Annotated in this window: 39 protein-coding genes, 1 tRNA gene and 2 pseudogenes (1 of these 42 running past the window's edge); 18 read left to right on the plus strand and 24 right to left on the minus strand. The window is 70.2% G+C overall.

The window, feature by feature from the left end; genetic code table 11:
- The 7 genes from AC060L_RS28325 to AC060L_RS28355 form a co-directional block, all read right to left on the minus strand.
- Positions 1 to 8,687: type I polyketide synthase (locus tag AC060L_RS28325; RefSeq protein ID WP_483801792.1), on the minus strand; the 8,687-nt coding region annotated here is incomplete at its 3' end.
- A 12-nt stretch (positions 8,688 to 8,699) separates the two neighbouring features.
- On the minus strand, positions 8,700 to 9,812 hold the full coding sequence (locus AC060L_RS28330) for an alpha/beta hydrolase (protein WP_483801793.1): 1,113 nt from the start codon (positions 9,810 to 9,812) through the stop codon (positions 8,700 to 8,702).
- Positions 9,809 to 10,555 (minus strand): 2-oxo acid dehydrogenase subunit E2, encoded by a 747-nt coding sequence (locus AC060L_RS28335; protein WP_483801794.1) that lies wholly within the window; start codon positions 10,553 to 10,555, stop codon positions 9,809 to 9,811. The genes AC060L_RS28330 and AC060L_RS28335 overlap by 4 nt, the downstream gene beginning before the upstream one ends.
- 11 nt (positions 10,556 to 10,566) lie before the next feature.
- On the minus strand, positions 10,567 to 10,794 hold the full coding sequence (locus AC060L_RS28340; protein ID WP_483801795.1) for an acyl carrier protein: 228 nt from the start codon (positions 10,792 to 10,794) through the stop codon (positions 10,567 to 10,569).
- A complete protein-coding gene (locus AC060L_RS28345; RefSeq protein WP_483801796.1) occupies positions 10,791 to 12,677 on the minus strand; it encodes an HAD-IIIC family phosphatase in 1,887 nt (628 codons plus the stop codon). Before AC060L_RS28345 ends, AC060L_RS28340 begins: the two co-directional genes overlap by 4 nt.
- Before the next feature lie 4 nt (positions 12,678 to 12,681).
- Positions 12,682 to 13,713 (minus strand): 3-oxoacyl-ACP synthase III family protein, encoded by a 1,032-nt coding sequence (locus tag AC060L_RS28350; RefSeq protein ID WP_483801797.1) that lies wholly within the window; start codon positions 13,711 to 13,713, stop codon positions 12,682 to 12,684.
- Positions 13,714 to 13,870: 157 nt separating this feature from the next.
- Positions 13,871 to 14,296 carry a nuclear transport factor 2 family protein gene (locus AC060L_RS28355; RefSeq protein WP_483801798.1) on the minus strand — a complete coding sequence of 142 codons (426 nt, stop codon included), beginning with the start codon at positions 14,294 to 14,296 and terminating at the stop codon, positions 13,871 to 13,873.
- 171 nt (positions 14,297 to 14,467) lie between these two features.
- Here AC060L_RS28355 and AC060L_RS28360 point away from each other — a divergent pair, with 171 nt between their 5' ends.
- Both AC060L_RS28360 and AC060L_RS28365 read left to right on the plus strand, forming a co-directional pair.
- Positions 14,468 to 15,697: a cytochrome P450 gene (locus AC060L_RS28360; protein WP_483801799.1), complete on the plus strand. Its 1,230-nt coding sequence runs from the start codon at positions 14,468 to 14,470 to the stop codon at positions 15,695 to 15,697.
- Between the two features lie 5 nt (positions 15,698 to 15,702).
- Positions 15,703 to 15,900, plus strand: a complete 198-nt coding sequence (locus AC060L_RS28365) for a ferredoxin (protein ID WP_483801800.1) — start codon at positions 15,703 to 15,705, stop codon at positions 15,898 to 15,900.
- 52 nt (positions 15,901 to 15,952) lie between these two features.
- Here AC060L_RS28365 and AC060L_RS28370 read toward each other — a convergent pair whose 3' ends face one another.
- Positions 15,953 to 18,817, minus strand: a complete 2,865-nt coding sequence (locus AC060L_RS28370; protein ID WP_483801801.1) for a helix-turn-helix transcriptional regulator — start codon at positions 18,815 to 18,817, stop codon at positions 15,953 to 15,955.
- A gap of 358 nt (positions 18,818 to 19,175) precedes the next feature.
- Here AC060L_RS28370 and AC060L_RS28375 point away from each other — a divergent pair, with 358 nt between their 5' ends.
- The 4 genes and pseudogenes from AC060L_RS28375 (at position 19,176) to AC060L_RS28390 (ending at position 21,935) form a co-directional block, all read left to right on the plus strand.
- A complete protein-coding gene (locus AC060L_RS28375) occupies positions 19,176 to 19,370 on the plus strand; it encodes a DUF6059 family protein (RefSeq protein ID WP_483801844.1) in 195 nt (64 codons plus the stop codon).
- Between the two features lie 308 nt (positions 19,371 to 19,678).
- Positions 19,679 to 19,910, plus strand: a pseudogene (locus AC060L_RS28380) (aldehyde dehydrogenase family protein); the annotation flags it as partial.
- A gap of 120 nt (positions 19,911 to 20,030) precedes the next feature.
- Positions 20,031 to 20,315 (plus strand): aldehyde dehydrogenase family protein, encoded by a 285-nt coding sequence (locus AC060L_RS28385; RefSeq protein ID WP_483801845.1) that lies wholly within the window; start codon positions 20,031 to 20,033, stop codon positions 20,313 to 20,315.
- Positions 20,316 to 20,441: 126 nt separating this feature from the next.
- Entirely contained in the window at positions 20,442 to 21,935 is a 1,494-nt protein-coding gene (locus tag AC060L_RS28390; RefSeq protein WP_483801802.1) for an IMP dehydrogenase, read from the plus strand.
- Between the two features lie 93 nt (positions 21,936 to 22,028).
- Here AC060L_RS28390 and AC060L_RS28395 read toward each other — a convergent pair whose 3' ends face one another.
- From AC060L_RS28395 to AC060L_RS28405, 3 genes are read right to left on the minus strand one after another with little or no spacing between them, the layout of a single operon-like run.
- The gene (locus AC060L_RS28395; RefSeq protein ID WP_483801803.1) at positions 22,029 to 23,921 is read right to left on the minus strand and encodes a lyase family protein; all 1,893 of its coding nucleotides are present in this window, start codon (positions 23,919 to 23,921) and stop codon (positions 22,029 to 22,031) included.
- Position 23,922: 1 nt separating this feature from the next.
- On the minus strand, positions 23,923 to 24,672 hold the full coding sequence (locus AC060L_RS28400) for a class I SAM-dependent methyltransferase (RefSeq protein WP_483801804.1): 750 nt from the start codon (positions 24,670 to 24,672) through the stop codon (positions 23,923 to 23,925).
- Positions 24,657 to 26,063 (minus strand): class-II fumarase/aspartase family protein, encoded by a 1,407-nt coding sequence (locus AC060L_RS28405; RefSeq protein ID WP_483801805.1) that lies wholly within the window; start codon positions 26,061 to 26,063, stop codon positions 24,657 to 24,659. Before AC060L_RS28405 ends, AC060L_RS28400 begins: the two co-directional genes overlap by 16 nt.
- A 131-nt stretch (positions 26,064 to 26,194) precedes the next feature.
- Between AC060L_RS28405 and AC060L_RS28410 the strand changes: the two genes are divergently transcribed.
- Both AC060L_RS28410 and AC060L_RS28415 read left to right on the plus strand, forming a co-directional pair.
- Positions 26,195 to 27,361 carry an aminotransferase class V-fold PLP-dependent enzyme gene (locus AC060L_RS28410; RefSeq protein WP_483801806.1) on the plus strand — a complete coding sequence of 389 codons (1,167 nt, stop codon included), beginning with the start codon at positions 26,195 to 26,197 and terminating at the stop codon, positions 27,359 to 27,361.
- A gap of 186 nt (positions 27,362 to 27,547) precedes the next feature.
- Positions 27,548 to 29,788: an eCIS core domain-containing protein gene (locus AC060L_RS28415; protein WP_483801807.1), complete on the plus strand. Its 2,241-nt coding sequence runs from the start codon at positions 27,548 to 27,550 to the stop codon at positions 29,786 to 29,788.
- A gap of 76 nt (positions 29,789 to 29,864) precedes the next feature.
- On the opposite strand, the gene AC060L_RS28420 is transcribed toward AC060L_RS28415, so the two are convergent.
- Complete coding sequence (locus AC060L_RS28420; RefSeq protein WP_483801808.1) at positions 29,865 to 30,824, minus strand: EamA family transporter; 960 nt, start codon at positions 30,822 to 30,824, stop codon at positions 29,865 to 29,867.
- Positions 30,825 to 30,928: 104 nt separating this feature from the next.
- Between AC060L_RS28420 and AC060L_RS28425 the strand changes: the two genes are divergently transcribed.
- From AC060L_RS28425 to AC060L_RS28445, 5 genes are all read left to right on the plus strand, one after another.
- Positions 30,929 to 31,870: a LysR family transcriptional regulator gene (locus AC060L_RS28425; protein WP_483801809.1), complete on the plus strand. Its 942-nt coding sequence runs from the start codon at positions 30,929 to 30,931 to the stop codon at positions 31,868 to 31,870.
- Positions 31,871 to 32,321: 451 nt separating this feature from the next.
- Positions 32,322 to 33,845 (plus strand): PqqD family protein, encoded by a 1,524-nt coding sequence (locus AC060L_RS28430; protein WP_483801810.1) that lies wholly within the window; start codon positions 32,322 to 32,324, stop codon positions 33,843 to 33,845.
- A 3-nt stretch (positions 33,846 to 33,848) separates the two neighbouring features.
- Positions 33,849 to 35,135: an ATP-grasp domain-containing protein gene (locus tag AC060L_RS28435; RefSeq protein WP_483801811.1), complete on the plus strand. Its 1,287-nt coding sequence runs from the start codon at positions 33,849 to 33,851 to the stop codon at positions 35,133 to 35,135.
- Between the two features lie 5 nt (positions 35,136 to 35,140).
- Complete coding sequence (locus AC060L_RS28440) at positions 35,141 to 36,700, plus strand: class II glutamine amidotransferase (RefSeq protein WP_483801812.1); 1,560 nt, start codon at positions 35,141 to 35,143, stop codon at positions 36,698 to 36,700.
- Complete coding sequence (locus AC060L_RS28445) at positions 36,697 to 37,215, plus strand: YbaK/EbsC family protein (protein ID WP_483801813.1); 519 nt, start codon at positions 36,697 to 36,699, stop codon at positions 37,213 to 37,215. The genes AC060L_RS28440 and AC060L_RS28445 overlap by 4 nt, the downstream gene beginning before the upstream one ends.
- Positions 37,216 to 37,311: 96 nt before the next feature.
- Here the strand turns inward: AC060L_RS28445 and AC060L_RS28450 are convergent, their stop codons facing one another.
- The 3 genes from AC060L_RS28450 to AC060L_RS28460 form a co-directional block, all read right to left on the minus strand.
- A complete protein-coding gene (locus AC060L_RS28450) occupies positions 37,312 to 38,244 on the minus strand; it encodes a carbon-nitrogen hydrolase family protein (protein ID WP_483801814.1) in 933 nt (310 codons plus the stop codon).
- Positions 38,245 to 38,470: 226 nt separating this feature from the next.
- A complete protein-coding gene (locus tag AC060L_RS28455; protein ID WP_483801815.1) occupies positions 38,471 to 39,088 on the minus strand; it encodes a hypothetical protein in 618 nt (205 codons plus the stop codon).
- Positions 39,089 to 39,125: 37 nt separating this feature from the next.
- Positions 39,126 to 39,482, minus strand: coding sequence for a hypothetical protein (locus tag AC060L_RS28460; protein WP_483801816.1), 357 nt, complete (start codon positions 39,480 to 39,482; stop codon positions 39,126 to 39,128).
- A 61-nt stretch (positions 39,483 to 39,543) separates the two neighbouring features.
- On the opposite strand from AC060L_RS28460, the gene AC060L_RS28465 reads away from it, so the two are divergent.
- Entirely contained in the window at positions 39,544 to 40,005 is a 462-nt protein-coding gene (locus AC060L_RS28465; protein WP_483801817.1) for a MarR family winged helix-turn-helix transcriptional regulator, read from the plus strand.
- A gap of 31 nt (positions 40,006 to 40,036) precedes the next feature.
- A pseudogene (locus AC060L_RS28470) lies at positions 40,037 to 40,531 on the plus strand (transposase family protein); the annotation flags it as partial.
- Positions 40,532 to 40,700: 169 nt separating this feature from the next.
- Here AC060L_RS28470 and AC060L_RS28475 read toward each other — a convergent pair.
- The 3 genes from AC060L_RS28475 to AC060L_RS28485 form a co-directional block, all read right to left on the minus strand.
- A complete protein-coding gene (locus AC060L_RS28475; protein WP_483801818.1) occupies positions 40,701 to 44,681 on the minus strand; it encodes a caspase family protein in 3,981 nt (1,326 codons plus the stop codon).
- Positions 44,678 to 45,538, minus strand: coding sequence for a hypothetical protein (locus AC060L_RS28480; RefSeq protein WP_483801819.1), 861 nt, complete (start codon positions 45,536 to 45,538; stop codon positions 44,678 to 44,680). The genes AC060L_RS28475 and AC060L_RS28480 overlap by 4 nt, the downstream gene beginning before the upstream one ends.
- Positions 45,539 to 46,464: 926 nt before the next feature.
- Complete coding sequence (locus AC060L_RS28485) at positions 46,465 to 46,947, minus strand: SRPBCC family protein (protein ID WP_483801820.1); 483 nt, start codon at positions 46,945 to 46,947, stop codon at positions 46,465 to 46,467.
- Positions 46,948 to 47,010: 63 nt separating this feature from the next.
- Here AC060L_RS28485 and AC060L_RS28490 point away from each other — a divergent pair, with 63 nt between their 5' ends.
- Positions 47,011 to 47,640 carry a TetR/AcrR family transcriptional regulator gene (locus AC060L_RS28490; protein WP_483801821.1) on the plus strand — a complete coding sequence of 210 codons (630 nt, stop codon included), beginning with the start codon at positions 47,011 to 47,013 and terminating at the stop codon, positions 47,638 to 47,640.
- Between the two features lie 73 nt (positions 47,641 to 47,713).
- Here AC060L_RS28490 and AC060L_RS28495 read toward each other — a convergent pair whose 3' ends face one another.
- Positions 47,714 to 48,283, minus strand: a complete 570-nt coding sequence (locus AC060L_RS28495) for a TetR/AcrR family transcriptional regulator (protein WP_483801822.1) — start codon at positions 48,281 to 48,283, stop codon at positions 47,714 to 47,716.
- 119 nt (positions 48,284 to 48,402) lie between these two features.
- Here AC060L_RS28495 and AC060L_RS28500 point away from each other — a divergent pair, with 119 nt between their 5' ends.
- Positions 48,403 to 49,281, plus strand: a complete 879-nt coding sequence (locus tag AC060L_RS28500; protein WP_483801823.1) for an SDR family NAD(P)-dependent oxidoreductase — start codon at positions 48,403 to 48,405, stop codon at positions 49,279 to 49,281.
- Positions 49,282 to 49,420: 139 nt separating this feature from the next.
- On the opposite strand, the gene AC060L_RS28505 is transcribed toward AC060L_RS28500, so the two are convergent.
- A complete protein-coding gene (locus tag AC060L_RS28505) occupies positions 49,421 to 49,876 on the minus strand; it encodes a VOC family protein (RefSeq protein ID WP_483801824.1) in 456 nt (151 codons plus the stop codon).
- Between the two features lie 424 nt (positions 49,877 to 50,300).
- On the opposite strand from AC060L_RS28505, the gene AC060L_RS28510 reads away from it, so the two are divergent.
- Positions 50,301 to 50,768, plus strand: coding sequence for a GyrI-like domain-containing protein (locus AC060L_RS28510; protein WP_483801825.1), 468 nt, complete (start codon positions 50,301 to 50,303; stop codon positions 50,766 to 50,768).
- Here AC060L_RS28510 and AC060L_RS28515 read toward each other — a convergent pair.
- From AC060L_RS28515 to AC060L_RS28530, 4 genes are all read right to left on the minus strand, one after another.
- Positions 50,734 to 50,821 (minus strand) — tRNA-Pro (locus tag AC060L_RS28515). The two genes, AC060L_RS28510 and AC060L_RS28515, sit on opposite strands and share 35 nt — an antisense overlap.
- A 1,072-nt stretch (positions 50,822 to 51,893) precedes the next feature.
- The gene (locus AC060L_RS28520; protein WP_483801826.1) at positions 51,894 to 53,177 is read right to left on the minus strand and encodes a TIGR02679 family protein; all 1,284 of its coding nucleotides are present in this window, start codon (positions 53,175 to 53,177) and stop codon (positions 51,894 to 51,896) included.
- Positions 53,174 to 57,481 carry a TIGR02680 family protein gene (locus tag AC060L_RS28525; protein WP_483801827.1) on the minus strand — a complete coding sequence of 1,436 codons (4,308 nt, stop codon included), beginning with the start codon at positions 57,479 to 57,481 and terminating at the stop codon, positions 53,174 to 53,176. Before AC060L_RS28525 ends, AC060L_RS28520 begins: the two co-directional genes overlap by 4 nt.
- On the minus strand, positions 57,478 to 57,671 hold the 3' end of the coding sequence (locus AC060L_RS28530) for a DUF2398 family protein (RefSeq protein ID WP_483801828.1). It continues 1,234 nt past the right edge of the window; the window shows 194 of its 1,428 coding nt (coding positions 1,235-1,428); the start codon falls outside the window, past its right edge — the gene reads right to left on this strand; the stop codon is at positions 57,478 to 57,480. Before AC060L_RS28530 ends, AC060L_RS28525 begins: the two co-directional genes overlap by 4 nt.

A 57,671-nucleotide genomic window follows, 5' to 3' on the forward strand; every position in this document is an offset into this window, starting at 1 on the left:
CCCTGACGCAACGCCTGAGCCGCCAGATGCACCGCCACCAACGACGACGAACACGCCGTATCCAACGTCACCGCCGGCCCCTCAAGACCGAACGTGTAAGCCACCCGACCCGACAACACACTCGCGATCGTCCCCGTCAGCAAATGCCCCTCGAAACCCTCCGGAGCACTCCCCAACCGCGACCCGTAATCGTTGTACATCACACCCGCATACACACCCGTCGAAGAACCCCGCAACGAGCCCGGATCAATACCCGCCCGCTCCAACGCCTCCCACGCCACCTCCAGCAACACACGCTGCTGCGGATCCGTCGCCACCGCCTCACGCGGACTCAGACCAAAGAACTCCGCATCGAAATCCGCAGCCTCATAAAGAAACCCACCCCGACGCGTATACGACTTACCGATCTTCTCCGGATCCGGATCGAAAAGCCCCTCCACATCCCAACCACGATCACCCGGGAACTCACCAACAGCATCCCGGCCCTCCACCACCAGCCGCCACAAATCCTCCGGCGAAACCACCCCACCCGGATAACGACACCCCATACCCACCACCGCGATCGGCTCGTCCAGTCCCGGAGCGTGGGCAACCACGGACGGGACGACGGCCGTTCCGGTCGCATTGAGCTGCTCCAGCAGGAACTCCGCCACGGCCTGGGGCGACGGGTGGTCGAAGACCAGGGTGGCCGGCAGTCGCACTCCGGTCACCGAGTTGAGCCGGTTGCGCAGTTCGACACCGGTGAGGGAGTCGAAACCGGTCTCCTTGAAGGCCTTGGCCGGGTCGATGTCGGCGTTGGCCCCGTGCCCGAGAACCAGCCCCACGGTCTCCCGCACGGTCTGGAGCACGGCTTGCGCCCGCTCGTCCGCGCCCAGCTGGATCAGCCGCTGGACCCACGACGAGTCGGCGCCGTGGGCGGCACCGGCCGCCTGCCGGCGGCGGACGCGGACCAGGCCGGTGAAGAGCTCGGGGAGCGCGTTCTCCTCGGCGCGGGCGCGCAGGGCGCCCAGGTCGAGTTCGGCGGGGACCAGCAGCGGCTCGGCCGAGGCGAGCGCCGCGTCGAACAGCTCCAGACCCAGTTCCGGCGTCAGCGGGACGATCCCGCTCCGCTTCCACCGCGCGACGTCGGCGTCGCCGAGGCTTCCGGCCATTCCGTCCGCGCTGTCCCAGAGGCTCCAGGCGAGGGAGGTCGCGGGCAGGTTCTGGGCCCGACGGTGCTGCGCGAGAGCATCGAGGAAGGTGTTCGCCGCCGCGTAGTTCGCCTGACCGGCGTTGCCGATGAGGCCCGCGATCGACGAGAAGAGCACGAACGCGGAGAGCTTGTGATGCCAGCTCAGACGGTGCAGGTTCCACGCCGCATCCACCTTCGGACGCATCACCCGCTCCAGCTGACCCGCCGACAGCGACCCCAGCGTCGCGTCCTCCAGCACACCCGCCGTGTGCACCACAGCCGTCAACGGACGCTCGACCACCACCTCGTCCAGCAGACCCGCCAGCGCATCGAAGTCCGACACGTCACACGCCGCCACCGAAGCCCGCGCACCCAACTCCGCCAGCTCCGCCACGAACTCCGCAGCCCCCGGCGTCTCACCACCACGACGCGACACCAACACCAGATGCCGCACACCATGATGCGAAACCAGCCGACGCGCCACCAGACGACCCAACGTCCCCAGAGCACCGGTCACCAGGACCGCACCCTCCGGATCCAGACCACCAACCGCACCCGCCACCACACCCGCCGCACGCACCAACCGCGGCACCAACAACCCACCACCACGCACCACAACCTCGGACTCACCCGAAGCCAACACCGCAGGCAGCAACGCCAGACCACCCTCATCCAGGTGGACGAGGACCAGTCGGCCCGGCTGCTCGCTCTGCGCGGTACGGATCAGGCCCACCAGCGGGGCCGTGTGCAGCGCACCGTCCGGCACGGCGAGGACCAGCCGGCTCTCGGTGAACTGCGGTGCGGCCAGCCACTCCTGGACCACCTCGAGCCCGCGCGCCGCCGTGGCGTGAGTCCGGGCGGGCACGTCATCGGAGGTGCCGGCGACGAGCTCCTGCTCGCCGATCACCACGAACTCCGGTGCGGCAGCGCCCGCGTCGATCGCGGCGCTCAGCGCGGCGAGGTCGGCGTACGGCCCCTCGCCCAGCCTGACCCAGCTCTGCTCGGCGACCGGCTCGGCCGTCGGTACGGCCTCCCAGGCCATCCGGTACAGGGACTCCACGGCCGGGCCGGCCACAGCGAGCTGATCGCGGGCGATCGGCCGCAGGGCGACCGACTCGATCGCTGCCACGGGCGCGCCGGCCCCGTCGGCGAGAGCGAGACGGGCCGTGTCCTGGCCGGTACGGGTCCAGCGGACGCGCAGCACGGTGGCACCGACCGCGTGCAGCACGAAGCCCGAGAACGAGAACGGCAGGCGGATCGTGCTGTCGTCCTGCGTCGAGGCGGCGGCCTCCAGGACGAGCGGGTGCAGGACCGCGTCGAGGAGAGCGGGGTGCAGACCGAAGCGAGCGGCCTCGGTGTGCAGCTGCTCGGGCAGCGCGACCTCGGCGAAGAGGTCGTCACCGGCGCGCCAGGCGGCGCGCAGGCCGTGGAAGGCCGGCCCGTAGCCGTAACCCAGCTCATCGAGGCGGTCGTAGACGCCGTCCAGCGGGATGGGGGTGCCGGCGGCCGGCGGCCACTGGTCGAGGGAGACGCCCGGCACGGGGGCAGCGGAGGTGAGCAGGCCGGCCGCGTGGGCGGTCCATTGCTCGTCGCCGGTCCGCGAGTACACGGTGAACTGACGGTCGCCACGCGCATCGGCCTGGCTGACGGTCAGCCGGATCGAGACGGGAGCGGTACCGGTCAGGGTCAACGGCGCCTGGAGCGTCAGCTCCTCGACCGTGCCACACCCCAACTGCTCGGCCGCATGACCCGCAAGCTCCAGGAACACCGTCCCCGGAACCAGCACCGTCCCACCGATCGCATGATCAGCCAGCCACGGATGCGACGACAACGACACCGACGCAGAGAACTGCACCGCATCACCATCAGGATCCGCAATCACCGCAGCCAACAACGGATGATCCACCGCCGTCAGACCCAGACCCGCCGCATCACCCGAACGCGGCGCATCCAGCCAGTAGCGCTCACGCTGGAAGGCGTAGGTGGGCAGCTCCACCAGGTCCGAGCCCGGCAGGAACCGCTCCCACTCCACCCCCACACCATGTGCGTGCACCGCGCCCAGCGCCGTGAGGAGGGAGCGCTTCTCGGCGCGGTCCTTGCGCAGCACCGGAACCACGACGACGCCCTCGGCGTCGGCCAGGCACTCGCCCGTCAGACCCGCCAGCGTCCCATCCGGACCCAGCTCCACGAACGCCGTCACACCAAGACCCGCCAGCGTCGCGACACCGTCGGCGAAACGGACCGCCGAACGGGCCTGCGCAGCCCAGTACTCGGCCGTGAACTCCTCGATCACCTCACCGGTGACGTTCGAGACCACCGGGATCCGGGGAGCCGAATACGTCAGAGTCCGGGCGACCTCGGTGAACTCCGCCAGCATCCCGTCCAGATGCGCCGAGTGGAACGCGTGACTCACCTTCAGCCGAGTCGCCTTCACACCCTCGGCCCGAGCCAGCTCCAGGACCTCCAGCACCGCGACCTCGTCACCCGAAATCACCGTGCTGGACGGGCTGTTGAACCCCGCCACCTCCACACCGGAACGACCCTCAAGCCACCCGGCGACGCGCGCTTCACCCGCGTTCAGGGCAACCATCGCGCCGCCCGCGGCAACCCCCTCCATCAACCGCGCCCGCACACAGACCAGACGCGCCGCGTCCTCCAGCGACAGCACACCCGCCACATGAGCCGCAGCCAACTCACCCACCGAGTGGCCGACCAGGAAATCCGGCCGGACTCCGTAATGCTCCAGCAGACGGAACAGCGCCACCTCGACCGCGAACAACGCCGGCTGCGTGAACACCGTCCGCCCAAGCAGCTCCGACTCACCCTCGATCACCGCACCCAGCGAACGATCCAGATGCACATCCAGAGCCGCAACAACCTCATCGAACGCAGCCGCGAACACCGGCTCGCTCACATACAACTCACGACCCATACCCACACGCTGACTCCCCTGCCCCGAGAACAGGAACGCCACCGAACCACCCGAAACGGCCTTGCCCGGGGTCAACGTCCGTAGCGCGTCAAGGAATTCGCCCCGGGTCTCCCCCACCACCACCGCACGGTGGTCGAAACGGGCCCGCGAGACCGCCAGCGAGCGACCCACGGCCGCGATGTCCAGCTCCGGCCGCTCCTCCAGGAACGACACCAACCGACCCGCCTGACCCGCCAGCGCACCCCCCGACCGACCCGACACCACCCACGGCACCGGACCCGACACCGACAACTCCTCCACCGGAGCGTCGATTTCGGTGACCTGCTCGACGATCAGGTGCGCGTTGGTCCCGCTGATGCCGAAGGACGAGACGGCCGCCCGGCGCGGACGGTCCAGCTCCGGCCACTCCTGTGCCTGCGTCAGCAGCTCCACCGCACCGGCCGACCAGTCGACCTCGGGGGTCGGCTCGTCCACGTGCAGCGTCGCCGGAAGGACCCCGTTGCGCATCGCCATGACCATCTTGATCACGCCCGCGACGCCCGCCGCGGCCTGCGTGTGGCCGATGTTCGACTTCAGCGAACCGAGTCGAAGCGGCTCTTCGCGGTCCTGGCCGTAGGTGGCCAGCAACGCCTGGGCCTCGATCGGGTCACCCAGTCGCGTGCCCGTGCCGTGCGCCTCCACGACGTCCACCTCGGACGCGGACAGCCGGGCGTTCGCCAGCGCCGTGCGGATGACCCGCTCCTGCGACGGCCCGTTCGGCGCCGTCAGACCGTTGCTCGCACCGTCCTGGTTCACGGCGGAACCACGGATCACCGCGAGCACCTGGTGCCCGTTGCGCTCCGCGTCCGACAACCGCTCCAGCACCAGCAGACCCACGCCCTCGGCCCAGCCCGTACCGTCGGCCGACGAGGAGAACGCCTTGCAGCGCCCGTCCGGCGACAGCCCGCGCTGCCGGCTGAACTCCACGAACATCCCGGGCGTGGCCATCACGGACACACCACCGGCCATGGCCACGGAGCACTCGCCCTGGCGCAGGGCCTGCGCGGCGAGGTGGAGCGCGACGAGCGAGGACGAGCAGGCGGTGTCGACCGTCACCGCCGGGCCCTCCAGCCCGAAGGTGTAGGCCAGCCGGCCCGAGGCCACGCTGGCGGTGTTGCCCGTGAGCAGGTAGCCGTCGTGTCCACCTGACGGCTCGTGCAGCCGCGGCCCGTACTCCTGCGCCGTCGCGCCCACGTACACGCCGGTGCGGCTGCCGCGCAGCGTGGCCGGGTCGATGCCCGCCTGCTCGAAGGCCTCCCACGCCGTCTCCAGCAGCAGCCGCTGCTGCGGCTCCATCGCCGCCGCCTCGCGGGGGCTGATGCCGAAGAACTCCGCGTCGAACCTGTCCGCGTCGTGCAGGAAACCACCCTTGGCGACCGAGGACTTGCCGGCACGGTCCGGGTCCGGGTCGAACAGCGCGTCGAGGTCCCAGCCACGGTTGGTCGGGAATCCGTCGATCGCATCGACGCCGCTGCTGACCAGGCGCCACAGGTCCTCGGGCGAGGCGACCCCGCCCGGGAGCCGGCAGGCCATGCCCACGATCGCAATCGGCTCGTCGAGAGCGACGGCCTCGTACGCGTCCTCGTCCCGGTCCAGGCCGAGGAGTTGGTCGCCGAGATGCGCGGCGAGGATGGCGGGGGTCGGGTAGTTGAAGAGGAGGCCGGCGGGCAGCGCGAGCCCGGTGGCCGCGTTCAGCGCGTTCCGGAGCTCGACCGCCGAGAGGGAGTCGAAGCCCAGGTCCTTGAAGGTCGTGTCGATGTCCACGTCGCGCGCGGAACCGTGGCCGAGCACGGCCGCCACGTGCGCACGGACCAGTTCGAGTTCGCCGCCTCGCGGGGCGGACCGCTTCGCCTCGTCGCGCCGCGCGGCGGCGGGCCGTACCCGCACCGGCTCGATCGCCGAGCCGTCCAGCCAGTAGCGCTCACGCTGGAAGGCGTAGGTAGGCAGCTCCACCAGATCCGAGCCCGGCAGGAACCGCTCCCACGCCACACCCACACCATGCGTGTGCACCGCACCCAGCGCGGCGAGGAGCGAGCGCTTCTCGGCACGGTCCTTGCGCAGCACCGGAACCACGACGACGCCCTCGGCGTCGGCCAGGCACTCACTCGTCAGACCCGCCAGCGTCCCATCCGGACCCAGCTCCACGAACGCCGTCACACCAAGACCCGCCAACGTCGCGACACCATCGGCGAAACGGACCGCCGAACGCGCCTGCGCAGCCCAGTACTCGGCCGTGAACTCCTCAACCAGCCCGCCCGTGACGTTCGAGACCACCGGGATCCGCGGAGCCGAATACGTCAGCGTCCGGGCGACCTCGGTGAACTCCGCCAGCATCCCGTCCAGATGCGCCGAGTGGAACGCGTGACTCACCTTCAGTCGCGTCGCCTTCACACCCTCCCCGCGAGCCAGCTCCAGGACCTCCAGCACCGCGACCTCGTCACCCGAAATCACCGTGCTGGCAGGGCTGTTGAACCCCGCCACCTCCACACCGGAACGACCCTCAAGCCACCCCGCAACACGCTCCCCACCCGCGTTCAGGGCAACCATCGCACCGCCCGCGGCAACACCCTCCATCAACCGCGCCCGCACACACACCAGACGCGCCGCGTCCTCAAGCGACAGCACACCCGCCACATGAGCCGCAGCCAACTCACCCACCGAATGACCCACCAGATAATCCGGGGTCACTCCGTAATGCTCCAGCAGACGGAACAGCGCCACCTCGACCGCGAACAACGCCGGCTGCGTGAACACCGTCCGCCCAAGCAGCTCCGCCTCACCCTCGATCACCGCACCCAGCGAACGATCCAGATGCACATCCAGAGCCGCAACAACCTCATCGAACGCAGCCGCAAACACCGGCTCGCTCACATACAACTCACGACCCATACCCACACGCTGACTCCCCTGCCCCGAGAACAGGAACGCCACCGAACCACCAGGCACCACACGACCCGACACCACACCAGCCGCCGGCACACCACCCGCCAACGCCCGCACACCCGCAAGGAGCTCATCCCGAGACTCCCCCACCACCACCGCACGATGATCGAAACGAGCCCGCGACACCGCCAGCGAACGACCCACCGCCGCGACATCCAGCTCCGGCCGCTCCTCCAGGAACGACACCAACCGACCCGCCTGACCCGCCAGCGCACCCCCCGACCGACCCGACACCACCCACGGCACCACACCCGACACCGACAGCTCCGCCACCGACAGCTCCGCCACCGGCTCAACGGCAGCAGCGGACTCCGCGACCGGCTCGGTGCTCCAGTCCGACAGCACGACATGGCAGTTGGTGCCGCCCATGCCGAACGAGCTCACGCCTGCGTAGAGCGGCTGGTCCGGCCGCGGCCACGGCTCCCGGCTCAGCTGGACGGAGAGCTTCAGCTTGTCGAGCGGGATCTCCGGGTTGGGCGTCTCGAAGTTCAGGCTCGGCACCAGCTCGCGGTTGCGGATGCAGAGCGCGGCCTTGAGCAGGCCGACGATACCGGCGGCACCCTCAAGGTGTCCGACGTTGGTCTTCACCGAGCCGACCCGCAGCTCGGTGCCCTCAGACCGGCCGTCCCCGAGCACCGCGCCCAGGGCCGAGGCCTCGATCGGGTCGCCGAGCTTGGTGCCCGTACCGTGCAGTTCGACGTACTGCACCTGGTCGACGCAGACCTCGGCACGCTGGTACGCCTGGCGCAGGACGTCCCGCTGGCCGGCCGGGCTGGGCACGGTGAGGCCCTCGGTCGTGCCGTCGTTGTTCATCGCGCTGCCGTGCAGCACGCAGTAGATCGGGTCGCCGTCGGCTATCGCGGCGGACAGCGGCTTCAGCACGACGAACGCGCCGCCCTCGCCTCGCACGTAGCCGTTCGCCCGCGCGTCGAAGGTGAAGCTCAGGCCGTCCGGGGAGAGCCCGCCGAACTTCTCGGCGCCGACGGTACTCTCCGGCACGAGGTTGAGGTTGACACCGCCGGCGATGGCCATGGCGGACTCGCCGCGACGCAGGCTCTCGGCGGCCAGGTGCACGGCGACCAGCGAGGAGGACTGGCCGGTGTCCACGGCGGCGCTGGGTCCGTGCAGGCCCAGCGTGTAGGAGATCCGGTTGGCGATGACGCCACGGTTCAGGCCGGTCAGCGTGTGGTGGGTGATGCCCTCGATCCCGTACTGCCGGGTGAGGGCCGCGTAGTCGTCGGCGATGACGCCGACGAAGACGCCGGTCCGGCTGTCGGCGAGGTCGGCCGGCAGGATCCGGGCGTCCTCCAGTGCCTCCCAGGCGAGTTCGAGCATCAGCCGCTGCTGGGGATCCATCGACGAGGCCTCGCGCGGGCTGATGCCGAAGAAGCCGGCGTCGAATCCGCTGACGTCCTCCAGATAGCCCCCCGGGCGGGCGGGCAGTTCGGGACGGCCCGCGGGGGGCTCGCCGATCGCGCTGCGGCCGTCGCGCAGCAGCTGCCACAGCTGGGCGGGGTTCTCCGCGTGCGGCAGCCGGCAGGACATCCCGACGATGGCGATCGCTCCGGCCGATGTCGACGTGTGCGCCTGGAATTCACCCATGGTCGAGCTTGCCTACCTATCGTTGTGTACGAAGCTTGAACGGAGGCGCAGCAGCCTCAGCAGTGCGCCGAGCAGCGCCGGCTTGATCCCGTGGTGGCCGGTCAGCCGCATGAGGGACTGGACGATCCACAGCCGGCTCTCCAGAGCGTGGCCGGGGGATCCGTGCACGTCGTCGTTGTCCAGGACGTGCAGATCGCGGACGTGTCCGCGCAACAGGGCCAGGTCCTCGGGTGGGATCACCTCGTCCCGCCGGCTCGCCAGGTAGTACACCGGGATGTCCAGCGCGTCGAGTTGCTCCCCGGTGAGGGCCAGGCCGGGCAGCAGCCCGCCCAGTTCCCCCGGGGTGGTGCGGGCGAGGTGGGCCAGCGTGTCCACCGTGACCCGGGGGATCTGCCGCTGCCACTCGCCGTCGGTGAAGAAGGCGCCGATCGGGGCGCCCGCGGTGATGACCGCGCGGATGCGGCGGTCCGTCAGCGCGCAGCGCAGCGCCAGGTGCCCGCTGAAGCTGAGGGCCAGGGCGGTGGTGCTCGCCGCGTCGGCGCGGTCGGCGACCGCGTCCAGCACGGCTGTGATCATGCGCCAGCCGTCGGCGTCGTAGCGCATCGTGTTCTCGCCGACGCCGGGCATCTCCGCGACCACCGCGGCCAGTCCGAGCCGGTTGGCGAGCCTGAGCGTCGGAGCCCACTGCTCCTTGACGCTGATGATGCCGCCCATGATGAGCACCAGCGGGCGCCGGGCGGTGCTGGTGCCCGTGCCCGCACCGGTCAGTCCGGTGGCCCAGCAGCGGACGCGCTCGTCACCGACGACGACCTCCAGCGCTTCGATGTCCCGCTGGGTCTTGCTCCACCGCTCGAAGGCGCTGAGGTAGCTCCGCTGGGCGCCGGCCCGTCCCGGCCCGTCCACGTACGGGAAGCGGGCCATCACGTAGCGCCGGTTGGCCTCCAGCAGGTCCCCGCGTGCTTCCAGGGCCTCGCCGGCCGCGCGCCAGACGGCCGCCCAGGAGTCGGGTGCGCCGTCCGTGTCACTGCCGATCCGGTCCAGCAACGGCTGGTACTCCGAGGCGCTCAGCCCCTGGGCCTTGGCGTGCACCACGATGAACTGCTTGAGTTCCGCGATGTCGTTCATGCCTGACCGCCGAACTTCTCCAGCGCGTCCTTGATCTCGGTGAGGATGTCGGCCGCTTCCGCGCCGTCGATCACCCGGTGGTCGAAGGAGAGGCTGAGCCGCATGACCGGGGCGGTGGTGACCTCGCCCTCCCGCACCACGGGCCGGGTGAGGATCCGTCCGACACCGAGCGTGATCGTGGTCCCGCCGACCGAGTGGAAGCCGTCCACCGCCCGGTGGCCGAGCGAGGTCACCGCGAAGGTGCCGAAGACGTCGGCGCGCCGGGCGAGGGGCTGCACGAAGCGCCGGAAGGCGACCCGGCCGAGGGGGATCGGCAGGCCCTGGAGCTTGCGGACCCCGGCGAACTCGGCCATCGTCTCGACGTCGCCGTCGCGGTAGTACGAGACCCGCTCCTGGATCTGTGCCAGGTCCGCCTTGGCCAGGTCCGGCAGGACGGCGGAGAGTACCGCCCGCTGTCCGCCGAGTGTCCGGTCCAGTGCCAGCTTGGCGTTGACCTCGGAGTAGTGCGCGATCCGGGGAAACCTGCCGCCCTTGATCGCGGCGTTCGCCTGGGGGTGCGCGGCCAGGACCCGGGCGCCGGCGTGGAGCACGTAGCTCACCAGCGAATAGCGCCGGCCCTGTTCGCGCTCCGTCTCCCGGTGCCACAGCACCTCGTCCATGTCGACCTCGGTGTCGAGGAACACCGGGGAGAACGAGCGGATCTGTTCGAGGAAGTACAGCGTCTGTCGTCGCTGTCGGACCACCGGCCGACCGGTCACGGACCGACCGCCAGCCGGTAGACGTCGCCCAGGGTCGGCGCTTCGAGGAGGTCGGGCAGCGAGATCGGCCGTCCGGTGCTGCGCTCCAGCACCATCATCAGGGTGAGGAGGTGCACCGAGTCCCAGCCGGGGACCTGGTCGAATCCGGTCTCCAGGTGCTCGGCGGTGATGGGCAGGCCCACCTCGTCGCACACGAGGGCGACGAACTCATCGACAGTGTTCACTCTGCGGTCCCTTCAGCGGGGGTGATCAGCTCGATGTGCTCGGGAGCCGGAAGGATCCCGGTGAGGTCGTGGCCGAAGACGGTGCCCGTTTCGTCCTGGGAGATCAGGGTGAAGCCGTTTCGGGTGTAGAAGTCGGCGACCTTGGCGTTCTTGGCGGTCGGCCGGTAGCGGCCGAGGACGCGCTCCGCGCCGGTCGCGGCAGCCTGCCGCAGTACCTCGGTGAGGCAGGCCTGCTCGATGCCGCGGGCGAAGACCCGGCAGCTGAGCAGGAAGTTCCCGATCTCGACGGTCGCTCCGGAGCGGCGCAGGAACACCGCTCCCACCAGGCCGTTGGCACCGAACCGGTCGCCGGCGTGGATGCCGAGCACGCCGGCCGAGGCGTCGTCCAGGAGGCGGCTCACATCGGGCTGCTGGAGGCGCTCGGTCGTCAGGTTGAACTGGTTGGTGCGCAGGGTCATCTGTGAGACCCGGGCCGCCTCGGCCGGCTCCACCGGGCCGAAGCGGACCCACACCGCCAGCTCCCGGAGGTAGTCCTGGAGCGAGTCGAAGGTCTGCAGGAAGTCGTTGCGGGCGAGTTCGTCGCGGTACGTGGCGGGGCGGGCCCGGTCCTCGTCGGTGACCTGCACGACGTCGAACCAGCCGTCCCGCAGCAGTCGTTCCACGTGCAGCGCGGGCTCGGTGTCCACCTGGACGACGGCCACCTCGGGCAACTCGTGGCGGACCAGCCCGCATTCGAAGGGGCTGTCGTCGACGAAGACGAAGCTGTCCACGCCGATGTTGAGGTCGGCTGCCAGGCTCCTGAGATTGTCGTGCTTGGGGCTCCAGTTGGCGATCACCCGGACGAAGTCGGCTTCGCGGAGCGTCATCTCGGGATGCGTGCGGAGGGTGTCGCGGACCGGCTCGATGTCGTTCTTGCTGACCGCGGCCAGCAGCACGCCCTGGGAGCCGAGTTGCTTGGCGACCTTCTGGAAGGCGCGGAAGGCCTCGCCCTTGTAGCTACCGGCGACCTCGATCTGCTCGGGCCCGCACTCGCCGAGGATCCCGCCCCAGACGGTCTCGTCCAGGTCGAGGGCCAGGCACTTCTTGGTGCGGCCGGTGATGTTCCTGGCGAGGTGTCCGGCCTGCCGGGCGTACCGGGCGAGCAGCGCGGGCGAGAGGTGCGCCTTGGCATAGCTGCTGAGTCGCGTCTCGGTGAGCCGGACGCCCTCGGTCAGCAGCGCGTCGAGGTCGAGCACCACGACGCCGGGATGCGCGTCAACCAGCCGCAGCAGACCGGCGTTGGCCTCCCGCCACACGGCCCCCAGCTGAGCCCGGGACCGGTGGTCCACGAGCTGGGCGAGGACGGTCTGCGGCAGCGGCAGCGTGTTCAGCACGAGCGTTCCGCTGCCGTGGGCGGCGAACCGCTCGACCAGGGCGCGGATCAGCCCCACCTTGGCCTCGATGGCCTTCGCCACGTCGGCGACGTGCCAGGGGGTGGGCACCTCGTCGAGGACCGCCTTGTGGTCCAGCACGCACAGGACCAGGTCGGGCGAGGCCTGCCAGAGTTCGCTGTCGGGAGCGGACAGTTCGGGGATGTAGCTGCCGAAGTCGGTGAAGTGCGGTCGCAACAGCAGGCCGTGGCGGGCGAGTTCGGCGGTCAGCGGGGCGAGCAGGCCGGAGAGGGTGCCGTTGCCGGTGACCGAGATCCGGACCTGGGGCGTGTCCGGGTTCTCCTTGCCGACCAGCTCGGCGTCGAGGCCTGCGAGCAGCTGACCGGCGCGGACGAGCTCCTCGTCCGCGAGGCCCGTCAGCAGCCGGCGCACCTCCGGGTACCGGGCTGCGAGCGTGCCGGCGCGGTGGGCGGCGGTGAGATCGGCGAGCGTTTCCATCACGAGCGTCTCCATCGGATCAGACCTTCCCGAGAGCGAAGCCGGCCTTGATCCACTTGCTCGACTCGATCGCGATGCCGATCGCCCGGTCGCCGGGGACCATCTCGGGCAGGAGCCGCTCCAGCTGGACGAAGGGCGCCGCGTTGCCGATGTTGGCGATCTCGGCCACGCAGCTGATCTCCTCGGCGCCCGGCAGGCCGAGCTCCTTCACGATCCGGGCGGTCATCGTGCCGGAGAGCTGCGGCGCGAGCAGGTAGTCCACATCGGTGTCGGCCCAGTCCAGCCCGTCCAGCAGTTCCTTGAGCACCTCGACCGCCATGCCGGGCACCAGCTGCTCGATGGCCTTGTAGTCCTCCTGCAGCGCGGGGGTGCCGGCCCGCCGGCTGGACTGCCCGTACCAGTCCACGACCTGGCCCGGCGCGCGGCCCAGCCCGGTGAGCCGGTTGAGGACGCGGTGCACGACGGCGGCGTCGGCGACGGGTTCGGTCGTCAGGACCGCGGCCCCGGCGCCGTCCCCGAACAGCACCACGTTGACCAGTTCGGTGGGGGCCATGCTCTTCAGGTCGAAGTCCACGTCGAAGTGCTTCGCGCACACGTCGCCGCCCAGCACCAGGGCGGTCCGGAACTCGCCGGTCCGCAGCAGCTGGCGGCCGAGGTCGAGTGCGCCGACCGCTCCCGTGCAGCCGGACTGGAGCTGGTAGGTGGGGATCCCGTCGATGCCGAGCCGCTCGGCCACCATGTTGACGGTGGCCGGCATCAGCTGGTCGGGGGTGGCGGTGCCCAGCACCATCACGTCCACGTCCTCGGGCCGCAGACCGGCGGAGTCCAGCGCCCGCCGCGCGGCCGCGGCGCCGAGTTCGGCGAGGGAGGAGCGGATCTCGCCGCTCTCCAGATCGACGGCCAGGTGCCGGGACCGGGTGCCGATGAAGACATCGACCCACTGCTCCCAGGAGGCGTCCATCTTGAACCGCCGGGCCAGGGCCGCATTGTCCACGGGCTGCCCAGGCAGCGCCGAGCCGGCCGCCAGGATGCGTACCTCGGGCATGCTCATTCAGTCGGTCCCTTCGGCAAGTCCGCGTGGATCGGGGAGAGATGGTTGGTGTACTCGGGAATCTGAACGGCCTGGCTAAAGTCACTCTGAAGGTGTTCCGAAGCCGTTCCCGGGGCCGGCGGGCAGGGGTGCGCGGCCGGCCCCGCGGACCGCGGCCTCAGGCCGCCTCGGCCATCCGCTCGGCCATCTGCGCCTGGAAGGACTGCAGGTAGGCGAAGTCGAGGTACTCGTGCCCGGCGACCACGAGACCGTCGCGCAGTTCGAGGAAGAACGCGTAGCGGTTCCGGAAGCTCAGGCCGAGGGTCGAGCCCTCGGCGGAGGCCTGGATCGCGACCTGGTCCCCCTCGGCCAGCACGCTGTGGACGTGGTAGACGAGCCCGTCGGCCCACACGGCGCGCATCCCGCCGACTCCCGCGAGGAACTCGTCCTTCGTCTGGAGCTCGGGCAGCGGGTGGTGGCTCGCCGGGGTGGCGGCGGCGACCCGCCACGAGAAGTCGGCGGCCAGCAGCTTGTCGACGGCGGCCACGTCCCCCTGCCCGACGGCGTGCAGGAGTTCCTGCGCGATCTGCTTGTTCTGCTCCATGGCTTTCCTTCTCTCCCTGGCGTCCACCTGTGAGCAGGGACGCTAGGAAGGGGCGCTTAAGCCGCGCTGTGCCGGAGCCTAAGCGCGCGGGGAAGCGCGCAGGGCCCCCGAATGCCTTTAGACATCGACAAGGAAGCCCTAAGCCCAGCCGGTCACCGTCGGCATCCAAGCGTGCCCAAGACTTACGAGGAGCCGACCATGCTGACCGAACCGCCGCAGACAGTAGAGGAACTGGGACGTCGGTGGAGCCTCTTCCAGCCGTGGCTCCAGCAGGACCCGGTCTCGCAGTTCGACAAGCTGCGCGAGTTCGCACCGATCGTGCGGTCGGAGGAGCTCGGTGGCTTCTGGATCCTGACCCGGTACGAGGACATCGAGTGGGCGGCCAAGAACCCCGAGATCTTCTCGAACGGGAAGGTCAGCATTCCGCACATCCAGCTCTACGCCGACAAGCAGATCCCCGTCCAGCTCGACGGGGACGAGCACCGGGTGTGGCGCCAGACGCTGACCACCGTGTTCAACCCCGCCGTCGTCAACCAGATCACCCCGCAGATCCGCCAGGCCGCGATCGACCTGATCGAGCCGATCGCGAAGCGCGGGACCACCGACGCGATCGCCGACTTCGCCGTCCCGCTGCCGGCCGAGACCTTCCTGATCAACTTCGGCATCGGGCGTGAGAACCTCCAGCAGCTGCTCGACCACAAGGACTGGCTGCGCAAGAACGCGATGGGCGGCACCGACCAGGACCGCTACGCGGCGAGCAAGCCGCTGTGGGGCTTCTTCTCGGACGCGGTCGACAAGCGCCGGGCCGACGGGTTCGAGGACGGCTACGACGTCGTCAGCCTGCTGCTGAAGACGAAGCTGGAGGGCCGGGACCTGACCCAGGACGAGATCGTCAACGTGGTCTTCATGACCATGCTGGCGAGCCTGGACACCACCAACTCCATCCTGGGCCTGATCCTGCTGTACCTGGCCGAGCACCCGGAGATCCAGGAGCTCATCGCCACGTCGCCGGACAAGATCCCGCTCATCATCGAGGAACTGATCCGGTACCAGGCCATGGGCAGCTCCGCCCGCGTCCTGACCCAGGACGTCGAGCGCCACGGCGTCACCATGCGCGCCGGTGACCAGGTGCTGATGTCCTGGGGCATGTCAGGCCGCGACCCCGAGGCCTTCGACCACGCGGACCGGGTGGACTTCGACCGGTCGGCGGTGCGTCACCTGAGCTTCGGCATCGGCCCGCACCGCTGCCTCGGCATGCACCTCGCCCGTCGGATCCTCAAGGTCGCGCTGGAGGAGTGGCACCGGCTCATCCCGAGCTACCACGTGACGCCCGGCTCCTCCCGCGTCCACCACTACCTTCCGGTCCGCGGCATGAACCGCCTCGACCTGACGATCGGATGAAGCCCGTGGTCACCATCGAGGTCGATGAATCCGCGTGCAACGGCCACGGCCTCTGCCAGGTGATGAGCCCGGCGGTCTACGAGGTCAACCCCGACACCGCCAAGAACGAGGCGGGCCGCTTCCAGGTGGACGCGGCGCTCAGGTCGGCCGCGCTGAGCGGTGCGAACGCCTGCCCGGAGCGGGCGATCACCATCGTCGAGTAGCCCCGCCCGTCCGGGGGGCGGGTCCCAGCTCCCATCCCCCCGGGCGGCGGTTTCAGCGCCGTCTCGGCGGCGCCTCGCGAACGCTTCGCTCACTGATCCAACTCGCGAGCTGAGCACGGGACTTGACCTGCAGCTTGCGGTAGATGGCGGTCAGGTGGACCTCCACGGTCCGCGGGCTCAGGGACAGCCGCTGCGCGATGTCCTTCGTCCGTTCACCACTTCCCGCGAGTCGTGCGATCTCCGCCTCGCGGGCGGTCAGCAGATCCATCCCGTCGTCCTGCTCGACGACGGTCTGCTCGCCCCCGGCCGGCCGGTCCAGCTCCAGCCGCAGCGCCTTGGCCTGCTCGTACGTCCGCCAGGACCCGCTCCTGCGGGCCAGCTCCTGGGCGAGCGCCAGCAGCGTCGCCGCCTCCTCCCGCTCGCCGGACGCCATCGCGCACTGCGCCGCCAGGACCACCGTCCGCGCCTGCATCACGCCCATGCCGACCTGCGCGAAGATCTGCGCGGCCGCACGGTAGCGCTGCTCCGCCAGCCGGTGATGGCCCCCGCCGCGCAGCGCGTGCCCCTGCGCCGCCAAGGCGAAGCCGCGATGCGAGATCACACCGGTGCGCCGCGCGGCGGCGGCCGCCGCCTCGGCCGACTTGTCGGCGGAGGCGGCACCCACCATGGCGGCGGCCATGGTCAGCACCTCCAGGCAGCGCGCGCGCTGCACCAGGGGCACGGCCGGCAGAGTCGCGCCGTCGCCCAGGTCCTCCAGCAGGGCGATGCAGCGCTGCGGCTCTCCCACCTCCAGGACCGCCTTGGCCAGCGACAGCACGGTCAGGACGCGCCCGTAGCCGAACTCCGCCGGCAGCAGCGCCAGGGCGCGCTCGGCGAGGTCCACGGACCTCTTGCGGTTCTTCCCGTCCGTCAGGGTGGCGCAGAGCGACTGGCGCGCGAGCGCCATGCTCCGCAGATGGACGGCGTCCAGCTCCTGGGCGGCACGGTCCGCCTCGACGGCGACCTGCATGGCCTCGTCGAGCCGTCCGACCTGGGAGTACGCCTTGCTCAGCCCCAGCATCACGGAGGGCAGGTGGTGCGGGTAGCCGTGGGTGCCGGCCAGCAACCTGCCCCGCAGGAAGTGGCGTTCGGCGTCGGCGAAGCGGTCCAGGTACAGCTCGACCCATGCCAGCGTCGAGAGGTACTCGATCCTCCGGCCGAGCTCGGCCTGGGAGAGCCCGTCGACCACGGGCACGCAAGCGTCGACGGCCTCGATGGCACCGTCGATGTCGCCGTCGACGAGCCTGTCCCGCGCGACGGCGATCAGGGCGCCGGCCCGGTCGGTACGGCTGCCCTGGCTGTCCGCCAGTCGCAGGCAGCGCTCCGCCAGGATCCGCGACATCTTGCTGTCCCGCTGATCCCCCACGAACGCGCGCGCCAGCATCAGCTGCATCCGCTGGGCCAGGGCATCCGGAGGCAGCTGGTCCAGCTCCTCCTGGACCAGCCGGCCCGCCTCGGCGTAGCCGGCCAGCGCGCACTCCAGCTGCACGCAGAGGACCACCGCGGCGGTGCGGACCTCCCGGGGCTCCGCCGGCACCAGCGGCAGCGCCTCCCGGTAGATGTCCCGGCTCCGCATGGGCTGGCCGATCGCGACGAGGGCGCGGGCCAGCTGGAGCTGGATGCCGACTCGCTCGGCCCGGTACCGGTCACTGTCCGGCACCCCCTTCAGCAGGAGCTCCAGCCAGCGGGTGGCCGTCACGGGGTTGTCGGCGATGGCCTGTTCCATGGCACGGGCGAGCAGTTCGAGGTCGTGCGGCTGGGGGCGCTCCAGCAGTCGTTCGACGTGGACGCCGAAGTAGCAGGCGCGCGTGCCGCGATCGAGCAGGACTTCGAGGAGTCTTCGGTGAGCCAGTCTTCGCCATCTCGGATCGGACTCCGCGCGCACCGTCCTGCGTACCGTCGAGTGGCGGAAGGTGTATTCGAGCAGCGGGTCCGCCCGCCGGACGAGGTCACGGGCCGTCAGCCCGGTCACCGCCTCCGCCACCCAGGCGGCGTCCATCTCCGCGACAGCCGCGACGGTGTCGACGTCGAACCGGTCGCCGACGACCGCCGCCGCCCGCAGCACGAGGCGCTCGACCGGGTCCAGCGCCTCGACCTCACCGAGCAGCCGATCGGCCCGGTCGTCCTGGGTGCCGGTCCGGGCCAGTGCCAGGAGGTACCCGGGGATCCCGTCGCTCAGCCGGTGCAGGGAATTCAACTTCGGGTCAGCAGAAGAGAGTTCGAGAATCTCAGCGGCCTGCTCAAGGGAGAGCGGCCCGAGCTGGACCCGTTCCACGGCCCCGAGTTCGACTCCGTGGGCGAGAGTACTGCGCAGACGTGCCGAGGTCTGCCGGGGACGGTGCGCGACGACCAGCAGTAGCCCGGGCACGGGGAACCTCACCAAGCGGTCGAGGAACTCCACCGACACGGCATCGGCATGGTGGAAATCATCGAGCACGACCAACATGCCTTTACCGGCGCAATGCTCGAGGAGCACTCGCATCGCGTGGTTCACCAGTGGCGGTTCCGACTTCGAGGAGCCCTGCGAAACCTCCCGGGCCCGCGACCCGTCGAACGCCGCGCGCAGCAACTCCGCACAGGCGAGGGGAAGCCGGTCGAAGAGGTCGACGGCGGAACGGCTGCGCAGAATCTCGACGAACGGATGAAGGGCGATCCCCTTCTCCGACTCGGCACAGCGACCGACCAGCACATCAACGCCCCGCCGGCCCGCCTCCCGCACCAATGCGGCAACGAGCCGGGTCTTGCCGGTCCCCGGATCCCCGGCGACCTCCACGACGCGCCCCGACCGCCGCTCGATCGAGTCGAGCGCCACCACCATTCTGGCCAACTCGACGCGATACACGGAACTTGAGAGTGTTTGCGATTGCACGTGATTCATTGCGCGAAATGCCTCCCGGTACCGGTGGTCAAGTTACACCGACCCCTCTCACCAGGGCAAACACTCTGATGGTTCCATGTCAGATCTCCATAAATGAGGGGATTCGGCGAACTCGCATCGAAATACCCACAGAACTCGGCCGAAGGCGCCTTGCGGCAGCCCGACCGAAGCCCAGGCGACGCAAATCCGACAAACCAGCATCTCTTGAAGCCCGGCGCCTCCACCTAATGATCGCTTAAGAAGCACTCGTCATCCTTATGCCCACAGCGGGCAAAGACACGGACGGGAGGCACGCATGAGCAGGGGCTTTTGGTCGTTCATACTCCGGGGGCTCCAACGGGTCGTGCCGAACTGGGAAATGGTGGGCCAGTGTTGGGGCGCGATCTCCATCGGAGCCGTCTCCCTCCCGCCACTCCCGCCCCCTACCGAAGACCAATCCCCCGAATCCCTCACCCCCCTGTCGGGCCCCCCTCTGGGCCACCCTGAGCGCGTGGACCCCACCGCCGCCCCCACCGAGGTCGAACGTGCCCTGTGGTCACAACTACTGACCTGACCGCAGCACGTCCCTCAAAGCCGGGGATGCACATGCCCGCCGAGGCCGCAGGCCCGTGCGCCTGGATCGACCTCGATACTCACCGGGTCGGAGGTCCGTTGGCGTCGTCATCCGGCGGCTTGTCCGGGCCGGTGTGCCTGTGCAACTGGTCAGCGACCGCCTTGTACCCGAACTGTTCTGCGAGGGAAGCGATTTGGTTGATGAGGTGAGTCTTCGTGTCGGCGGGCACAGGCGGTCACCTTCACGAGCAACGCGTCCAGCTGGTCGATGATTCGGCCGGACAGGATCTGCGGCTGGTGCAGGAGGACGTGGGCCAGAGCGAGGCTGGGGTCCTCTCCGCAGGCAACGGCGTCGTCCACAAGCCCGACAACCAAGGGGCCCTGAGCCTGCTGTGGGCCCGCGGACTGCTGCGCGAGGCGGGACTGCCGGACGACGTCTACCAGATCGTCCTGGGCGACGGCCCCACCATCGGGGGCGCCGTGGCCGACCGCGGCGACCACATCTGCTTCACCGGCTCCTCCGCGGTCGGTCGCACGATCGCCGAGAAGGCCGGCCGCAGGCTCGTCAACTGCACCCTCGAACTCGGCAGGAAGAACGCGCTGTCAGGACGCCAAGGACAAGGGCGCCACCGTCCTGACCGGCGGCAGCCCGCGACCCGACATCGGCCCCTTCTTCTTCGAACCGACCGTACTGAGCGGCGTCACCGAGGACATGACCTGCTTCACCGAGGAGACCTTCGGGCCCGTCGTCTCGCTCTACCGGTGCGCCGGCACCGACGAGGCGGTCCTCCTCGCCAACCGCAGCCGCTACGGCCTGAGCGCCTCGGTCTGGGGAGGCGACCAGCGCCGCGCCCAGGCAGTCGGCGCGCGCCTCCGGGCCGGCATGGTGAACGTCCACCCGCTGCCGCCGCCTTCAGGCAGTCGGCTCCGGCAGTGCCACCGGTGAATGCATCCGGTGCGATAGCATCTGGCATTCCCCCAGTGCGCCATCGTCTGGCGACGATCTGCATGGCCCGCATGAGCCGCGCCAATTCACCGGTATTGGCCTGGCGGCTCCTCCCTGGAGACGACATTGAAAATCCTCCCCGAGATCTCTCGGACGCTGAGTGAATACCTCCTCATACCCGGCCTGACCACAGAAGATTGCAAGCCGGACAATGTGGACCTCGGGGCACCGCTGGTGCGTCACCGGGTCGGCGAGCAGCCGGGGATCCGGATCGCCACGCCCATGGTGAGCGCCATCATGCAGGCGGTCTCGTCGCCGACCCTGGCAGTGGCACTGGCGCAGCTCGGCGGGCTGTCGTTCATCCACCAGAACCAGCGGATCGAGGACCAGGCCACGGACGTGCTGGCGGTGAAGCGGCACAAGGCCGGTTTCCGCACGAGCGAGGTCACCGTGGCGCCGCAGACGCCGCTCGGTGAGCTCGCCCGGCAACTCTCCGAGGCCGAGCAGGGCGTGGCGGTGGTCACGAGCAACGGGGAGGCGGACGGCGAGTTCCTCGGGATCATCAGCCTCGACGACTTCCACCTGGGGCGTCACGGCGCCTCGGAGAGTGCCGGCAACCGGATGCGGGGCCGGGACGGCCTGGTCACCGCGTCGGCCTCCGTCACCCTCTCCGAGGCGAACGAGGTGATCTGGCGCCACCACCTGGACGTGCTGCCGGTGCTGGAGGACGGCCGCCTGGTCTCCCTGGTCCTCAAGAAGGACTACCAGGCCCACAAGACGTTCAACCGGGCGACGATCGACGGCGAGAAGCGCCTGCGGGTGGGCGCGGGCATCAACTCGCGGGACTACCAGGACCGCATCCCCGCCCTGGTCGAGGCCGGCGCGGACGTGCTCTGCCTGGACTCCTCCGACGGTTACTCCGTGTACCAGGCGCGGACCGTCGAGTTCGCCCGGGAGAAGTACGGGGACGAGGTCTTCGTCGGCGCGGGGAACGTCGTCGACGGACGGGCCTTCCGCTACCTGGCCGACGCGGGTGCGGCCTTCGTGAAGGTCGGCATCGGCGGCGGCGCCATCTGCACCACGCGCGAGCAGAAGGGCATCGGCCGTGGTCAGGCCTCCGCGCTGCTCGACGTGGTCGAGGCGCGCGACAACTACGCCCAGGAGACCGGGGTGTACGTGCCGCTCTGCTGCGACGGCGGCCTGCTCAACGACTCGCACATGGCGATGGCGCTGGCGATGGGGGCGGACTTCATCATGCTCGGCCGCTACTTCGCCCGCCTCGACGAGAGCCCGTCGCGCAAGGTCCAGATCGGCGGCCAGTGGTACAAGGAGTACTGGGGCGAGGGCTCGCAGCGCGCCCAGAACGCGGCCCGGTACGGCCAGCGCGGCCAGATGGTCTTCGAGGAGGGCGTCGACGGCTACGTGCCGTACGCCGGCAGCATGTACGACAACGTGGAGCGGACCCGCGCCAAGCTGACCTCCACGATGATCAGTTGCGGGTCGACGAACCTGCGGGACTTCCACCGGGACGCGGTACTGGTCCCGGTGTCGTCGGAGTCCTTCAAGCAGACCGGCGCGGAGATCCAGGTGCGCCGGCCCGCCATCGACGCCGGGGAGTGACCTGAGCTCCCGGCCCGCCGGGTGACGGCGAACGGCCCCGTGCCACCGGTTCGAGTACCGGTGCGCGCGGGGCCGTTCGCCGTTGCTCCGGTGTCATATCGCAGTTGCGGTGGCGAGGGAGGAGAGCAGGCCGGCGAACTCCTCCCACCAGGGCAGGGCGTCGAACCGGTGGACGTACGCGTGGCGTGCCCCGTGGATGGCGGCGACCCGGTCCCGCAGGCCGGTCACGGTCTCGGCGTCAAGGTCGAGCTCGACACGGAGGCGGTCCAGCAGGGCGTTCTCGTCGGCGTCCACGGTGTGGTCCGCCAGGGCGATCCATACGGAGCAGGAGTAGACGAGTTCACGCGCCGAGCGGTCCATGGCCGCCATGTCCGCCGGTAGGGGCACCGCGGTGGTCAGGTCGTGGTCCATGGACACCTGCAGGGTGTCCGCCATGACGTTGAGAGCGCTCTCCTCCTCCGGAGAGGTCTCGCCGTCGGCCTGCGCCATGATCGCCGCCACGGCTATCAGGCTGCTGCGCACCTCGGCGGGCACCCCGGCGATCAGGGCACGGGTTCCCGAACGGCGCTGGGCGACCAGGCGGTCCAGGACGGTGGAGCTCAGGTCGGCGTCGGTGAGGGTGACCGGGTCGAGAAGCTCCTCGGCGGTCTCCTCGTCCATGACGCCGAGGAGCACTGCGGATTGCCTGATGGAGCTGCCGTGTTCCTTGGCGTGGTGTGCCACCCGCGCGCCGACGTCGTGGCCGAAGACGACACCGACCATCGAGGACAGCGCCAGGCTGTTCTCCGCCTGTCCGCGGCAGCGCTCGGTGTCCATCCGCAGGCCGCCGATGCACTTCTCCGCGAACAGCGGGATGCCCCGCTGAAGGAGCCGGCAGGACTCGAAGAGGTTCTTGGCGATGACCGCCGTCCACGCGTTGTAGTCGAGGTCGGCGCCCTGTACGGCCATCGTGATCACCGTGTCGTTGCCGGAGATCTGGTAGGCGATCTGCGTGATCATCTCCGGCAGGACCGGGTTGACCTTGCCGGGGACGAAGGAGGAGCCAGCCTGGACGGCCGGCAGGGTGAGCTCCATCAGCCCGGCGCGGTTGCCGCTGGAGAGCAGCGAGATGTCCCGGGCCATCTTCGCGAGGTTGGTCGCCAGTCCCTTCAGGACGGTGGAGATCTCCTGGAAGATGTCGCCGTTCTGGATGCAGTCGAAGAAGTTGGGGTGCTTGCGGACCGGCAGGCCGGTGACTTCGGCCAGGCGCGGGTATATCCGGTCGACGTAGCCGGCGCCCACGCCGAGCCCGGTGCCGACGATGGTGGCGCCCATCGGCACGTCCAGGCTGTCCATGGCGGCGGCGCGCAGACGCGTGATGCTGCGCCGGACCACGGCGAGGTACGCGCCGAACTCCTGGTCGAACGTGATCGGTACCGCGTCCTGCAGGCAGGTGCGGGCAAGCTTGACGGCCCCCCGGTACTCCTCGATCTTCGCCGCCAGGACGTCCTCGAGGACGGAGACGGAGGTGATCAGCGCCTCCAGGTCCAGGCGCAGGGCCAGGATGATCGCGGTGGCGATCACGTCGGTGGTGGACTGGCACGCGTTGACGTGGTTGTTCGGGTGCACCAGGTCATAGCCCTTGCGCCCGCACAGGATCTCGTTGGCCCGGTTGGCCAGCACCTCGTTGACGTTCATGTTCGGTGACGTCCCGCCACCGCCGGCCATCATGTCGACGGGGAACTGGCGCCTGTCGAACCGCCCCTCGGCGACCTCGTCCGCGGCCTGGCAGATGGCCTCGGCCACTTCGGGGCGGATCGCGCCGATGTCGGCGTTCGCCAGCGCGGCGGCCTTCTTGACGTGGGCGAGCGCCGCCAGGTAGTTGGGGAAGTCCCCGAGCACGGCCCCCGAGACGTCGAAGTTGTGCTGGGCGCGCACGGTGTTGACGCCGTAGTAGACGTCGTCGGGGAGCTCGACGATCCCGAACTCGTCCTCGTCGGTGCGCATTTCAGCTCTTCTCCGGTCCGGTGTAGCGGGCCGCCACGTACAGCACCGGGCCGCTCAGGTCGTTGTCCACGGCGGCGGTGTTGTCCCACATGCCGACCACCTCGAAGCCGTGCGCGGTCAGGTAGTGCTCCACCTCCATGGGGAACATCAGCCTGAACCGCACGAAGTCGCTCTGTTCCGGCTGCCCGGCGATGGTCCACACGCGTTCGCGGGTGAGCAACTGCCGGCGCCGGTCGAGGGAGTAGACGGCGTCCGCCGTGGCCTGAAGGATCGGTGTGTCGATCGTGAAGCGGTTCCGCATGCCGTGACCGTCGAGGTCGGAGATGGCGTTCGGCAGGTGCAGGAGCAGGAGCGTGCCGGGCTCGGAGTGGGCTGCGAAGGTCTCCATGGCGGCGTCGATGTCCTCGGTGGCGTGCAGGTTGCACAGCGCCCAGCCGACGCAGGTGATGGCCTCGAAGGTGCGGCCGAGCCGGAAGCGGCGCATGTCGCCGACGTGGAAGTCGATTTCCGGGCGTCGTTCGCGCGCGTAGGCGATCATGTCCGGCTGGAGGTCCACGCCGGTGCACTTGGTGCCGCTCTTGTCGTAGTACTCCAGGTCGCGGCCGGTTCCGCAGCCTATGTCCAGCAGAGTTGACGGCGTCCCACCGAACAACTGCAGGTACATGCGCGGGATTTCGTCACCGGACCCGTCGTAGACCTGCTCGTATAACGCCGGGTTGTCGTAGAGCAGGTTCTTCAGGCTGGTTTCCATGCGGCCCTTTCCTTGATCCACTCTCTGGCGGTGTCGACGACTCCCTGTGTGAGTCGCGCGGAATCACCGAGATAGGTGGCGGGTTCGAAGACGTCTTCCACTTGCTCCGCAGTGAGGTACTGCAGTATCGCGCCGTCGGCCAGCAGTTCCTCCTTGAGACTGCGGCCTCGGGAGCGTGCGCTCTGGCTGCGGTCGTACACCCATGTGTGCGCGGACTGGGCGCCGGTCCGGCCGGCGAGCAGCAGCATGAGCCGCTCGGTGCACACGTCGTCGCTCACCGCCCGGAGGTTGGCCGACAGCCGGTCCCGGCGGACGACCAGTCCTGCGACGACGTCGGAGAGTTTGGCCACGGCGGCCAGGGTGTAGTGCGAGACGTCCGGTAAGCAGGCCCACTCCAGACGCAGGGCCCTGCCGTCCCGTTCATGGTCTCCCGACATGGCCCCGAGGGCGGGTGCCACCTGGGCCGCCGCGAGTCGGGCCAGCGCGACGACCTGCTGGCAGCCGTCCGGGTTGCGCTTGTGCGGCATGGTGCTGCTGCCGACCGTGCCGTGCTGCCAGCCGAGCTCGACCTCGCCGAACTCGGGACGGGACAACGTCCGCAGCTCATCGGCGATCCTGCCCAGGGTTGCGGCCGTCATCGCCAGTGCGCACACGTACTCGGCCACCCGGTCGCGAGCGGTGTGCCAGCCGACGGCCGGCACTGCCAGCCCGAGGCGTTCGGCGAAGACCGGTATCAGTCGGCCACCCCGGCCGTCGAAGCCGGCCATGGTCCCGACGCCGCCGAACAGTTGCGCCGCCAGGGCCCGGGTGCGTAACTGTCCGAGTCGTTCGGCGTCGCGCAGGATCTCGTCGATCCACCCGGCCAGCTTCAGGCCGAACCCGATGGGCAGGGCCGGCTGGGTGTGGGTCCGCCCGAGTGCCGCATCGTCCGCGTGGGCCTCGGCCAGGTCGGTCAAGTCGGCCACCAGCGGCGGCAGGAGACGGTCGAGCTCGTCCAGGACGTCCCGCATCTCCAGGCACTGGGCGGTGTCCTCGATGTCCTGGGTCGTCGCTCCGAAGTGGACGTACTGTGCGGCGTCCGCAGCGCATGCCCCCTTCAGGGCGTCGAGCAGTCCGACCAGGGAGTGCCCGGTCCTGGCGATCTCGGTCCGAACCCGTTCGAGGTCGACGTTGTCGATGCTGGCCGCGGTCGCGATCGAGGCTGCCGCGTCCGACGGGATCAGCCCCACCTCGGCCTGGCTCAGCGCCAGGGCGGCCTCCACGTCCAGCCAGCGCTGGAACCGGCAGACGTCGCAGAAGATTTGACGACTGGCGTCGGTGCTGTATCCGGTTCTGAAGAAGCGCGAGTCGACGATGTGCGCGCGCTCGTGTAAACAGCCCCCCAAAGACATGCGGCTTGCCTACCCGAGATGATCAGCGATCTAAACCCGAGATCATCAGCTGGAGTCGGAGGCTGCCATAGGGTAGGCCCGTGATCGATATGGAGCAGGTTCGCGCAGAGACTCCCGGTTGCCTGAACCACGTGTTCCTGGACAGCGCCGGCTCGTCCCTGATGCCCCGTCAGGTCCTCGACGTCGTCGTCGGGCACCTGAAGCGCGAGGCCGAGATCGGCGGATACCGCGCGGCCGCCGAACGCGGCGCCGAGCTCGACGCCGGATACGGCGTCCTCGCCGAGCTGTTCGGCTGCCGGCCGGACCAGGTCGCGTTCACCGACAGTGCCACCAGAGGCTGGCTGGCCGCGTTCGACGCGGTTCCGCTGACCGCCGGGGACCGCGTCCTCATCGGCGAGGTCGAATACGCCGGCAATGCCGTCCCGCTGCTGATGCGGGCCCAGGCGGTCGGCGCGAGCGTGGAAGTCGTCCCGTCGGACGAGACCGGCGTGTTCTCCGTCCAAGCACTCACCGAGATGCTCGACGAGCGCGTCAGACTCGTCTCCTTGGTGCACGTGCCGACCAACGGCGGCGTCGTCAACGAAGTTCGCCAGGTCGCCGACGCCGCGCATGCGGCCGGTGCGTTGCTCATGCTCGACGCCTGCCAGTCGGCCGGACAGGTCCGGATCGACGCCACCGCACTCGACGCGGACATCGTCACCTTCACCGGCCGCAAATGGCTGCGCGGACCGCGCGGCACCGGCGCCCTCCTGATCCGCGATCGCGCCGCGGAGATTCTGCGCCCCCGCCTGGCCGACCTGCAAGGAGGCAGCTGGACGGGCCCCCAGGACTACCAACTGCGCGCGGACGCCAGGGTCTTCGAACTCTGGGAGACCTCGGTTGCCGAGCGGCTTGGCCTCATCAGCGCTGCCCGCTACGCACTCCACCTCGGAGCCGAGGCCATCGAGGAGGCGGTGACGACTCGGGCTGCCGCACTGCGCGCCGGCCTGGCCTCCATCGCAGGAGTCACCGTCCACGACCTCGGCCAAACGCAATGCGGCATCGTCACCTTCACCGTCGAAGGCGTCGAGAGTTCCCTGGTCCGCGAGGCGCTGGCCGCCCAGGGCGTCGTGGTGACCACCAGTCGGCGTCCATCGACCCTGCTCGACATGACCCGGCGCGGGCTGACGGATATCGTCCGCGCCTCCCCGCACTACTTCGTCGACGACACCCAGATCGGCGTCTGCATCGACGCCGTCAGCGCGGTCGCCCGGCATGGTGCTGACCTCGACCGGCTGAAGTCGGAGCCGTTCGCCTGACCTGGTCAGGCCGTTCCGGTCCGGCCGAGCGGCAGACACCTTCTCCCTGCAGGGGCCAGGCCGGGCTGCCGATCGGGGCAACCCGGCCTGCCCGATGTCCGCCCTCTCGGCCCTTCCGTCGCGACCTCTCGTGTGGAAACGTCAGCCGGCAGGCGATGCACGAGATCTCGTTCGAACGGATCTGCCATGCGGCACACCACCGAGTCCCAGCGGAACGCCGTTCCCGACCGCGAGCAGGCCAAGCCCCGCGAGGCCGGCCGGAACGCCCGTGCGCTCACGCCCGGGAGGGCCACCGGACGCGGCAGGCCAATGCTGCCCGGTGTGCCGGGCGGGCTGGGTGTGCTGGGTGCGCCGGGTGCGCCGGGTGCCTTGCAACGGTCGATCGGGAACGCAGCCGTCACGCGGATGATCGAGCGCGAGCGGCACCGGAGCGGCGCCGTGCAGCGCTCCGGGGACGGCGAGGCAGCGGTGCGGGACGGCGAGGCAGCGGTGCGGCACGCCGCCGTGGTCGCCGGGCGGGCGAGCCGACGGCTGCCGGGCGATGTGCAGCGGTCCATGGAGGACGCCTTCGGCATCAGCCTCGATGCTGTGCGGGTCTCGGTCGACGAGCAGGCCGCCGCGAGCATCGACGCCAGGGCGTACACCGTCGGCACCGACATCGTGGTCCGGAACGCCGGCGTCCTGCGCGACGTCGAGACGATGGCCCACGAGATCCACCACACCACCCAGCACGACACCCCCGCCGGCCTCAGCGACCCCGACGACAGGTGGGAACGCGAGGCCGCCCGTGTCGGCGCCCGCGTCGCCCGCGGCGAGACCGTCCAGCGCCGCGCCACCGACGACCACGAGGAACACGAGGAACACGACCACGACCCCGTGCAGCGCACAGCCGTCCAGTGCAGAGCCGTCCAGCGCCGGGTCGGCTTCGAGTTCGAGTCGCAGTGGCGGGTGCGCGACCACAACAACCTCACCCCGCAGGACGAGCAGGCCCACCACGACGAGGTCGCACGGCGCGACGAGATCATCGGCACGAAGATCCTCCTGAACATGGCCCTCAAGCTGGCCACCGACCTCCTGGAGCAGGACGAGCAGGCCAAGAGCGCCGACGAGCTCAAAGCGGAGTGGATCACCACCCTGCCGAGGCAGCGCCCGACCGACCCGCCACGGTTCGAGGCCACCGAAGCGGGCGAGGCACGGCTCGACCGGGCACGGCAGCAGAAACCCGCCGAGTACGCGAGGCACGCCGAGAACGCCGCCTACCCGCTGATGGCGAACGGCGAGATCCGGGAGACTCCCATTCCCGGCCGTGACGTCCCCAAGATGGGTGTCGTCGGTCAGGGCACGGGCTACGCGCTCACGTCGGACGTCAGCCCGACGGGCGGCTCGGCCCTGGAGTGGGTCACCGAACCGCTCACCACGAAGGACGAACTCCTCGCTGTGATGGGTGAGATCACCCAGGTCTCGGCGGCCCTGGACCGCCTGAAGGACGAGACGTCCTTCCCGCTCACGGACGTGCAGCTCGGAGGCTTCTCGGCGAACCCCGGGATCATGGTCTTCCCGCTGAACGGCGAGCTGGTCTACGCACCGCAGATGACCGGCGGTTTCAAGCTGGACGAGCTCCCCCGGCTGGTGAAGTACCTCAACGTGCCGGACAAGAAGCCCTTCGCCTCCTCCGGCTCCGGCTTCGAACAGCGCAAGGAAGCCAAGGAGGACCTCCACACCGGCACCCTCGTCGAGGTCGACCAGATCCGCAAGCGGGCCGAGGACCAGGCCAAGCGACTCGGCAAGGACGTCACCGGCGGTGAGCCCACGGCCGCGCTGGTCGGCCTGACCACGCTGATCGGCAGCTACCTGGTGTACGGCAGCAGGTTGTCACCCAGGGCGAACTCGAAGTCGATCGCGGGCGGTCTGATGTCCCGGACGTCCTTCGCCCACAATTTCACCCTGCTGCCCCGGCCGTTGCGCGTCCACTACCGCCAACACCCGGACGCGTTCGCCGCGTTCGTCCTCCAGGCGGCAGGCTTCGACCCGAACGACCAACAGACGCGGGTGTACCCCAACACCGTCGAACACGGGGACGCCGGTGGCCGCGAGGAGCGGGCGATCCCCCTGACCCAGTACCAGTGGCTGGTGGGCATGCCGGCCGGCAAGGACCTGCTGCGGAAGTTCACGAACCTGAACACGGTGGAGAAGGCCGACGTGAACCAGGACGACTGGGTGCACATCCACGGCTCCCTCGGCGCGCTGGGCAGCGTGGACGACGAGGTCGGCCCGCTCGGCAAGGAGGAGGTCGCCCTGGTGGCCGAGCTGCGCCGGATGAAGGACGGCCTGAAGACCCCGAACCTCACGCCGCTCACGGTCGCCGCCTTCGACCTGGTCCAGTTGCTGAACGAGGGCAGCTCGCTCAAGTACAAGAAGCAGAGTTAGCCCAGGCCGGCGCGGCCCTTGCCGACAGCCTCATCCCCCGCCGTTCGCTCGCCGTTCGCTCGCCGTTCGCTCGCCGTCAGGCGACCGGGATGTCCTCGGCGGCGTCCGGCGCAGGGGCGGGCGGCACGGCGGCGCCGGTGACCGCCGCGGCGGGCGGCGCCCCGCGCCGCAGGAACGGCAGGCCGCCGGGGCGCAGCATGCCGATGGCGATGCCCACCACCACCAGCGCGGCGGCGAACGACGTGGTCGGCGTCATCCGCTCCCCCTGGAAGACCCAGGCGGCGGAGAGCCCGAAGACCGGCACGAGGAGCGAGAACGGGGCCACGGTGGGCGAATCGTAGGTGCGCAGCAGGAAGCCCCACACGCCGAAGCCGAAGAGCGTGGCGCCCCACGCCACGTACAGGGCGGCGCCGGCCCCTCCCCAGGAGATGTCGCGCAGCGCGGTGACGTCCCTGTGCCAGCCTTCGTACGGGACGGAGATCAGGGCCAGCGGGATCGGCGGGACCACGCTCACCCAGACCATGAAGCGGAACATGTCCGGCGGACTCGCCTTGCGCATCGCGATGTTGGAGACCCCCCAGAACGCGGCGGCGGCGATCACCATCAGGAACGGGCCGAGCGGGCCGACCGCACCGGAGTCCGTGCCGGCCACCACGATTCCGGCCGTCGCCATCGCCATTCCGGCCACCTGCGCCCTGCGCGGCTTCTCCCGCAGCAGCACCGCCGCGAACAGCAGGGTGAACACCGCCTGCCCCTGGAGCACCAGGGAGGCCATTCCGGACGGCATTCCGGAGTCCATTCCCATGAACAGGAATCCGAACTTCAGCACGCCGAGCGCGATTCCCACCGCGATCACCCAGCGCCAGGCCACCCGGGGCCGCCCCACGAAGAACACCGCGGGGATCGCGGCGAGGGTGAAGCGCACCGCTGAGAACAGCAGTGGGGGAAAGTCCTTCAGCCCGACATCAATGACGACGAAGTTCACGCCCCAGACGGCAGCCACCACAACAGCGAGAGCGACATGGGCGGGCTTCATACGGGACCTTCCTGAGCGCGCTTCACATGCGGGGACCATGCAATCAACACCTGGGACGCTTCGGCCAGCGACCATCTCTGAAGGGAGGGGATTAGCATGGCTTCATGCTCGATCTCAGCCGGCTCAGCGCCCTGAAGGCCATCGCGGAGCACGGCTCCATGGCCCGCGCCGCCGGCGCCCTGGGCTACACCCCCTCGGCCGTCTCCCAGCAGATCGCCAAACTGGAGCGCGAGGTGCGCACCGAGCTGCTGGAACGCAAGGGCAGTGGGGCGGAGTTGACCCCCGCTGCCTGGCTGCTGGTCGAGGCGGCCGATCAGGTCGCGGCCGTCCTGGAGCGCGCGCAGGCGAAGTTGGAGGACAGCCGGGGCGTGCCGACCGGCCGGCTGGTCCTCGCGGCGTTCCCCACGGCCTGCCGCGGCTTCGTCGCCGGCGCCGTCGCGGAGCTGTCCGGGCGGTATGCCGAACTGGACTGCCGTCTGGTCGAGTTGGACCCCAGTCGGTCGACCGCCCAGGTGGTCAGGGGCGAGGCGGACGTCGCCGTGGTGCACGACTGGCACAACACCCCGCTGGTGCTGCCCGGTTCACTGTCCGCCACGCCGCTCGGCGAGGACATCGCCGACGTGGTGCTGCCCGCCGGGCACCCGCTGGCCGACCGGGAGACGCTGGCCCCGGCGGACCTGCTGGGTGAGCGGTGGATCAGCCAGGGCCCCGGCGCGATGTGTCACGAGTGGCTGACCCGCACCTTCGCCCAGTGCGGGGCACAGCCCGACATCGCCTATCAGGTGGAGGAGCAGGAGTCGCAAGTGGCGCTGCTTGCAGCCGGGTTGGGAGTGGCCGTGCTGCCGCGGCTCGGCCGCCGGTCGCTGCCCGCCGGGATCCGCGCGGTGCCGATGCACCCGGCGCCGTCGCGTCAGGTGTCGGCGACCTGGCGCGGCCAGGCGGAGCGGAGGCCCGCCGTACGCGCGGTGCTGGACGCCTTGCGCCGCCATTGGGACGCCGCGAACGCGCCATCACGGGCACACGATCACGCCACCGACCCAGCGTAAAGATCCAGGCTGGGACGAGAGAAACCTCCTGGGACTGTTGACAGGTCCCGCTCACTCCTGGAGATTAAACGCGAGCCCCGGGTGGTGAACGAACAGAGCCGGGGGGAATCTCGACAGGGGGCCGCAACACACATGTCCTTTCCTCGCGACCGACGTTCCGCGTGTTGTCGCGGATAGTCCCGCCTGCCGTGGGCCGGTCTGCGTTCTCGTAGCGTTCGCAGTCAATCAGCCGCAGCGCAGTTGATCAGCCGCAGCGCAGTCGATCAGCCGCAGCGGCGGTTCCCCAGTGCGTCGTCGACAGACGAACCGCAGGGACCGTTTCGCTTTCCAGGGGCGGGCTGCCCCGAGCGCGGCCGTGTCCGCGACGACGCGGCTCTCCGGCACCGTGTCCGTGACGGACGCCGTGACACCCGAAACCAGCCATCCGCCTTTCCGAAAGGGACACCCCGCCATGCCTTCTGCCGTGTCATCTCCCGCCGTTTCCACGGATATCAGCGAACTGCGCTCCAGCGCGCTGCGCGAGTTACGCGCGGTGCTGTCCGCGCAGAACTACCAGGGCGCCGTGCGCTGCGCGACGCGGTTGCACGACGCGCTGCCCGACGGCCGGCCGCTTGGCGACAGCGTCGTCCTGGTCGCGTACGGCGGCGGCAAGGACAGCTCGTACACCCTCACCTTCGTGCGGGCCGTGCAGCTGGTCCTCTTCCAGCTGCACGGCACCACCTTCCGCATGCGGGTGGCGACCAACCGGCACGCGGGCATGCCGCGGGCGGTGATGGAGAACATCGACCGCGTCTACGGTGCGCTGCGCCTGGCCGAGGACCCCGCCTGCGAACTGCTGCTGATCGACGGCCGGCGGGTGCGCCCGTTCGACGTGGACATCCCGCAGGACGCCGACGTGGTGGAGCGCAACCGGGTCGACATCCTGATGACCGGCCACCGCACGGCCGCCGACGCCCGCCCGACGTTCTGCAACGCCTGCAACCTCAGCATGGTCAACTCCTTCGGCCTGGCGGCCGGTCACGACGGCGGCGTGGACCTGATCATCACCGGCGACTCGCAGCGCGAGCAGCGCGACTACTACCTGTGGGTCTCCCGGCTCGCCAAGCGCTTCGGCCTCCAGCCGCCCCGCGACCAGCGCTCCGGCTTCAAGGGCTTCCTGGCCGCGCTGGACAACATCTCGCAGGCGTACTTCGCCGACATCCACGGCTCCGACGCCTCCGGTGTGATCGCGGACCACGCCATCACCACCGACGTCCGCGAGGGCCTGCGGTTCTTCTCCATCTACGACGACACCGCCTACGCCTCCGGTGACCACTGGGAGCTGCTGACGGAGTACCTGGGCTTCCGTTTCGACGACATCGCCTTCAGCTTCACCGAGTCCGACTGCGGCAACCCCGCGCTCATGGCGCACCTGCGCGCCCTGAAGTGCGAGCGCCGCTACGGCCGCAGCTACGCGGACGGGCTCGACGAATACGTGCGCTTCGCCCTCTCGCTGATGGGCAAGAAGGAGTTCCCGCCGCAGCTGGTGGAAGTGATGCGCGAGCGGTACGAGGGCCAGGCCGACCGCATGCGGGCCGCCATGGACGCGTACGCGCTGGACGCCTACGGCCTCACCGAGGAGCAGCTGGTGGCCATGGTGTACGCGCCGTTCACCGAGAAGGGCGCGGGCCTGGAGGAGTACCTGCGGGCCGAGCAGCCCGACCTGGCCGAGGCCGCGCCGCGGGTGCACGCGCTGCTCGACGGCGTCGAGGACGACGTCGCCCTGACCCGCCGCCTGGAGTCCGTCACCGGCCTGACGATCAGTCAACTTCGCGTGCTGTACCGGGGTTCGCTGCGGATCACCTCGGCGACACGCGGCCCGGATCAGGGCGAGCTGATCGACTCGATCCTGGAGGGCGACCCGCACAAGGAGGTCATCTCCACCCGGCACTCCGCGGCCGGACCGCTGGTGCCCGAGCTGCTGTCCGGCCGGTGACGTGTGACCCCGACTGGCAAGGACTTCGCACAGCGCGCCGGGGACGACTTCGTCCAGCTCGGCGCGACCCGGGACGGGCTCGACCCGTACCTGGACCGGGCGCGCGACCGCGGCATGCGCGCGGTGCTCGTGGAGACGCCGGCGTACCTGCGGTGGCGCCGGATGCTGGGCCGCAGGGCCTTCGACCTGGAGGTGGCGGTCGAGCAGCCGCAGGAAGCGGCCGCCGTCACCGCGGCGCTGGCCGCTGCGGGGGTGGTACCCCGGCTGGTGCTCACCGGCTTCGAGCGGTACGTGTACGCCGGGTTCGCGGTGGCCCGCGCGGTCGGCGCGGCGCCGTGGCCCGCGGCGGGCGAGGCGTTCCGCCCGCCGGACAAGCGTGAGCAGCGCGAGGCCCTGCGCAGGGCCGGAGCCCTGGTCGCCCAGCCGCGGTTCGCGGTGCTCACTCCTGACGGCCCGCCGGACGACCTCGGCTACCCGCAGGTGGTCAAGCCCTCGGACGGCGGCGGCGGCCTCGGGGTCGTGCTGGTGGACGACCCGGCCCAGCGGGCGTACGCGGCGGACCTGATCCGCGGCATGCGCAACTACGGTGGCGGCGAGTTCGGTTCGGTCCTGGCGGAGGAGTTCGTCAAGGGCCCGGAGCTGTCCGTGCAGGGCGTCGCGCGCGACGGGCAGCCCCATCTGCTCAGTGTCTGCGAGAAGTTGACCACGCTGGAGGAGGTGCCGGGCGCCGCCGGGCTGTCCGGCTTCCGGGAGGTCGGCCACCTCGCCCGGCACGGCGACACCGCGGACGAGGGGCTGCGCGAGCTGACCGCCCGCTGCCTGGACGCGGTCGGCTACCGCGAGGGCCCGTTCCACGTGGACGTCATCCAGGGCGAGGCGGGACCGGTCTTCGTGGAGATGGGGTTCCGGCTCTCCGGCGGCGGCCTGGTGGCCCTGGTCGAGCGCGCGACCGGCGACTCGTGGGCGGAGGCGGTCTTCGCCGTCCACCTGGACGGCCGCGCGCCCGCCCTCTCTCCCGCCCGCCGGCGCGCCGTCGGCCAGATCGCGGCGGTGTCCCAGCGGGAGCTGGACGCCGGCGCCGCTCTGGCCGCCGAGGGCCATGACGTGGAGGTGCTGCGCGCGGCGCCGCTGCCCGACACCGGGGCGCTGTCGGCGGCCGACCGCGAGGTGCTCGCCTCCGACCTGGCGCGGCACACCGGCTCGGTCGGACGGGTGATCGTCGCGGGCGACAGCTGCGCCCACGTCCAGTCCCTGCTGCGGCCGATCGTCTCCCCACGACTGCGAGGTTGACCCCCATGTGCCGACTCATCCTGGCCACCGGACGTTTCGACGCGGGCGACATCCTGGACGCCGCCGTCGACATGAGCTGCGGCCGCACCGCCGACCACGACGGTCCGACGAACGTCCATCCCAACGGCTGGGGGGCGGTGTGGCGCCAGCACGACGCGCCGCACGGCCTCGCCGTCCACCGCGACGTCCGCCCGCTGGGCGAGAGCGCCGAGGACTCCCCGATCAGGGGAGTGGAGACCGACTTCCTCGCCATCCACGCCCGGCACGCCACCCTGCCGCGCAACCAGGGCCTGCGCTGCACCCATCCGCTGGAGCGCGGCGGTGAGTACCCGTGGTACTTCATGCACAACGGGTTCCTGCCCACCGTCCACCAGTTGCTGGGGATGCCGGAGTCGGAGTTCGACTCCCGCGAGTACTTCGACTACATCGTGCCGCCGGGCAGCCGGGTGCTCGACGAGGCGTCAACGCTGCGCCGTCTCGCGGCCGTTCCGCCGGGCGGCAGCTCCGGCAACGCCATCGCGGTCAACCCGGACCACGCCTACGTCATCCACTGGACGACCCCGGGTACCGCGGCGCAGCGCTACTTCCGCATGCACACCGTCACCACCGAGCGGTTCCGGGTGGTCGCCTCCGAGGTGGTGCCGTCGCTGGCGCCGCCCGAGCAGTGGCAGCCGCTGGAGCGGCCTCGTGCTGAGCGTCCCGCTCGCACCCGCCACCGCCCCCGTACTCTCGTGACTCTCGTGAAGGAGAACACCATGGCGTCCGCCGAAACGTGGACCCGTGTCGTCATCGACGACGCGGCCGTCAACCGCCCCGACCCCGCGCTGCTGGGCCGGCTGGCCCAGGGCGAGACCGCCGTGGTCGTCCTGCGCGGTCTGCTGCCCGCCGACGCCTTCGCGGTCAACCGCGACCGGGTCGGCAAGCTGCTGGCCAACGCGTCCACCACGCAGTACGTCAACGGCGCGCTGACCACGGTCGGCCCCTACCTGGCGAAGTACCTGAACCGGGTCGAGGAGTACTACCCGGACGCGGAGGCCGCCATGGCCATGCTCGCCGGGGTGGACTTCGACCTGGACGCCCAGGTGCGCGGCGCACTGCGAGAGGCGTTCTCCCTGCAGTCGCTGGAGCCGGCCGCCGAGCCGGACGGGCGCCGCTACTCCCCCTCGGTGGTACGCATCCACGCGGACGGCGTGCGCAACCCGCTGCACAACGACAACATCATGCGCGACGCGGCCGGCACCGGCATCGTCCTCGCCGACCGGGCCTTCCAACTAAGCTGCGTGGTGTGCCTCCAGGAGTGCGACGAGGGCGGCGAGTTGCGCATGTACCAGAAGGAGTGGAGGCCGGTGGACGAGGTGCACAAGATCCCCGGCGGCCTCGGTTACGACGAGGCCGTGGTGGAGGGCGTGGCGTGCCACGAGTTCAAGCCGCGCACCGGGGACGTGTATCTGATCAACCCCACCCGTTACCACTCCATCGAGCGCGTGCACGGCTCGGACCGGCTCACCATGGGATTCTTCCTCGGCCTGGACGAGGGACTCGAGAAGGCGGTGGTGTGGGGATGAGTGTGGAGCACGAGGCGACATCGGACCGGGTCTTCGACCGGCTGGTGGCGCTGCTGGACCGGAACGGCGCCGCGTACGAGGTGATCGAGCACGAGCCGGAGGGCCGCACCGACGTGGTCAGCCGGTTGCGCGGCAACGCGCTGTCGCAGGCCGCCAAGTGCGTGGTGACCCGCGTGAAGGTGACCAAGAAGACCTCGCACTACGTGCTGGCCGTCGTGCCCGGCGACCGCAGGGTCGACCTGGGCCGGATCCGCGAGTTGTGGGAGGCCAAGCACGTCTCGTTCGTCGAGCAGGAGACCGCCGAGCGGCTGTCGGGCTCGGTGAGCGGCTCCATCGTGCCGTTCTCGTTCGACCCGGCGGCGCTGGAACTGGTCGTCGATCCCGCGCTGTTGGAGCACCCGCGGATGTTCTTCAACGCCGGTGAGCTGCACCTGTCGCTGTCCCTGGACACCGGGGACTACGTGAAGGCGGCCTCCCCGCGGGTGGAGCGCATCGCGGAGGAGGCGGCGGCCTGACCGGGAAGGCGTCGTGATCGGGGCCGCGCCGTGACGAACGGCGCGGCCCCGCCGGCGTCGACAGGCCTCGGCTACGGCTACGGCGCCCGGGCTCGGCTACGGCGCGGCCGGGCGGGTCGCGGGCTTGGCGCGATCGTCCACAAGGAGGCTGAAGACGTCGGGCCTCGCGTAGTGGCCGGTGGCATCGAAGTCGAAGCGGGCACGGGCGAGTTCGGCCAGGTCCAGCTCGGCGGTCAGGATGCCCTCGCCGTCCCGCAGCGGCCCGGCCAGCACCTCGCCGAGCGGCGAGACGATGACGCTGCCGCCGTTGATCAGCACCGTGCCGGGGTCGTCGCCCTGTACGGGGTGGACGTCGCCGGGCAGGTCGGAGCGCAGCAGGTACTGGCAGGCGCCGAGCACGAAGCAGCGGCCTTCGAGCGCCACGTGGGTCATCGTGGCCTGCCACACCGCACGGTCGTCCACCGTGGGGGCGCACCACAGGTCGACGCCCTTGGCGTACATCGCCGTGCGGAACATCGGCATGTAGTTCTCCCAGCAGATCGCCGCACCGAGGCGGACGTCGCCGGTGTCGATCGAAGGCATGGTGGAGCCGTCGCCGAAGCCCCAGATCAGCCGTTCCGCGCCGGTCGGCATGAGCTTGCGGTGCTTGCCCAGGAGAGTTCCGTCGGGGCCGAGGAAGAGCGCGGTGCAGTAGAGCGTGGCGCCACCGCGCTCGACGGCGCCGACGACCAGATGGATACCCAACTCGGCTGCGAGTGCGCCGAGTTCAACGGTCTCCGGGCCGGGCACGTCGATCGCCCCGTCGTAGTAGCGCCGGTACTCCTCCCGGCCGGACGCGGAGCGGGACCCCACGGCGACCCCGAAGTCCAGGCCCTTGGGGTAGCCGCCCAGGAAGGCCTCCGGCAGGACGACGACCCGGGCGCCGGAGGCAGCCGCCTCCCGGATCAGCTCGCGGGCCTTGGCGAGACTGCGCGCGGTGTCGAACAGGTGGGAGCCGGCCTGGACGACGGCGACGGTCAGCCGGGTCACCCGCGCCCCCGCAACCGTTCGACCGCCGGCCATCCCCCGCCCCCAGCCGAACCGAGCACTGCCACTGTCCCTGCCACTGTCGCTGTCGCTGTCGCTGCCACCGTGCGTCCCTCCTGGGCATCGCGGCCGTCGCCCGTCCGGGGCCGCCGCCACCCCACTCTGCCACAACGCAGTGGCACGGACCGGGCGTTGGCGGATCATGGCGCGTTCGCCGGGAGCGGGCTGGTCATCCCCGGTTCGCGCGGAACGCGGTGGCCGTCACCCAGAGCAGGAGCAGCACGCCGGAGACATACGCCGCCGGGGCGAGCGCCGTGCTCAGCAGCAGGTAGCCGACCCCGGAGACGGTGATCGCCGCGGCCAGCGCCAGCCCGGCCCAGTCGATCCAGCGGGCCGCACCGGCGCGCACGGCCGGAACGGAGGCGAGCAGCGCGGTCGTGGCGAGCAGCAGCATCTTCACCCCGTCGAGCCGGTTGATCAGCGCGAACACCGTGTGGGCGGCGGCTACTTGATGTCCTGGCCCGAGGACGGCGGCGAGCTGGACGCCGAGCGCGCACTGCACCAGGGACACCGCGACCGCCGCCCAGCCGCTGAACCGCGCGGGCCGGCGCAGGGTGCCCACCACCACGGCCAGCGCGAGCCCGGCGATGCCCTGGGTGGCGACGTACTGGGCGAGCGCCACCCCGGTGTGCCCGGCCAGCCCGGCCAGCACCTCGGGACCGGTCGCCGCGACCGACGGGTTGGTCGGCCACACCGACAAGCCGATCACCCAGGCGGCGAGGTAGGTGATCCCGGCTATCCGAGCCAGGGCGGTACGGGCGGGGGCAGTGATGGCGTCGATAGCCACAGGGGTCTCCTCAGGATCTGTGTCGGTGTGGACGGGGTCAGCGGGCGAGCAGCCAGGCCGCGGAGGCCAGGTGGATCAGGGCGAGACCGACGCAGCCGGCGGCCATCGGACGATTGCCGCGCCGGGCACCCAGCACCGCGTCCCCCACCTGGGCCAGCCCGGACGCCACCAGCACCGGAACCTGCGCCGCAGGCGGCGCGGTCAGCAGCGTCACCAGGGTGACCAGGCTCAGCGGCACCGCCCGGGCGGCGTAAGCACCAAGGAAGAACGCTCCCCCCGGCCCGAGCCGCTCCCCCTCGGCCAGCGCGACGGACGGCCGGACCAGGCCGACCAGGGCGCTACCTCCGGACAGCAGAGCGACAGCACTGTTGGCGACCAGCAGAACGACCCACATGGCCTTCTCACCTCGAATCATTCGAGCCCTGAATCATTACGGCGATTGTATGCTTTGAGTCATGGATGACGTCAAGGGCAAGACCGAGGACGCCGGCATCCCCGGCACACTGGTGTTCCGGCTCGGCACTCTGGGCACGATCGCCGCGGACCGGTTCGCAGCCGCCATCGAGCCACTGGGCCTCAAGCCCAAACACGTCGGCCTGATGACCTCACTGGCCCACCAGTCGTCGGCCTCCCAGCAAGACCTCGCCGCCCGCCTCGGCGTGGCCCCCAGCCTGGTCGTCTCACTCGCCGACCACCTCGAACACCTCGGCGCCGTCCAACGCGTGCGCGACCCCGCCGACCGCCGCCGCCAGGTCCTCACCCTCACCGACCACGGCAGCACCCTGCTCACCCAATGCACCACCCGCGCCCGCGCCCTGGACGAACGGTTCACCGCCCCCCTCACACCCGCCCAACGCAACGCCGTCCAGGAAGCACTCGCCATCCTCGCCACAGAGGCAGGGCTCCCCGGCCACTGAGGGGCGCTTGGCAGTGCGGCCAGCGCACGATCCGGAGGAGCTGGGCTTCGGATCCGGGATGACCTGCTGGCGACGGCTGCGGGACTGGCACGAGGCCGGCGTCCGGGACCGGCTGCACCAGGTGCTGCTGACCGAGCTGCACCGCACCGGGAAGCTGGACTGGTCGCGGGCGGTGATCGACGGCTCGCACCACCAGGCCCGTCGGGGCAGCCCAAAACGGGGCCGGGCCCGGTCGACCGCGACGAGGGGCCGCCCGCGCCATCGCCCTCGGCAGCTGTTCGCGGACGGCGGCTACGAATTCGACAAGGACCGCCGCCTGCTATGGAAGCGCGGCATCAAGCCGGTGATCGCTCGCCGCGGTGTGCTGCACGGCTCCGGCCTGGGCACCGTGCGGTGGGTGGTCGAGCGCACGAACGCCTGGATCCACGGCTTCCACCGGCTTCGGATCCGCTGGGACATCCGCGACGACATCCACGAGGCATTCCTGAAGCCGGCCTGCTGTGTGATCACCTACGGACCGGTCCGAGCACTGTGTCAGCTCCTCCGCGCTGCCCAGCCCCGCCCTCCCAGCCCGCCCTCGTCCAGCGGTGCGGCCTGCTCCGAGATATGGGACACAGCCGGAAGGGAGGGCTCTTCCACCAGGTTCTTTGCGAGAAGGGCGTCAGGACTACCCGGCTCCGATCCACCGCCGCAGCTCACAAGCGCTCAGCGGGCCATGGGTGGGGACGGCGGCGGTAGACGGCGACGTCATGGTGGAAGGCGATGACGAGGTCGCCGTCGGCGCTGACCGCGATGGCGCGCGGGGCGTCGATGGAGATGGTCGTGATGACCGTTCCGGTGCGGAGGTCCCAGAGCCGCACGCTGCCATCCGTGCTACCGGTGACGACAACCGGCTCGCCGTCCAGGACCGTGAGGGCGACGGCTCCAACGGACTGGGTGTGGCCGGTGAGGGGCTGGCCGACCGGTTGACCGGCACCCAGCCGCCAGAGCCACACGGTGCCGTCGGTGGTACCGGTGACAGCCACTGGATCCCCGTCGACGACCGCGCAGGCCATCGCCAGGGTAGAGCTGATCTCACTGGCAGGTGACTCGCCGACAGGGCTGCCTGAGGCCAGATCCCACAGCCGCACCGTGAAGTCGAAACTGCTGACCACGGCAGTCGGCCGGCCCTCGACCGTCGTACACGCCATCGCCAGCAGGATGTCGGCAGGGCCAGCGAAGAGCTGCCCGGCGGATGACAGAGTGGTCAGGTCCCACCAGCGCAGCCTGCGGTCAGCGCCGATGGTGACGGCGATCGGCTCTCCACCAAGAGTCGTACAGGCAACGTCCCGCACGGTGTCGGTATGGCCGACGAGGGGATGGCCGACGGGTCGGCGTGCGGCCAGGTCCCACAATCGCACCGTACGGTCGCGACTACCGGTTACCGCTAGCGGATTGCCGCCAACGACCGTACAGGCCACCGCGGTCACAGCGTCAGTGTGACCGGCAAAAGGTCGGCTGACGGGCTGCCCCACATCCAGGTCCCACAAACGCACCGTACGGTCGCCGCTACCGGTCACGGCTACCGGCCTGCCGCCAACGACCGTACAGGCCACCGCGGTCACAGCGTCAGTGTGGCCGACAACGGGATCGCCGACGGCGTCACTTGCAGCCAAGTCCCACAACCGCAGCGTGCCGTCCGTGCCGTCCGTGCTGTCCGTCACCGCGATCGGACGACCTCCGAGGCTCGTACACGCGACCGCAATCGCGCCACCGTGGTGGTTGATGAGAAGCCGGCCGAGCGGCCTGCCCGAGCCCAGGTCCCACACCCGCACCGTGCCGTCCCAACTGCCTGTGACAGCGACGCGTCTTCCGTCGACAAGGGCACACGCCACGGCCGTCAGGTGCTGACTGTGACCGGCCAGGGGGCGGCCCACGGGTTGACCGGTGCTCAGGTCCCACACCCACACCGCGCCGTCCCAACTGCCGACGACGGCAACCGGTCGGCCGGCACGCACCGTACATGCCAGGGCAGTCACACGATCGGTATGACCGGCGACGGGCCGACCCACGGGTTGACCGGAGCTCAGGTCCCACACCCACACCGCGCCGTCCCAACTGCCGGTGACGGCAACCGTCCGATCACCGACGACCGAGAAGTCCACCCCGTTGACGGTATTGGTGTGGCCGGTGAGGGGCTCACCGATGGACTGCCTGGTAACCAAGTCCCACAAACGCACCGTGCCGTCATGGCCACCCGTCACGGCGACCGACCTGCCGTCGACGGTCGCACACGCCACAGCATTGCTGATGTCGCCGTGGCCCCGGATCGCGTCCCGCAGCGCTGGGTTGAAGCTACCCCCTGTCGCCCACACCGGTGCCCACTCCCCCACCGGGATCCGTCGCACCAGGGCGCGGTGCAGTTCGCCGGCTCCCGCGCGAGCGGCGTCCAGGGCGAGGGTCTGGCGGCGCACCGGCGGGGGCGCGGCGTGGTGGAGGTGGAGGCCGCTGCGGTAGACGGCGGCGGCCAGGCGGGCGGTGTCGGTGCCGGCGCGGTGGAGGTACGGGGTGAGGCCGCGGGGGGCGGCGTGCACCAGGTACTCGGTGTCGGCGAGGACCTGGTCCAGCAACCCCGACTCTGCCGCGTGGTGGGCCAGATGGTGGAGGGCGTACGGATGGGCGCGGGCCCAGTCGCGGGAACCGTCGGCGCGGTACGGGACGGTGTCGGTGAGAACGCGGCTGTAGGCGGCGTGAACCGCAGCCGGGTCAGTGTCGTCGCGCAGGTGCTCGGCCAGCGCCTCGTGGTAGAGCCGGTAGGCGGAGCGGCCGTTCTCGGTGGCCTCGACGACGTAGGAGCCGGCCGCGCGGCGCAGCCATAGCAGGTCGTCGTCGGTGTAGGGGCGGCCGGAGATCTCGGTGGCGAGCCAGGCCCAAACGTCCTCCCAGGGCAGGCCCTGTCCCTGGGCGTAGCCGAGCGGGCGCAGCAAGTCGGTGGCACGCTGGGCGTCGCCGCCGAGACGTTGCCGCAGGTCACGGCGCATGGCGTCGCTGGCGTGGCGGGGCAGGGCGGCGCGCCAGGCGGGGTCGCGCGGGTCGGCGATGGCGGAGGCGGCGGCCAGGGTGCCGGCGGCGATGCGGGCGATCAGGAAGGAGCTGCCGGCCGCCTGGGCAACCGCCTTGGCAACCGGTCGCACGGCGCCGAGCCGGTCGCGGTACGGGGAACCGCGGTGGGCGTCCAGCAGGTTGCGGGCGGCGTAGATGGTGAGGGCCTCGGGGTCGGCGTACCGGGCGGCGTCGAGGTCGACGACGTGGGCGGGGTCGGTGCCGATGCGGGGCAGCAGGTACGGGCGGGTACCCAGGAGCAGGCGGATCCGGCCCCGGGAGTGCTCGATCAGCGGGCCCAGGACGGTGTCGCACAGGCTTCCGGGGGTGGCGGCCTCGTCGAGGGCGTCGATGAGGACGGTCAGGGGCCGCGGACGGTGGTCGAGCGCATCGAGCAGTTCGCCGACGGTGCCGGCCCGGACCCGGGCGGCGGCGCACAGGGCGTCCAGCACGTCGGTGTCGGTGAGGCGTTGGGCGTAGACGGCGGTGTCGAGCGGGCGGCCGGTGAGGAGGTCCGACGGCAGGCCGAGGCGGCCGACGGGGACGGTGCGGTACCGATCGGGGTGGGCGAGGGCGGCGATCAGGCCGAGGACGGCGGTCTTGCCCGAACCGGGTGCCGCGGTGACCACTCGGCACACCGAGTCGGGCGTGGGGGCGTTGAGCCAGGCGGCCAGGTCCTGGAGTGCGGCGCGGCGGCCGCTGAACCACCACTTGGGGACGGTGCCCTCGTCACCCTGGAACCCCATGGCTCGGACCAGCAACCGGGTGGAGAGCTCGGTCTCCCGTCGTCGGTCCTGCTCGTCGAAAGCGGCGGCCTGCTGGATCGCCAGGTCGACCTCGTTCAGGCCGCTGCTGTGGCGGGGGTTGGGAAAGAACGCCGGCGGCTCGCCGTCCAGGCCCACCATCGACATGGTGACCCGCTGGTGCGCGGGCAGTTCGGGCGACCTGTTGATGTGCTGCACCACCGCGTTCACCGACAGCGTGGCCGGACCGTGGCCCGCGACGGGCAGGCCGGTCACCGCAGCCTCCAGCAGCTTCGGGAAGAGGCCCGCCCCCGCCGTCTGGTTCGGCTGCGCGGCGGAGATGACCACCAGGCCGGACCCACCGGCACCGCCCCAGCCGTTCGCGAGGCGCTGCAGGGCGGCGGCGGCCAACTGGTTGCCGCCCTGGCCGCCGTAGCAGGCGTCGATCATGAGTAGCACCCGGCGCACCGCGGTGTCGCGCAGCATCGTGCGGACCAGGTCCGAGGTCTCCAGCGCCGTGTAGGACAAGTCCCTGGGGTCGGTGTCGGCAGTGAGCAGGACGTGCTCGCCGCCGTCGAGGATCTCGCCGTGGCAGGTCAGGTACACCGCCAGCAGGTCGTCCGCGCGGCGCTCAGGTGAGGTGCAGAACGCGTGCAGGGCGTCCTTCAGCTGCTGCTTGGTCGGGTTGAGCGGCACGCAGTCGTGCAGGCGGTAGCCGAGCCGGTCGGTGAAGACGTCGGTGATCCGCGCCCGGGCGTCCACCAGGTCCGGCTCGTTCCAGTCCGGGTTCTTCGGGTAGTCGGGCACCGCTGCGGCGATCAGGAACCGCCGCGGGCCCTCCCGGTCGGTCACGCCAGGCCCTCCGCGATCGCGCGCCCGCACAGCGCGTCGGTCAGGTAGGCGGTTGCGTCGTGGGCATGGGCGCCGGTCTCCAGCACGCCCGAGCGCAGCCGGTCGCCGAACAGCGGCCGCAGATCCTTGACCAGGGCCACCACGTCTCCCGTGGCGGCCAGGTTGGTCCAGGCGAGCCGGTCGCCGCCCGGCCAGTGTCCGCGCGGCCCGGCGGGGGCGGGCCGGAGCCGGTCGAAGACCAGGTGACGGATCCCCAGCGGCGAGCCGATCGTCACCAGTGCCCGTACCCCGTGCCCCGGCAGTGCGCACAGCGCCTCGTAGGCCACCACCGAGCCCAACGAGTGGGCGATCACCACTCTGGTGTCCGACCCGATCGCCGAGGCCACCCGGGCGCGCACCCGCTCGCGCACCTGGTCGTCCGTCAGATAGGCACGGACCTGCTTCAGATCGCTGACCATCGACCGCAACGCCACGTCGGCGAAGAATCGCGAACCCGACAGGGCCCGCAGGGCGGCCTGGACCGACCGCGGGGCCGCCGCCAGGGTGCCCGCCGCGTCCGGAGGCACCACGCCGGCGTCGACCTGCGCCGCCGCGCGCCACCAGGCCGCGAGCAGGTCGCGTTCGAATCCGTCCTCGACGTCCTGGGCCGTGTACAGCGGGTCTCCGGCGGCGAGCAACCGGCCGGGTGGCCGGAACAGGTCGCCGTAGAAGCCCATCGTGACCTGGGACCGCCTTACCAGACTGGCGGACCCCGCCCGCCGCAGCCCGTCACTCAGGGCGGGCCACCAAGCCGCCAGCAGCCGATCCTCCCCCTGCACCTGCTGCCCTATCCCGTGCACGCACACCACCCGGGACACCGCGCCCACCCCCACGCCCGACAATCACGACCGACCGACGGGCTCAGTCCTACCAGCACTCGCGGGCTGCTCGCACCTCGCCGCACGCACCGGGGCTCCGGCGTGGCGGCTCTCCTGACTCCCCGTCCGACTGCAGGCCACCCGCCGGGGGACGAGGCCACCCGCAACCTCGGCTACGAGCACCTACGCCGCCACGACTTGCGCCACACCGGTCTCAGCTGGATGGCCGACGCCGGGTTCCTTCCGCACATCCTCGTGGAAATCGTGGGTCACCGGCTCATCACCACCGCCCAGCGCTACTTCCACCCCGACGTTCTCCGGATCCTGGAAGTCGGCCAAGCCCTCACCCATCACCTGGAGAGACTCCAACATGACGGCCCCGCCATCGGTGACACACCGCAATCGCCATCGCCTCGAAACACCCGCCGATCAGCCACTTCGAGGCGGCCCGAGCCGCTCCACGACGAGCAGCAGGCGCCAGAAGGGCCCAAGAAATTCCCCGATACAAACCGATTTGACGCACTCGATCTGCTCCCGGCGCACGTGACTGTTCGAAGACCGACCCCAGTCACGGCGAACGACCCTCGGTCTGGCAGCCCCCGGACCGGCGTGACCAGGTGGACCGGAGCCGAGGGACGGTCCTTCCCGATGCTCCCGAGCAGGCCCTCCAGCTTGAGGTCGTTCCAGCGTCGGAACGGGTACCCCTCCAACGTCCCGCCATACGTCGAAGACAGTCGCACGTCCGAGAGTTCGATCGAGCGACCGGACGTGAGAACTATGTGCGCCACTGCCATCGCACCCAACCTACCGGCGCAACAGGACCCGACCGCCGGTCCCCCACTCCGAGGCTGCGACAGCTACTCCAAGCAGGCCGGCATCGGTCAGCGGTGCTCGGGCCGCCGGCAGCCCTTCAACAGCGCTCACGGTCAGTGCTTGAGGCCGCGCAGCAGCCGTACGTACGGGCTCCAGTGCGCCGGGCGGGCCACCGCACCCGTGCAGGCGAGTTCGGCGCGGTCCAGGCTGTCCTCCAGGCACGCGTCGTGGAGCGGACGCCAGACGAGTGGCCAGGCGAGGCGGGCGGGGCCGCGCGCGTTCATGGCGAGGGTGTGGCGTAGCAACGTGTGCTCTTCGTCGACGGCGAAGATCGCGTATTCGTGGAATCCGTGGAAGCCTCGCGGCCCGCTGAAGGCGAAGCGCACCCAGGTGGAGGGGACGTACGCGGCGACGGTGTAGCGGACCGGGCCGTGTCCGCCTACCGCCCCGGCCGCCAGGGGCCGGTCGAACTCCATCTGCGGCCAACCCAGTTGGGCCCAAAGCTGATCGTCACTGCTCGACAGGGTGTCAATCAGCGTTCCCACCTCGCTCGCCTTCGCGGCCAGCAGGCGCTCGTGCACGTTGTAGACGCCCATGCGTCCTCCCGGGATCAGTTTTAGAGGAACATCTCTAATATTCTGGAGAGTACTCTCCAGATCATGGCCAGACCACCCCGTTTCGACATGAACCAGCTTCTGGACGCCGCCGTGCGACTGGCCGCGGTGTCGGGTCCGGTGGGGGTGACCATGTCGGCGGTCGCCAAGGACGTGGGAGCCCCGAGCGGTTCGGTGTACCACCGTTTCGCCGGCCGGACCGCGCTGCTCGCCGAGGTGTGGCTGCGGACGGTCGAGCGCTTCCAGGAGGGCTACTTCAAGGCCCTCGAAGCGGACGGCGACGCGCGGCGGACGGCGCGCGCGGCGGCGCGCCATGTCGTCGCCTGGAGCCGTGCCCACCCGCAGGAAGCCACTCTCCTCCTCTACGGCGCCGAGGATTTCGGGCGCGCCGACTGGTCCGAGGAGTACGTCCACCGCGCGGATCGCGGCAAGCAGCGCGTGCGCGCCGCCCTCGCATCCCTCAGTGGGGCCCTGGGCGCCGAGGACCCGCAGGCCGCCGAATGTGTCGCTCTCGCCCTGGTCGACCTGCCCCTCTCACTGGTCCGCCGTCACCTGCGGGCCGGCATGCCCCTCCCCCCTTACGCCGAGGAGCTCGCCGAGGAGTGCACCGCCGCACTGCTCGGCTCACTCCCCGCCGAGCCGGCCTCCCCGCCCATGACCCCAGCCACCGACTGACGAAGCGCCCCATGGCCATTTGACGGACTACGTGGACATCCGGGGCCGCGCCAGGCTCGGCCGGCCGTCCGGATCAGCCGGTGCGCAGACCCTCCAGGAGCGCGGTCAGATAGCGCTGGGCGGTGTCGGTGCGGGCCGCGGGAACACCGCCGTGGACGGTCGCGGCGTAGGCGATTCCGCACATCAGCGGAACCAGGTCGGCCGAGGTCAGGTCGGCGCGCACGACTGCGGCGTCACGGGCCCGGTCGAGCAGCCGCCCGCCAAGGGACCACAGAGCCCGTTTCAGTTCGGTGGTGTGCACCAGTGCGTCCGTGGGCGCTGCGGTGACCGCGGACAGCGAGGCGTCGGTGACCTGCGCCTCGATGGTGCGGGCCAGGAAGCCGGCGAGGGCGCGCCAGGGATCGCCGTCGTCCAGCGCCTGCTCGCCATGGGCGACGAGTAGCTCCAGGCTGCGGGTGGCGACGGTCTCCAGGAGCGCCTCGGTGGTCGGAAAGTGCCGATAGACGGTGCCGACCCCCATGCCGACGCGGCGGGCGACATCGTTGAGCTGCAGCGGTACGCCCTCGTCCACCAGATTGCGGGCCACGGCGACGATCTGTTCCCAGTTGCGGGCGGCGTCCTTGCGCAGAGGTGGGGTCGTCATCGGAGCAGTCTAACTGGATAGCCCATCCGAATCAGAAAGCGGATACTCCATCCGCATCTGCTACGGTGAAGCAACCGGATAAGTAATCCGCGTATTCGTACAACTGGAAGGGGCGCGCCATGCAGAAGACGGCGCTGGTCACAGCGGGAACCGCCGGCATCGGCTGGGAGACGGCCCTGGGGCTGGCCACCGCCGGCTTGGCGGTCACCGTGGTCGGGCGCAACGCCGAGCGCGGCGCCCGTGCGGTCGAACGGATCAACGCCACGGCGCCGGCGCATCCCGCCCGGTTCGTGGCCGCCGACCTCGCCTCGCTCGACGCGGTCCGCACGCTGGCGGACCGGATCGGCTCCGACGGCCCGCTGACCGTCCTGGTCAACAACGTCGGCGCGATGTTCGCGGACCGGCAGGACTCGGCCGACGGGATCGAGGCGACGTTCGCCGTCAACCACCTCTCGCCGTACCTGCTGACCGAACTGCTGCTACCCGCGCTGCGATCCGGCACGCCGAGCCGGATCGTGAACGTGACCTCGGGCGCGATCGGTGTCGCCAAGCGGACGTTCGACGCCGTCGAGCCGCCCGGCGGGTACTACGGCTTCCACTGGTACGGCCGCGCCAAGCTCGCCAACCTCGCCTACACGCTCGACCTGGCAGGCCGACTCGACGGCACGGGCGTCTCGGTCTTCGCCGCGGACCCCGGTGGCGCCGCGACCGACATGACCAACGGCACGCTGCGCGACCCCAGGATCGTCTCCCCCGGCCTGCGCCTGCTCTGGCCGCTCGTCCGACGGAAGTTCGAACGCTCGACCTCGGGCCCGGCCTCCGTGGCGGCCAGGCCCTCGATCTTCGCCGCGACCGACGACTCGCTGACCGGCCGGACCGGCATCGTCATCGGCCCCCAGGCACACCCGGTCACGCCCTTCCGCGCCGCGACCGATCCCCGCATCGCCGAAGCCGTCCACCGCCTCAGCCGGCACCTCGCACCACCCATGGCCGGGTAACGGGCCCCGGGCAGAGGCGGTCCGGGCCGGAGACGTCGCCCAGAACGTTGTCGATGTAGGCCGCCAGCAAGACCCGGAGGCGACCGTGCCGGTCGCAGCCGTGAACGAGTGGCTGTGACAAGCACCGTCGCAACGGTCCTCAGACGACGTCGAACTCGTTGCCCTCCGGGTCCCGCATGGCCGCGGCGTAGAGCCCCATGTTCGGCTCGTCCTTGATCTTCAGCACGGTGGCGCCGGCCTCGACCAGCTGGTCCACTGCGGCCCTGACCCGCCGCGCGCGGACGTCCAGCGGGACGTCACGGCCGCCACCGACCTTCAGGTCGAAGTGCCACCGGTTCTTGGCGGTCTTCGGCTCCGGAACCTGCTGGAACCACACGCGCGGTCCACGACCCGCCGGATCGACGATCGACTCCGGAATGTCGCCGGCCCCGGCCGGCAACTCCTCCGCGGGCACCCCTATCGCCTCCCAGTAGGCGCGCCACGTGGCGTGCCCGTCCGGCGCGGGCTCGGGCACATAGCCCAGGGCCCGGGCCCAGAAAGCCACCATCCGCTGCGGATCGGAGCAGTCGATCGTCAGCTGCACTGTCATCTCCATGCCCGGAGCGTCCCAGACAGGTCTGACGGGCGATCCACTTCGCTACAGGCCTTGAGGTCGTGCCTGTCGGGTCAGGCCGTCGCGGTACCTCGGTGCGTGGGGAGCCCGGCCCGCACCTTGGCGATGGCGGTACGACTGACCGAAGGAGCAGAGATGACCCACCGCGTCACCCTGCGCCAGGGCTCCGCCGAACGGATCCTCGTCTGCGGGGCAACCCTGGACAACTCCGGGCTCGCCGCCTTCCTCCGCAGCGCTTACGCAGGAGATGCACGAGATCGCCGGCCGCGGCCCACTCCCGCTCCCCGGGCCCGCTTTCGTCCGCGTCCATGGAGTGTGCGACGACGACAACGAGACGCTCGTCGAGGCGTGCCTGCCGTTCCGGTAGGACGGCGCGCAGCCTACGGACCTGCCCGAGGGGATGACCATGCGCGAGCTGCCCGAGAGCGCGCTCGCCTGCACGGAGGTCGAGGGCGCGGCCGCTGTGTTCCCGCAGATCCTCAGCGCGTACGACGCCGTCGCCGACTGGATCACCCAACACGGCTTTGCCTCCGCGGGCCCGGTCCGGATGATCTTCCGCAGCCGACGCGACCAGGACCAGGCCACCGATGGCCTGGTGTTCCACCGTCACGGCCGCCCCCTGCACCCGCATACGTGCTCAACCGCTTCCACACGCTGTGCCGCAAGGCCGCCCGCGCCGGCGCCGACCGCGCCACCCCCGCCTGACCATCCACCCCACCCAGCCGAGAACAGGCGTGTTGGCCTGATCCGACCACACCGCGACCACCAGCTGACGGAACAACAAAAAGGCCGTCTCCGCATTTCTGCGAAAACGGCCTCCGACCTGCGAACAATCGCGGTCGGGACGACAGGATTTGAACCTGCGACCCCTTGACCCCCAGTCAAGTGCTTCAAGTAGTGTCGCCAGCCGAGGATCCGACGATCCCGGCCTTTTTGCTTTCCTCAACTTCCATGGAAAGAAGCCATATTGGAGATCATTGGCGCCCGCTCGGGCGACTGCTAACTCGCGACGGGCGCGAGGCGCGGGCAGCGTCAATTTCGTGCAGCGGCGTCCGTTATGACGCATGGGCGCTCAACGGCGCTCATGGCGCGTGGTCCCCAAATGGCCCCCAGGGCCCAGGACCGATCCCAGTCACGAAGAGTAAGGGCGATCTGACGCCCACTCGGCCGATGCCAGTGGCAGCACCCGGCAGTCGACCCGCGCAGCACCGCTACCGTTGTGATCACTGCACCCAGATCAAGGTCGCTTGCCTCTCGACTACGGACAGTGATCTTCGGGGCGGCATGTCGTCTTGAGCGCGTCCTGCCTGATCGGTCCCGCAGCGCCTCGCGCCCCACCCCGCATGCTCTGCCGACACGCCCAGCCACCCGGCGCACCCTGGACCCGCAACCACCCGATTCAAGGAGGAGCCCACCCATGGCACAGCGGACGCGCAGATTGTCCCTGGGGTAAGCGATCTTGCCCCCTCCCCGCGCGCTCGGGGCCGTCCGCATTCTCGATCACTTGCCCACAGCGATAGCGGTCTGGCCCGGTTGGACAATGCCATTTGCACCCACACACGGCCCTGTCGGCTCTGGGTCAAAGCGCCCCGGCGCCCCGGGCCGAGTGGCTGGAGGGAACCCCCGCAGTATCGCCAGCAACCATCTCGGAGACGCCGAGGTCTTCTCGGTCGAGGTCGAGCAGGCGGTTGTGCGCGGCACTCAAGACCGGGATGCGTTTGGGGAGTTCACCGTCGCAATCGTTCAGGGCGTCTCATCTCTACCATCAACCACGAGTGGGAGCTTCCAGTATGCCCCTGGGGACCGATAGCGGTTCGAGTACAGGGATCAGCTTCGCGAGGAGCACCAACTGGCTGACATTCCAAAGCTGTTCCCGTGTCAGGACGCGGCCGGATAGGGCTCGTTCGTGCCGTGCAAGCCTCGCCGCTACGGCCTGGCTTACCAGGTGAGTTTGCCATTCGTCGCAAGCCGTGGGTGCCGGACTGTCCAACCGGCTTCGCTACGAGAATCCCCGGCGGTCGGACGGATGCTTCATGAGGTCGTCGAGGAGAGTGTCCGTGACTGCTTCTTCGTAGACGGCCTGATCGGTGTGTCGCATGGCTTCAGCGAGCTGCGGATCCCATGGGGTCGGGTATGGCTTGCCACTGAGGGGGATGTGATCGTCCTCGTCGGTGGCGGAGGCGCCGGCCAGGTAGTCGGCAGCGGTCATGCGCCAGGGGCGGGCCTGGTAGCGGCTGATGAGCTGGTTGGTCATGTCGATGCCGGGCCAGTCGAAGTCACCGTGGTAGTGGAGTTTTCCTCCGCCTCGGCAGATTGCTCGGGTGAGGCGGTGGAAGGCGGTTGATGGTCGGCCTTCGGTGCAGACGAGTGGTGGGCTCTTCGGGCCGAGTTCTCCGGCGGCACGTCGTAGGACGGCGGGGTTCTCGCATGCGTAGACGTTGGGCTGGTCGAGGGAGATCGGCAGGGTGACCAGTTGGTGGAGGGAGACGTGGAAGGGCGTGCCGTAGCCGGCGGCGCCGGTGAGCCATTCGCCCAGGCCTTCGCCGTGGGCGGGCAGGTTGAGCACCAAGACTCGGCTGGCGAGGTCATCGACGATCACGTCGAAAGAATCCCAGAGTTCGCGGCGTGCCTCGGCGCCGTTCGCAAGAGTGGTGTCGCGGGCTTGGGCCAGGGCGCGAAGCACCAGAGCCGGGAGCGCGCCGCTGCCGTGGTTGAGGGCTTTGGTGTCTCCGGTGGTTGCTTCGGCAAGCACTGGGAGCATGAGCGGCGGCGCGCCGGCTGGGCGCGTCTGCAGGTGTTCGAGGACGCGGATGGCGCGGGTCAGTGTGGTGCCGTCGTTCTTGTTGATGAGGCTGGTGAGGGTGCCGTCTGTTGTGATGGCGGTGAGCCAGTCCCGGTACCACGCGTGTTGTGCGTGGAGCGGGCTGGCTTCGACTGCGGTGATCAGCTGTGCTCGCGTCCGGGCCTGTGCTTCCTTCTGTCCCGGGCGGTCGACGAGCGGTCCTCCGAACCGCGTGAGGAGGGCTGCCAGTGGCGCGCCGGTGGCAGCCAGAACGGCCGCTTCGAGGTCGGCAAGCTTCACCGTGATCCTGGCGGTGCCCGGTGGCCGGTAGGTGCCGGTGATGCCGATCAGTGCCTCGCGTTCGGCGTCGGTGGGGGTGATGATGCTCACCGAGCCATCGAGCCGGCCCCCGGTGCGTTCGAGGGAACGGCGCGCGGCTGTCAGCAACCGCTGGTACTGGAGGCCGCCGTAGAGGTTTTGTGGGTCTGTCGGTGTCGTCATTCCTCACCGTCCTGTCCCTCGGTGAGGTCGTCAAGGTCGCTGTCGGGGTTGATGTCGCTGAGGCGGCCGTCGCTGACCGGTGCGTGGCGCCGGGGTGTGAACCCGAGGATGTCCGCAGCCAGTTCGTCGGATCCCGGGTAGCCGAGGTCGTCGTGGATCTGTTCTCCGTCCCAGAGCATGAGCATGGCGGAGACAGTGTGGGTTGCTTCGTCGTGGAGCATGTCGTAGTGCGAGATACGCGGGACCGACGGGTAGGTGATCCACAGGTCGTGGCCGGTCATGAAGAGGTCGAGGTCGAACTTGACGGTCAGGGCGAGGAGGTCGGGGCGGTAGCGCTCGTCGATCCCTGCGAAGGCCTCGTCCAGCGCGATCAAGCGAGGGCAGGTGGGGTGGGCTGAGCCGTACTGGGCGTTGGCGGCGGCGAAGAGCGGCAGGTGGATGGAGGCGGACTTCTCACCGCCGGACATTTCGCTGTGCTTGGAGCGAGTGAGCTTCTCCTCCTTCCCTCCCGGACGGGACAGGAGCAGCTCGAATCGGCGCCAGGATCGGTAGTCGAGAACCTGGGAGATGATCTGCTGGTAGGTCTTGCGGCGGTCGCGGGCTTGTGCGGCCCGGATCTGGCTGCGCAGATGCGAGCGGAGTTCGGCGAGCCCTGCGGGCCCCAGTGTCTTGGCGTCCTTCTCCAGGAGTTTGTTGACGGCGCGCTGGGAGTCGGTCAGGTTGTCCGACTGGACCCAGCGGATTCCGACCCTGGTTCCGGAGGACATGGGTTTGGCCCGGGTGTCGGCGTCCATCTCCCTGACGAGGTCGCGTGCTTCGATGGTCCGGGAGTGGACTTGTTGGGCGAGGCCGGTGAGGAGGGTGTCCTCCAGCACGGTTCGCTCTCGTTCTTCCAGGAGCACCTTCTGGTCGGCGACTTGTTCGGCCAGGCGGACGGAGAACTCGACGATGGGCGCGGGGCCGTCGTTGTCCCGGACACGGGCGAGGATGATGTCGCCGTCGGGTTCCCATTCGAAGTGGTATCCCTGGTCGGATGATGTGAGGGCGCTCTCGAGTGTGCTCAGGGCGGTGGACAGCTTGGTCGTGGTGGTCTTGATGGTGCTGTCGGTGGCTGCCCGGCCGCGGGTGGCCTCGTCGAGGGCGTCATAGAGGGCACAGGTGCTATCGGGGAGGGCACCACGGGCTCCGGCCTCGGGGGTGAGGTCGGCGCTCGGGGCGGTGAGCCGCGCCATCAGATCCTCTGCGGCTTGACTGGCCTTCGGCCACAGCTCGGTGGGAGTCCAGTTGCTGTCGGTGTTCGCGCCCAGGACGCGGAGCAGGTCGGGCCTGCTGTACGGCTGGAGGGCGGCTGCCGTGCGCAGTTGTTCGGCCAGTGCCGTGGTGAGGGCCTCGTGGAGGTACTGGAAGGCGTTGTCGGTCCCGGCGAGTGCGAGCTGTTGGGCCGTGTGGTCCTTGTCGGCGCGCCGGTGGGCCAGCTGAGCATCCTCGAGCTGACGCTTCAAGGTGTTGATCTCTTCGTGGATCCGGCGCAGCGGTGCGCCGAGGGTTTCTTCCTGCTTACGGAGGCGCTCGGCGAGCGCCGTGTAGTCGATGCGTCGCTCTTCGAGGGCCTCGGCCTGTTCCTGGCAGGCGGTGGTCTGGTCGTCGACGGTGTTGCGTCGGTCGGTGAGGTCTTTGCGCAGGTCGGTGATGCTGCTCCTGGTTGTCTCCAGGTCGGCGGCGGCGGTGGTGAAGTCGCGGAGGGCGAGGTCGACGGCTTTGAGGCCTTCGGTGTCGGTGGGGAGAGTGAGGGCTGCTGCGCTCTTGTGGAGTTGGCGCTTGCGCTCGTGGGCTTCCGCGATGGCGTTGTCGAGTGCCTTGCCGGCGGTGGTGAGCCGGGTTCGGGCGTCGGCCGCCTTGTTGGCGGCGATGACCACCTGTTGGGCGGCGGTGACGATGCCGGTGGTGCTCGGCAGTTGGGCGCGGGCGGTTGCGAAGGCTGCGAGGTTTCCGGCCGCGTGCTGGAGGTCGGTGGTCAGTGTCTTCAGCGTGCTTTCGAGGCCGGCGATGGCGGCGTCGTAGGCGTTGAGGCGCTCGCGGCGGCGGGCGGCGCGTGCTGTCGCTCCGATGTACTCGGGTTGGTGCTTGGGGTGGGCGCCGCGGTGGACTCCGAGGGAGAACTGGCCGCGGGTGGTGACGATTGCACTGGGGTCGTGGTCGGTGTGCCGGTCCGGATTGGCGAGGTCGTCGGCGAGGGCGATGGAGGTGAGGACGTCATTGATGGCCTGCGCCTCGACGTGCTCCTGTTCCTCGGGGATGAGGACGTCGGCGAGGGTGCGGCCGGAGGGGCGTTGGTCGGGCGGAAGCGGCTGTAGGAAGCCGTCGGCTTCCTGGTCGGCGATGGCCTGGAGTGTGGCGCTGGGGTGGGGGTGTACCCAAGCCGTGAGGAGGCCTGCGCCATACAGGGCGCCTTCGAGTGCGGCTGTGTGGTCGGGGCTCAGGTGGTCGGCGAAGCGGACGAGCTGCCACAGTGGCGCGCCGGGGCGGTCGGTGCGGTCGGCGGGGCGCAGGTCGCTGGGCGGCGGGGCGTCGTCGCGCTGCGCCGCCACGCTCGCGCGCTCGGCACGTGTCGTCTCCAGCGTGGTGCTGGTCTCGTCGTGCTGGAGTTGGAGTGCGTCCTGGTGTCGTCGGGCCTGGATGCGGCGCTCGTCGGTGGCGTTGTGGAAGGCCTCCTGCAGGGAGGTTGCGCCGGGTTCGTCTGCCGTTGCCAGTGTGTGGGCGAGCAGAGCGGTGTCGTCCGGTCCGAGTACGGCGTGGGGGTCGGTTCCGGTCCAACGGTTGGTGAAGGCTGCCAGCTCGGCGGCGGTCTGCGTCCGTGTGTCGGCGAGCGTTCGGGCTGCTCGGTCGCTTTCGAGTTCGCGCTCGGTAACCTCGGCCTGGACCTTGTCGAAGGCGTCCTGGGCTACCTTCTGCGCGTCGGCCGCGTCCTGGTAGCGGTTCAGGTGGCCTTGGACGACTCCGATGTCGTGGCGCCGGGTGATCACTCGGGCAGCGGCTTGGGTCTTGACGTCCTTGGCCAGGTCGAGCGGGTCGTCGTCAGTCCGGATGCCCGCGTGGCGGGCGTGGTCGAGCAGTGCGGCGACGTGCCGATCTGCGGTCTTCTCCGCTGTGGTCAGCCTTTCGGCGAGGCGGTCGGCTTCCTGTCCGAGCGTTGCCATGTGCTTCTGGGCCCGTGTGAGGTTGGTCTCGGTGTCCTGGATCGTTCGGTGTTCCGCGCTGACGCGGGCCCGTAGTTCGTCGAGGTCCCGTTCGCCCTTGATCGCTTCGTGGTTCTTGAGGCCGTCCAGTCGGGCCTGGGTCTTCTTCTCCTGCTCCGCTGCCGTGTTTCGTGCGGCCTGGGCCTTGGCCAGGGCCGCGGTGGCGTCCCGTCGTTGCTGGGCGGCGTCGGTGATCTTCTGGCAGTGTCCGGCTGTGGCCCGGAGCCGCTCGGTGATCTGGTCGACCCGGTTACGGGCGTGGACGCGCATGTAGGCGGTGTACTCGCGCAGGAAGTCCTGGACGGCCGTGTCTGCTCCGATCAGTGCGTCGAGGACGTCCTGGATCTCGGCGAGGTTCTCGAAGTCCCCGGCGGCCTGCTTGATCAGGTGTTCATCGAGCGGGCGCAGTCCGGCGGTGAGGGTGGCGGAGAGCTTGTCGGGGTCCAGGTCTTTGGCGAGCAGTGGGCGGCGCAGTTGCAGGAGGAGGTTGATGAGCTGGGCGTAGCGTTCGCGGCCGAGTCCGAACAGGCGCTCGTCGATGGCGTCTCGGTAGGCGGTGCTGGTGGTGTGGAGGGCGTCCTTGCCGATGAGCTTTTCCAGCTCCGTCTTGCGGAGCGGACGGGAGTCGGCGGTGAGGAGGCCGAAGTCGATGCCGACGCGGCCGTCGGTGACGAAGAAGACACGGCCGGGGCGTTCTTTCGCCTTGTGGGCGAGGAGGCCGATGCCGATGGTGACAGCTTCGAGGAGTCGGCCTTCGGGGGTTGATCGGGTGAATTCCATCCAGACGTAGCCGAAGTTGGACTCCTGGCCGCGGTAGAGCAGGTTAGATTTCATGGTGCGTTCTTCGCCGCTGAACGGGTCGAGGCGGCGGGCGTCGATGCTGCCGTCGAGGACGAGGGGGAAGAGGACTTCGAGGGCTTTGGTCTTGCCGGATCCGTTGTGGCCGCGTAGCACCAGGCGGCCGTCGGCGAAGACGAACTCCTCGTCGTCGTAGTCCCACAGGCCGACGATGCCGGCGCGGGACGGCTTGAAGCGGATGGTGGTTTCGCCTGCGGTGGGGGTGGTCATCGGGTGACGTCCTCGGGTGCGCTGAAGTCAAAGGCGAACTGGCCGTCGACGCTCGGGCTGGGGAGGGCTGCGGTGATGTTGCGGTAGCGGCCGGCGGCTGGGCGGATGAGGATTCCGCCGGGGACGCGGTGGGCCAGGCGCAGGTCCGTGAGGAGAGTGATCGCTTCGTCCAGGAGGCCTGCGGGGTCGG

The sequence above is a fragment of the Kitasatospora sp. NEAU-69 genome (assembly GCF_057158765.1).

Coding starts and splice junctions, on each gene's coding strand:
- AC060L_RS28330 (WP_483801793.1), bottom strand. CDS start 9,812: ATGAACGACATCGCGGAACTCAAGCAGTTCATCGTGGTGCACGCCAAG.
- AC060L_RS28345 (WP_483801796.1), bottom strand. CDS start 12,677: ATGGAGACGCTCGTGATGGAAACGCTCGCCGATCTCACCGCCGCCCAC.
- AC060L_RS28350 (WP_483801797.1), bottom strand. CDS start 13,713: ATGAGCATGCCCGAGGTACGCATCCTGGCGGCCGGCTCGGCGCTGCCT.
- AC060L_RS28355 (WP_483801798.1), bottom strand. CDS start 14,296: ATGGAGCAGAACAAGCAGATCGCGCAGGAACTCCTGCACGCCGTCGGG.
- AC060L_RS28370 (WP_483801801.1), bottom strand. CDS start 18,817: ATGAATCACGTGCAATCGCAAACACTCTCAAGTTCCGTGTATCGCGTC.
- AC060L_RS28375 (WP_483801844.1), top strand. CDS start 19,176: ATGGTGGGCCAGTGTTGGGGCGCGATCTCCATCGGAGCCGTCTCCCTC.
- AC060L_RS28395 (WP_483801803.1), bottom strand. CDS start 23,921: ATGCGCACCGACGAGGACGAGTTCGGGATCGTCGAGCTCCCCGACGAC.
- AC060L_RS28400 (WP_483801804.1), bottom strand. CDS start 24,672: ATGGAAACCAGCCTGAAGAACCTGCTCTACGACAACCCGGCGTTATAC.
- AC060L_RS28405 (WP_483801805.1), bottom strand. CDS start 26,063: ATGTCTTTGGGGGGCTGTTTACACGAGCGCGCGCACATCGTCGACTCG.
- AC060L_RS28415 (WP_483801807.1), top strand. CDS start 27,548: ATGCGGCACACCACCGAGTCCCAGCGGAACGCCGTTCCCGACCGCGAG.
- AC060L_RS28420 (WP_483801808.1), bottom strand. CDS start 30,824: ATGAAGCCCGCCCATGTCGCTCTCGCTGTTGTGGTGGCTGCCGTCTGG.
- AC060L_RS28425 (WP_483801809.1), top strand. CDS start 30,929: ATGCTCGATCTCAGCCGGCTCAGCGCCCTGAAGGCCATCGCGGAGCAC.
- AC060L_RS28430 (WP_483801810.1), top strand. CDS start 32,322: ATGCCTTCTGCCGTGTCATCTCCCGCCGTTTCCACGGATATCAGCGAA.
- AC060L_RS28440 (WP_483801812.1), top strand. CDS start 35,141: ATGTGCCGACTCATCCTGGCCACCGGACGTTTCGACGCGGGCGACATC.
- AC060L_RS28445 (WP_483801813.1), top strand. CDS start 36,697: ATGAGTGTGGAGCACGAGGCGACATCGGACCGGGTCTTCGACCGGCTG.
- AC060L_RS28460 (WP_483801816.1), bottom strand. CDS start 39,482: ATGTGGGTCGTTCTGCTGGTCGCCAACAGTGCTGTCGCTCTGCTGTCC.
- AC060L_RS28465 (WP_483801817.1), top strand. CDS start 39,544: ATGGATGACGTCAAGGGCAAGACCGAGGACGCCGGCATCCCCGGCACA.
- AC060L_RS28485 (WP_483801820.1), bottom strand. CDS start 46,947: ATGGGCGTCTACAACGTGCACGAGCGCCTGCTGGCCGCGAAGGCGAGC.
- AC060L_RS28490 (WP_483801821.1), top strand. CDS start 47,011: ATGGCCAGACCACCCCGTTTCGACATGAACCAGCTTCTGGACGCCGCC.
- AC060L_RS28495 (WP_483801822.1), bottom strand. CDS start 48,283: ATGACGACCCCACCTCTGCGCAAGGACGCCGCCCGCAACTGGGAACAG.
- AC060L_RS28500 (WP_483801823.1), top strand. CDS start 48,403: ATGCAGAAGACGGCGCTGGTCACAGCGGGAACCGCCGGCATCGGCTGG.
- AC060L_RS28505 (WP_483801824.1), bottom strand. CDS start 49,876: ATGGAGATGACAGTGCAGCTGACGATCGACTGCTCCGATCCGCAGCGG.
- AC060L_RS28510 (WP_483801825.1), top strand. CDS start 50,301: ATGCGCGAGCTGCCCGAGAGCGCGCTCGCCTGCACGGAGGTCGAGGGC.
- AC060L_RS28520 (WP_483801826.1), bottom strand. CDS start 53,177: ATGACGACACCGACAGACCCACAAAACCTCTACGGCGGCCTCCAGTAC.
- AC060L_RS28525 (WP_483801827.1), bottom strand. CDS start 57,481: ATGACCACCCCCACCGCAGGCGAAACCACCATCCGCTTCAAGCCGTCC.